This is a genomic window from Clostridium sp. AF32-12BH (genome assembly GCF_003477935.1).
Classification (GTDB): Bacteria; Bacillota; Clostridia; order Lachnospirales; family Lachnospiraceae; genus Brotaphodocola.
Genome location: NZ_QUEH01000007.1, coordinates 57,672 through 111,931 on the forward strand (window position 1 = coordinate 57,672; position 54,260 = coordinate 111,931).

Below are 54,260 nucleotides of genomic sequence, written 5' to 3' on the forward strand. Positions count from 1 at the left end.
AAGATAGAAGTTTTATGTAATTTACCAATTCCTTTGATAGACACATCAAGAAGCGCCTTGATTACCATACGTCCTTCTAAACTTGTACAAGTACCATAGTTAATAGAGGTGAATGGTAATTGGTTTCCTGATCGGCTTTGCAGAGTGTTCAAATTATGGAACAGTCCTTCGGCAGCCTGATACGTTTCATTGATAGTGTCGTATAATGCACTCTGATAAAATACCTTATCAAGATTCGTATTTCCTAAATAGAAATCAGATTCTTTTAATCCAGTTTTTTCAAAGAATTCATGCTTATGTTCATCTACCCAATCATCAAATTTGTTTCTGATGATACCACCTTCTTCATAGGTATCGAACATCATATTCAGTAAATCAAGATCAAGGAAATCAGGAGACTGTTTTAAGTAAGCAACAATGTAATGCTTTAAAAACGATTTTCTTACATAAGGCACCATTGTCCAATCAAGATGTGTTGCAGAAACACCACCGAACTGCTGCAAAGACTGTAACTGGAAAATCACAGCAACTAACTGAAATGCGGTATTTACTGACTGTGCAGGTCTTACGTCAGTCTGTCTTGTATTAAATCCATTCTTTAATAAATCATCAAATGGGATGCTCAGGCAGTTGTGCATACCAACGGCATAAGAGTTTAAGTCGTGAATATAAATCTCGTTATTCTGGTGGTTGTTTCTTGCCATAGCCGACATACAGTTATCCAATGCGTACTGCTTTAAAACGGTATCACTTGCTTCTCCAACTCTGCCACCAAAAGATTTCTCATCAATATTGGCGTTCTGATTCTGAACATTGGAAGCGGTTAATTTCTCGCGAATATCATTCATAAGTTTCATTTTGCTCTCGCGAACACGCGTTCTATCATTACGATAAAGAATAAATGATTTTGCAACATCCTTACGTTTACTTGCCATTAATTTATTCTCTACAATGTCCTGAATTTCTTCCACTGAGATACTATCCTGATCAAGTGATTTCACATAATTGGCAATATTGGATGACTGAATCTTCGCCTGACTCGTTACTTCCTTATCAACATCTTCAAACGCCTTTAATACTGCTTCTCTAATTTTGTTTGGATTAAATTCTACCTTGCGCCCGTCTCTTTTAATTACCTTAGTCAATCTTCATCCTCCTCAAAATTCACAATCTCGCCGTCATTGATAATTGCTAGCTTTCCGCCCTCGAACATCAGTAAGCAATCATTTAATGTAACCCGGCTCAAATCCATAATTGTTCCATAATCAAACATAGTTGCATCACCTCCTTATATATCCATTCCCCCCATCCCTACAAACAAGTTGCAAATAGGACGAGTTAAATTCTTCAAGACTTGGTTTTCTTTTAACAAAATCAATGATGTATTCTCTGTCGTCTACAAGAACTGTGACGAAATCATCCTCTTTCTTTTTCAGTTCCCTAATTAATTCTCCACTGTTTGCAATCAATCGTCGTCCACCGCCTTTGCAAGAAAGTTATCCAGGCAGCGCTCGAAGATTCCAATGGTTATCTCGTTGTCACTGTGTAGCACTACATCCATGGTTGTTGGATAGCCAAGTGAACTAACACCAATCACAGACTTGCCGTCCACACAGATAGAACCTTTGCTCAGGTCAACATCGTCCTTGAAAGTGGTTAGAACATTTACCAGATCAAGACCCATTTTTAAATTCTCTAAATGAATTTCTTTTTTATGCATTTGTTGTTCTCCTTAAAATCTTATTGTTTTGATGAATTTTGCATATATTTCGTCTACTGTTATCTGTAAAACTCTGAAAAGTGCAGTTTCATTGTTAGAGTCTGTTGCCGTATGAATATCGCTTAATTTTTCTACGACAAACGGAAGAACTCTTTCTCTATCAGCAATGGTCATATTTGGAATATTATCAAAGATAATCTGAAACACTTTTGTTTTTACGGTGCTTGACCATTGAGTAAATTTTCTTAACTGCTCTGTCGTTTTATGTTCCATACAATAATTTGCATACGCCATTCCTGCTTTACTAATATGAGTTTGAAGTAAAGTAAACAGTTCCATGATCGATTCATCGTTTGTATAATTTAATGCATTTAGAACATCATGCCAGTTATAACATCTCTCTCCACTCCAATTAGAATTCCATTCTTCTACGTCACCAAAACAGATTTTGCGTACAGCATTGGAGCTAACTAGATTGTTAGCCTGATCATCAATAAATACCGCATTGGTCATATCTAAATGGGATTTGTCTTTGAATTCTTTGAAATTAATGAGATTGATTTTTTTGATAATATTAGGAAACTTGTGATTGATATAGTAACTTTTCTGTTTTAAACTTGGTGAGAAGCCTAATGTAGCAACTTCAATACCGTACCAAATTGTTAACACTTCTAGGATTTCTCGCGCATATGGCATAGGTTTCAACCGACTGAAAAACCTCGGTCTGTTCCAAAGATGATTCACATACTCTTCGCTTGCTAAGGTTAATTCTTTAAAACCGTATGTATGCATATCACATGCGCGAACCGCTTTGAAGCCATTATAGTATTGAAAATCTTCATTATATAGATCTACGATCGCCTGTGTGGAATCGACCAGAACATTGTCGAAATCCACAATTAATCTTTTCTTGTCTATTGGTATCACGTCCTTTACAGGTTATATTCTTTCTTGAAAAATTTACACATGGTTTCTACTGCTCGCTCAAATGTATCATTGTTCAGTAAATGATAATCCCACGCCATAGACTTCTCAAATGTGGTAAATTCTACATTTTCACTCTCAGCACGAGAATCATACACATTATCGTCACTGCGTTTCTTTGCTCTCTCTTTAGCAATGGACTGTGTAGTTCGCACATATACAATAATAAACTGATATTTATCCTTGTATTTTTCTCTCAGTGGTGGAATTGCATCTGGATTAATCACATACACATTCCAGGCATTATCATCGCTCAAAGTAGAATTTGTTGTAAAATATCTGTTACCGTTAATTTCGGCATATGCAGCAATGTCATCCTTATACTGAACAAAATCTTCTTCCGAGATAAAAATATGATCTCTGGAATCTGTTGCTTCCTCTTCGTTTCTAGGCGGTCTAGTTGTATAAGACTTAACCATTTTTAGTCCTAACCGCTCACAGGCGGCACTAGCGATAGAAGTTTTACCACTAGCACTCCGCCCAACAATTAAAAACTTCTTTGTCATTTGACACCTCTTACTTATTTAATAATTCCAAAAACTCATTCTCTGAAATGATTTCGATTCCCAAAGAATGTGCAGTCTTACATTTTGATGATGTGCTATTCGGGTCATCACAGATAAGACAATCCGTTTTTGAGGTCACACTTCCAGTTACCTTGCCGCCGTTTGCTTCAATCTCTTTCTTCAAAGCGTTTCGGTTGGCAAAATGTTCTACTGTTCCGGTGATAACAAAAGTCTTTCCGTTTAATTTGGAGGAAGTCGCCTGTTCATTTACTGTCTCAAATTCAAAATTCTTAGAAAATTTCCACATCTCATGGCAATTTTGATTGAAGTAATCATCCAGAGATTTTACAATAACATCGCCAATACCAGGAATATCACTGAAATATTTCGCACCGTGTACCGTCATCACATTGAAGAAATCTCCAATAGAATCAACCTTTGACATGATTGCTTTGGAAGCTGTTTTGCCGACCAAATTAATTGATAAAGAATATAACCATTTATCTAATGTGGTATGTTTGGATTTCTCAATGGCAGCAAGCAGTTTATCTACGGATTTAGCTCCAAATCCTTCCAGATTTTTCATCTTCTCACTGTAAATACTGAGTGAATAAATATCGTTAATAGAGGTCAACCAACCGAGTTTGATAAATGTACTTATAGTGGCTTCTGACATACCGTCGATATTCAGTGCGTCCCGGCTCGCAGCGTGGCAGAGTTTGCCGAGCAGTTTACCCTTACAATCTGGATTGGTACAGATGAGCATTTCAGAATCGTTGTCTTTCACTGTTCCGGTAAAACCACCACAGATAGGACATTTAATTGGAATACTGAGCCATTTCAGCTCTTCCAAATCGTGAACATCTGGATCGTACTTCTCTGCTCTTTCGATTTTCGGGATTATAGCATTACGCTTAGTAACCCAAATGGTTTCTCCTACAAATGGTCTGCCAAGTGTATCCTGCATTACGGAAAGGTTTGAAAGTGAAGCTCGACGAACACTTGTACCGTCAATCTCAACCTCGTCAAAGATTGCCACAGGAGTCAGAACGCCAGTTTTACCCATTGACCATTCAATATCTCTGAGTGTGGTTTCCTCTTCTTCGTCGTAAAACTTGAAAGCTAGGCTGTGACGTGGATGATGTCCAGTCATTCCAAGTGATTTGCCATAGGTTACATCATTATACGAAATAACAATGCCGTCAATTGGGTAACCTTGTGAGTTGGCTAACAGCTTTAAAATTTCAATCAGATCATGGACACTATCTGTCGCACTGTTATACGGAACCCACGGTACGACTTCAAATCCATATCTTCTTGCAAGTTCAAAGCCTTCTGAGTATGTCTTAACGCCAAATGGAACTTTCCAGGTAACAAATTTCACATGACGATTCTTTGTAATGCTGCTATCCAACTGGCGCACAGAACCGCTCGCAAGATTTCTAGGATTCTTGTATTTCTTATCTGGATCTGAAATTGTTTCATTGATTTTCTCAAAATCCTGATATGTAATAATTGCCTCTCCCTCAATTTCAAACTTGTCCTTGCAAGGAATTTTTAAAGGCAGATTATCGAACATTTTGGCGTTATGAGTAATTAGTTCACCGATTTCAGCATTACCTCTTGTTTCAGACTGGACTAATTCACCGTTTTCGTATGAATTGAGTATTGTTAATCCGTCAAGCTTTAAGGATAAAACACAATCTCGACCACTAGAAAATTTCTCCAAATCCGATTCAAGTTTTGTCTTGTCAAGTGACATCATCAGATGAGAATGCTTTACTTTTTCAAGCTCGGATTTGATTTCATATCCAACAGTCTGAGTCGGTGAATTGGCAAGTACAACACCAGTAATTTCTTCAAGATATTTTAACTGGTCAAACAGCTCATCATACTCTGCATCGGAAATCAATGATTCTGAGCGGTTATAATACGCATCTCTATACTCATTTAATTGAGCAACAAGCAGTGGGATTCTGTCAAGATAGTCCATCAACCCATCTCCTCTCCTGCATATTCCTTCAAGTATTTGAGCATCCGACTCTCTTCTGGGAAAAATAAATCCTGTTGCTTTTCAGCCATTAACCAACCGAAGAAATTAGAGCAGAACTGCCCGAAACGCCAATCCGGGAAATGAGCCTTATGTATACGGCAAAGCTCGGCATAAAAATCATCTAATCTATCTGGATTACGCATTGGCACTCTCCTTTCTTGGCTTTCTACCACACGATTTCTTCTCGTCGCAGAATCCATACACCTCGCATTTTGGCTTAAACAGGTTGTCGACAATCCATTCCCACTGATCTGAATATTCTCTCAAAGCATTCATAATATCTGGGAATAATTCTAATCTGTATTCATGGTATGCTCTTGAACATAAGCGTACATGGCTCATATCTACAAGATTTCTCAGATTACGCTTCTCAACTGTTTTCGTTGTCATTCCAAGAGGAAGTAAGTTTGCCACATCTTCATTTGGAACACCGCAATTTTTTAATTCTTCGAGACTGTCTCGCAGATTTTTCGCCGCTGTATTAAAAGCAACTAATGCTTCTTTGTTTTTCTCAATGGATGCCGGTCTGATAATTTCAAAATCTTTGTAATTGATATATCTTGTTGAAGCCTGTAAATAAGGTGTCATTCCACCAACATGTCTGTAATACTCTCGCATTACTCTGGCGCTATAACCATCAATAACCATATGTACATCTACAAATTCCATTGTTCTGCCGTGACCAGACTCAATACATTCCTTGCCACGTTTAATATTTCTTTCTTCATCTGTGATGTTGGCATTCCAACAAATTCCTGCTCGTCTGCCAATTAACGCTAATGGATCTTTCGGTGTTTCTGGTAAAATTGTAATTGTTCCCATAATTACCTCCTGTATTTTGATATACTTATATTCTCTAAGCACTTGACGGAACATCCAAGATAAGCCTGGATATTCCCAGATACACGCCATTTATGGTCGTATTCTGATTTAGAGTGATTATTGAGACGATGTGTCTCTCCGAAAAAAGAAAGGATAAGCGGTTGGAGCTTATACACTCCGCAAAATGCTTAGAGAATATGTATTGTTTTATCTATTCTTTTTAATATCCATATCCACAATTACTTTGCATGAAGTTATGCAACCATGATTAGAATTTTCGACTCGTTTTACATAATTCCCATATGGATCATAAATCATAAGATATTTGTTCTCTTTGTCATTTACAATCGTATATTCTCGATATTTAAGATCTTTACCACTGTATGGTTTCATATTATTTATACCTTCTTTGTGACCACACATAGTCGGAAAACCGCTGCCAATTTAGTTCGACCTGTGTATATATATCGGCTTTACCAATCCACGGTGAAATGATTACTTCATATTCTGATTTACACAAAAAGTAATATAATAATGTTTTTTCTAACCGAGAATCAAATCCGTTTCTTGATAATCCCAGTGACAAGATTTCCTCCACATCTTCTCGAAATTTACTGTGATCAAAAATGTTGTACATTCCTACCTGCTTGGATTGGGAATCGCACAGAAATACATTCCATGTTAGTTGCATTTTGTATCTCCAATCATACATATCATGTATTTTTATTATTTAATAACGCAGTTCCAGTTGCGTATGATTTATCGCATGTAATTTCATTAAGAGTTGTTTTTGGCATTGTCCATGTCAACGAAGAATCTTTCTTATTGGCCCCATCGACATATCCTGCATTGTAAATTTCATCAAAAATTTCCTGTAATCTTTTCTTATCGACAGTTACTTTGTTTTTATTTTCTTTGCATTCTTTGAATTCATCAAAATATACCAATGCTTTCATTTTTGTTCTCCTTCTTAGTTATCTAAATTCTTCATTAATCTGTTTCAACTCCTCTTCTGTAAATGGAGTAGTTGATTCCAGTTTTTCTAAGGCTCCATTCCTTACAATTGCTTTAAAGTGCTGCCACGTTCTACAATATGGACATTGATCAATCAATTTTGGACGCATAAAAGAACCATAATCATATTCTCCGTCTTTTGCCGGAATAGAATCGCCAACTTTGTAAAGTCTTAACATACAATCAGCCCATTTAATCTGCTCTTCTGCAACAAACTCTTTTCCACAATTTACACATTTAATTTCACCCTGAATTTCATTATACATTCCCATTCGTATCACCTCCTTAATTGAACGCCATTAGTCCACCAATTCCAAGACCAGAGATAAACCCAAATTGCCAAGCCATTTCTTGAAGAATGAAACGCATAACAATTCCCAAAATCAATACTAATGAAAAAATTATATTTCTAATCCATTTATTCATTTGTTTCTCCATTCAAAATCTTAATAGCTTTCTCAACATGCCATTCCTGTAATCCACCGGTTTCTTCTGTGTCTGACCAGAATTCTGTTTTAATCAAACATTCTCCGATTCCATATTGAACGTAGTCGTTCTTCGTAAAATCATCATCCAAACTAATAAAACGAATATCATTTTTATTTGGTCGTTCATTTAACCAGGTTTTAATCTCCAATGGTCTAATTAAGTGAATAATTGGCGTTTTATCAATAATGTCCATACCATACTTCGCAAGAGAATCAACAAGATACTGATACATCGACTTACAAGACGGGTTATCACAATCTAACTCTCGCCAAGTGGAAGAAAGGACAATTTTTGCATTGCAAGCATGATAAATCTTTGCAAGCATCTGTACATTATAATCATTAATTTCTGTATGTTTGGAACATTTTCTGGACTCAGGAAGATTTTCATAATACTGAAAGCAGTTGAGAACGCCATCGACATCTAAGAAAATTATGTTCATTATTTTCCTCGTTTCATCATAGATTTTCTAAGGCATCTCTGGTATTTATAGCATATCGAATTTGCTCTGCAAAATAATATGCGCAATCACTAGAAAATTTCTCTTGAACTTTTGCTATATCGTTAGTTTCAATCTCTGTATGAATGTTGGCATCTACAATATATTTGCCATTATCATTTCTAATCTTTACTTCATTATTCATTTCTACTACCTCATATGAAATGTACGTTTTAAGTCTTTTTATACTTTTTCCATTACATGCCAGGTTTTCCAATGAACTTCCTTTTCATCATCATCTACTACAATAAACCCTTGTTTTTCAAGGGCTTCTACAACCTTGATTGTATCGGAATTGGGATATCCGTTAATTATTGCAATTTTTCTTAATTTTTCCATTTTTACCTCCAAAATAGCAGCTTTGAAATCGAAGTTTTATCGTTTCTTAGAATCCTTTTGCATATTCCTTGACTTCATTATCAAGCAATTTGATTACGAGTCGTCTCTTTGCCAAATCGAAGCCTTTTGAGACATCAAACTTATCATCCTTATAGCATGATGCCTCTGCTCTCAAATGATCAAATCTGACCTGAACCTTCTTTCCGTTTTCACGCATCTGTACATCAATTGCGCAACTAATACCATTAAAAGGATTCAGGAAAGTTACGGTTTTGAGTTTCCACTTAGTCCATGTTCTTTTAGCAATGACTGGATTTTCAACTTTTTCAAAGTATTTTTTAAACTCATCATAAGTCATACACCCTGTTCCATAAGAACAATTGAATGAGATTACTCCACTGTCTACGCCGGTAACTGTAAATACATCTCCAACTTTATCAAAGTTGCCAAGTTTCTGAACAAGCTTAATTTTATCTCCTTTAATAATCATGCTATCTTCCTTTCTTTTTGAAATTTTTTATTGAATGCATCTATTGCAACTTGATCTTCCGGTGTAACCGGATCATTAAATCTTCTGCGCGCTTGTACAATATGGTTGTCTCGTACTTCAATCGTCACAAGACTGTCACTCGGTCTGTCCTTTTTTCGTAAGAATAAAATATGACATTCACCATTAATCACTCGATCGATATATGATGCAACACAATTATTTTGCATACACGCTTCTTGCTTTATATCTTGTGTGGATTTTGGATAAATAAATATATAATCACCAAATGTACATTCGTATTGTTTAGTAATTCTCTTTTTAAAAATTTCTTCTGAAAATTCTTTTTTCATTCTATTGTAATTTCTACAAGCAATTTTATGAGTAGTTAAGAAATGTCTTGGATATTTATCATATTTATCACTCAACTGGTGCATCATATTAGCGTAATCATATAACTCTTGAATAAGAAAGCTCATATCTTCTATGGCTTCGTAGGTTTTAATTCTATCAAGATACATCCATAAATCTTTTGCATTATATCCAAAATCATTAACAAGCATATTGAAATATGATTTATATAAATATTGCATAGTTTCTCGTATGTAGTGCTGATTATGCGCAAGCCAAATGGAAATAATATCTTGTTGCGATAGACTAACAAAATCAAGTTGAAATGGAATTAAATGAGCGTCTTGATTTTCTTTATAAAAAAGAACTAACTTATTTCTAAGAGGTATATCATATGTTCTACATAATTTGATTAACGATTTTGGAATCGTAGAAATCGAATACATAAAACTCGTACCTTCATAGTAATGTATGTTTAATCCAGCCGAAAAGATTTGTTCAAATCTCGAATATTTTGGCACTCTATTAAGCAGCGTTCCAACATTTGTAATGTAGTGTTCATGCCGATCAACGAATCTTAAAAAGCTGGCATAATTTTTATCTTCACAAGACTCGCACATTTTGCATATGGACACACCTCTTAATTGCCCTTGTAAATTTTTTACATAATTTCCTTTGATGCCAATAGCTAGTTGTGTTGCAAAATCATACTTGACATTGCGTCCATCCTCGAAATCAAAAATAAGATACTGTTTCTCTTTATATACTTTCATAATTTCCTCGTAAAACGCATTTTTATACCTGTTGTTCTTGATAATCTCTACAATAATTCTTGATATTCGCTACACACGAATCACAAATTTTTGCAGTATAATTTCTTTTATATTTATATTTTTTACTGCCTGGAATAAATTTCTTCCAATCAGAACATGTGACTTCTATTCCTTCATTATTTTTCACTTCACGTCTGCAAATATCACAAACTGTTACTACTGCCATATGCGTCACTCACTTCCTATGTATTAGTTCCAATAAATCACCCAACGGTGTCTATTCTTTTCGTATGTGTCTACCTCTAAAAGTTTATATCCAAGACTCATAAGCAATTTCTTATTATTGTCACTAATATCATTCTCCCAGAGAATTGCAAATTTCTGATTAATGCTTGCTTTCTCAATGCTGAGTCTAATTGCAAGAATCTCACCTTCGACATTGGAACTTTCTTCTGTAAAAATACAATCCATAGCTTTCTGTTTAGATTCTTTAGCACTTGGAAAACGATTCACAGTCATCCTTGTATTTGGAAACGAACAAATCAGTTCGTCGTTTTTATAAACTGAAATGCCGCCCTTATTAAAAGAAATCCCATCCTTAACAAACATAATTATTCTCTCACCCTCTCAAACTCGAAAATACTATTCCTAGTTTCCACTCTTACAATATTCTCGAAAGTACAAACGGAAACAACATAACTTGTCCTAAGAGCTTTGCCGATCATATCTGACCCGTCAGTATTCTTGATATACTTTACAAATAATGGAAGTCCCGGCTTGATAAAATCCATTTCCAAGTCAACAGTTCTCCCGATTTTCTGTAGGTATACATCTTCTGTTCTATCTATACCGCGATCACCGTAAGTACCTGAATGTGCAATTCTATTAATTCTGTATTCCATAATCATTCCTCATTCCATTCATCATAGGCTTCCCAATCAATCAAAACGTACTGTTTATACGCTGGAATGTACACTTTTTCGCCAAAAACACGCGCAGAACCGTCAAAATCGAGGTCAAAATCAGCATTTTTTACGGATGAAATGCTCGTTTCCTGAGTTGCCCATAATTGCGTAGGTAATTCATCAAAATCATCAGAGTTTTCAGAATAATCCTCCCAAAAATCTTCCTCATTGAAGTACATTGAGTCGTTTTCCCGGCAGTAAAGCATGGTATGAACATCAGATTCGTCGACCTGCTCGGCTTTCTGTAAAGTTTCCTGCCAAATTCTCTCCTCTTCCTGGAACATTTCCTGTAATTTCTTCTCATCAAATGCTGACATAGTGTACACTCTCCTTTTCTTTTAAAATTCTGTTGTTATCGTTGTTACATGCACAAGGACTTTTGACATGAATATGACAAAATCCATGCTGTGATTCAAATCAATTTTTGAAACATCTGGTACAATAATCCATTCTCCATTTTGTCTCTTAATTTCAAAATCACACTCTTCTTTATTTTCTCCATTTACAGTATGAAAAATATGAATTCGATCAAGTATAATTGGTTCTGATTTTGGAATCCGATAATAACCTGTGAATTTCGCACTGTATATAAAAGTTGCTGGATCACCGTATTTTGTTGTTTTAATTGGCATTTATATATTCTCCTTACTTGAATGGATTTTTCATAATTTGATGCAACAACATATCTTTAAAACCAAGAGGCGAATCAATCACTTTGTTTGAACATTGGAAGCGTCTTAGAAAATGCAATAATTCCTGTACATTCTGATGTTGAAGTGGAATGAACTTTACATATTCCGGCTTACCTTTGATGCACACAACCGCCCATGAATGTTCCTCTGAAAGATAGCCAACATCCATGCCTACATCCAACATTGATTCTAAGAAATTGCGGAATTGGTTCATTAAATGACTCGAATCTTCATATTTGTTTTTCGCAACTATTAATGCATTATTACTTCGTTCATATCGCGCTATTGCACTATTAATACCGTCTTTAATATATTCAATATCTTTTATTTCCTCTTGGAATAACCATTTTCTTAATTTAATTCTCCATTTGTCTATTAGACTCATTCATTCTCCTCAACTCTATCTTCCACCGGAACAATCATGTTGATATTGGATAAAATCTGCAACAGGTTCCATGGTCGTCCGTTGTATTCCTGATCAATAGTGATAAATCTTTCTACTAATTCGCTGATTGGAACCGTTTTATCAGAGTCAATCATCATTTCTTCGTAAAATAATCCGGAGTAAGGATGCTGCTTAGTTCCTCTACCAAATAAACCAGTTAATAATAAGTAATCCAACATCTCTTGCTTTGTCGTTAGAATCACTCCTTCTCAATGCCGAATTTATCTTTGATTGCTTCTAAGATGTTATTCTCCGCTTCTTTTCTCTTTTCATATGTGCTTGTATCCTGCTGTGATAACATATATTTGATTTCAGCTTTCAAGTCATACAACGCCTTTGTATATTTGCGGCGAATCTCTTTTTCGTCGTATATATCTGGAAGTCTTCTCTGTAAAATGATTCTATCGTCGCCACCAGTCAGTTGAACTTCGTCAGAATTCTTGTCACAATTTCCATATTCTTCAAGATTTAATTTCTCAAACTCAAATTTTGGTTCTAAATCTGCAACATAAATAGGATTCAAATGGTAAGTAATTTCAACAATATTAAACGGAGTATAGATATCATTATCACTAAGTCCATACTCCTCAATCCGACGATCGGTATGGCATTCGCAATACGCTTTTGCTTTTTCTTCATTAATAAAAACAGCATCAATATGGTAATCTGAATATGCTCCTGATGTTACGATATAAACCTTGTCCATATATTCTCCTTTTCTAACCCGATGAAAAAATTCTTTTATCTTTTTCTAATTCTCTCAAACATATCATCAACCGAATCAAATAAATCATATCGTTTGTCAATTGGGGCGGTTGAACTCTTAGCAAATTTGCGTTCCACCATATCAATGTAATATGTAAATTCTGAATCATCGCCCATATAGAACTCGTCCCACTCTTTCTGGCTCATAAGCCGTTTGCAATCAAGTTGCTCAATGGCAAGATTATCGAAGCTGACTACTTTGAACTTTGGGATAAGTTCCGGCAGATAATCGTATAAGAATCTCTGATTTGCGGTAATTTTCTCCTCTTCCTGTACAAAATAATCATTACCTCTACGCAGATGTTTGTATCCAAGAATCAGCATTTTCAGATTATTATTCTCTAACGCATGAAGTTGATCATCCGTCACAACGCCGTTAATTACATGAATCACCGCGTTTGGATGCTGCTTAACCAGTTCAATAAATTCATCTGTTGGATTTACAAGAGAAACACCAAGACCGTAAATTAGTTTATCATCAGCCATTCTTCTGATAAGTTCCTGCCTCTGCTCAAAATGAATCTGATTAACAGTGATATTGGCAATCACTTTACGCTCTTTGAGCTTTTCTAAGAATGGAATTAAGTCAGGATGCTCTAAGACGTTACCGCCGCCGATTGCGACTTCCTGATACGGATGAAGAGTATCCATGAATTTTTCATTCAGAATGTCTCCGAGCTTTCCGTCTGGCGTACTTCCTTCATGGCAGAATTTGCAGCCAGCAGAACAACGATTACAAATCTTGATATCCATATTTTCTGAAAACGCCGGAATAAATTCATCATCATTTGTTTCTCTGATTTTGGTTCCATCCGACAGTAAAACAACCGAGTAGTTTCCATTCTTATATCTTCCTAATAATTCCATTCTTATATTTCTCCTTTTTAGTTAGTTGCAACCGTAATAACCGAAGGCAACTACTTCATCTCCGTTTGGTGTAACGGTTCTTGCCTCAAATGTTTCATAGTCATCGCAATACTCATCCCAATAATAACGATAGTCATACCATCTCCAATCATGTAAAATATCTTCGATCTCTTCTAACTTCATTGTCCAATCGATTTGTTTATTAAACCAAGTATTAACATTCATGAAATCAATAGCTTCTTTTCTTGTATAAAAATGACCAGTAATTGGTTTATTACCTTTTGGATATCTATAATCAGACCCATCAAATAGATATAAATGATCTTTTTCCCATCTATCATAATCTGATGCCATACACATTGTCAGCGAATGACAACTAGATGAATTAGTCTCGAAAACGCCACGTCTAATCTGTCTCTTCATAAATATAAATTCTCCTCTCTACGCAAACTATAGAATTAAGTTCGTTACCTTATACTTATTCTCTTGATAATTCTTTTCTCCCATTTCCTTTGTCCAGTACACATCGTATGTTTTGTATTTAACTGTGCAATTTTTTGAAAAGATTCCTAGACCGATCCAGGTTTCTTTAATTCTACAAGCTAAATCCTGTGCACATTTAACTGTTTGAGAATCATCATAATCATAAGATTTCTCTGGAATTTTAAGATACAAAATCTCACTATCTAAATCTAATTTTTCTACTGATACTCCCATACGCAGAAATCCACCAATAATTCCTTGTACCATTAACTTAGATGTTCCAAAACTCATAGACTATTTCTCCATTTCTCGCTCGGTAAATTCAATTTTTCCAAATTGTCCATAAGAAAAATCTTCATAATACTTGGAATACCCAACTACTGCGCCAACTTTGTCAACAATACGATGTTTCCAAATGCCTTCTGGTTCGTCTTTTAAGTGAAAATAAAATGCAGCTCCTCCAAACCAATTGCCCAAACATAAATATTTACCCTTAGCTTCTTCAAACGTTTTTAGACGGCAACCGTCAATGGATGTATGCTCAGTGTAATATTTAACATAGTTATACTGTTCTCTAGTCATAATCTTTCCTGTTGGTCTACATTCAAGAAATGCCCATGTTCCAATCTGTTTTTGAACTTCAGAAAATAACATCGCAATCACCTTCTTTTCGATTTTTTGAAATTCATGTTTCAAGTGTTTTTAAACACTTATACATTCTCCACAACCGACATCCATGTATTGCGTTTATTGTGGCTTGTTCTGATACACTGTAAAAATGCACTAGGCTCTGCCAACAATAAGCATCTCTTCTTGGCTCGTGTCAGCAACGTATATAGCATACAGTTATCAAGCAACTGATAGTGTGTATTATCAATAATTCCAATAACTGTTCTACGACCAGCACCCTGTAATTTATGAACTGTCATTGCGTATGCCAAGTCAAGGTTCTTTAACTCCTTAGCCGTATAATCTACAATCTTGTTTTTACCAAGAGTATCTTTGTAAGTGACGGTGCAATATTCTACTTTTTTCCTATCTTCGTATCGCTCTCCAATATCACTTATATATCCTATTTCTCCATTAAAAACATTCTTGTCATAATCATTCACAGTTTGCATCACCTTTGCACCAAGTTTATATTCTGTGTCGTAGCCCTTAATGCTTCTCAACTCGTCACCAAGAATCCGTTCCTGAATTGCAATATTCAGATCATGTGTACTATTAATACAGCCCTTTCTTCTAGGAACTGCGATAACAACATTATCAACACCATCTGTCTTAATGGATTTCATAAATGTTTTTATAGCAATATCAAATAATGACTGCCTGTTTGTTCTAAACATATAGAACATATCCTGTAATTCTCCGTGGATTAAACGTGGCTGCAATTTTTCATTAATTGGATTGATATTATCTCTTATTAAGTTTGCGTCTACAAGAATTCCGGATTTTTCAGCCTGTCGCATTGGTTTTGATAATTTACTAACCACTCCACTATCAAACATTTCAATAAGATCAGAAAAAACATTTCCAAATCCAATAGGCGGTAACTGTTTATGGTCGCCAGAGATAATGATTCGTGTATTAGACGCAATAGCTTCTAACCAATGCAAGAACAAACTTGCGTTTACCATACTACCCTCATCAAGAAATGCTACGTCAGTAATAAGAGTATTATCCTTATTAAATGTAAAATCGTTTAAACCAACACAGCCAAGAGTTCTATGTATTGTCATTGCCGGAAAATCCGTAGCTTCTGTAATCCTCTGTGCTGCCATCGCAGACAATGCAGATGATGTAATAGTATAGTGATTTTCATAGTAAGCCTTTAAAATAGCCCTCATAATCGAGGTCTTTCCAGTTCCTGCCTTTCCGGTAATCAGGCTGACAGTTCTTTTTAAACACTTTTTGATGACATCTATCTGCTCCGGTACATAACTGAATCCTTGCTCTTTTTCGGCGTGTTTAATTGCCAGGTCTACTACGTCATCTGAAAATCGAAGCGGAGTAATAAAGGCTGCTTTCTGTTTTATTAACTCATAGATTTTCATCTCAATCTTGTAGTAAGCTTGTAACCCAATTCTTCCATTTTCAATATGTAAAAAGTCATTGTTGTTAATCAACCAGTCTACCTTGTCGTTACATTCTGGAACCGTGTTACTGATAGCGTCTCGAAGAATCTGCTCAGAACACCATGTGTGACCGTCCTGCTCTCCTATTTCTCTAAAATAATACTGAACAAACGAAATTAATCGCTGTGCAGAATTAATTAGCTCAGGTTTCATTTTTAAAGCAAGGTCATCGACACGTTTAAATCCAAGACCATCGATGCGGGTCAAGAGATAAGGATTCTTCTCCAATTCCTGTTTTAGCAATGCTGGATTTGGTTCATTGGATAATAGTTTTTTTATCATTGCATACGTTACGCCAATAGGTTGAAGCATGGTGATGATATCAGAAATCAGATAATTATTAATGATTTTATCCTTGATTCTTGACCATGTAATCGCCGCAATACCTTTTGTTTTTGAATAATCAATCTCTTTCAGTGTCCCATTGGCTACATCATTGACAACATTTGGATATGCTTCAATTAATGTCTCCGCTTGTTTCTCAGAGATGAGTGATTTCAGAAAAATAATTTGCGCTTCTTTTGTTTGTGGAATCAATGCGTACACAGCAATCGGAACATACTGATCACCATATCTGGAATCTTTTTTATAATGTGCCTTAACAAGATATTCTCCGCCGACTGATAAATGTTGCATTTTTCCAGCGAGCTGACTAAATTTTAATTTTGAATCCGCCTGTGTATTGTTCCCAAACGGATCATAAGTATTAGTTTGCTGTGTGTATTTGGGGATATCGTCTGTGGTTGAGAAACCAAAAACTCCCCACGTAGAATCTTCGGAGTACCATTTTTCATATGTTATCACTGCCGAAAATTCATAAATCTCATCTTCATCGATCATACTGCTACTCCTTTCTTTCTAACATAGGAAAGCCATTTGTCATACGGTTTTAATTTCTCCACAATAACTTTTTCCTCACTATCTTTTTTGCAAAGGATTGCTACCTGCTGCCCTTTTTTCACAATGTCCTCATATTCCTTTAATTGCGAATGCCATACAATGCCCTCTACAAGACCAAAGCTTGAATAGATATTAATGTAAGCAAACTGCTTTCCATTTTTATCTTTCTTTTTCTGCACTTTTGCGATAATGCCAACAAGAGTACACTTTTCTCCGTCTGGTACATCATCAAATGGAGTTAAGAATGTGTACGCTGCATCAAATGGATTGTTTTTAATAAAAATCTGCAATGTCTGGAACTCCCAGAAATCTTCATCTTCTAAGTATTTTTTATTTTCTTCGATATACTTCTGGAATCTCATTTTCTGATCTTCATTAAACTTTTCTCTTTTGACCTGATTGTATTTTTTCAAAAGTGCTTCCTTATCATATGCAGGTCTCTTTCTAGTTGATGGAATGCGATATTTTTCAATATCTATATGCCATTGTTCTCCAAGTGTCTTATATGATGGTAAAGAAATCACTTCCTGGAATGTTGTCGGAACATACTGCGACTTCAGATACGCAATAAGTTTTTCTCTCTTGCTTTTACATGGAATCGCACCAGACTTAATAAGAGCAATCACGGATGCCTTATTTAACGGAATTCTGGCAACTAAATCGTCAAACGATTTGTACAATCCATTCTTTTCTCTATCATTGATAATTTGCGTGGAAAGAGATTCACCAATTCCATTGATAGCAGAAAGTCCAAATAACACCTTCCCATCATCTACAGTAAAATTCATTCCAGAATGATTGATGTTCGGAGGGTTAACAGAAACATGAAAATAAGAAGCATCAAGAATGTACTTATTAATTGCACCGGCTTTGTCCTTATTCTGATTGAATAATGCCTTAAAGAAATATGTTGGATAATGCGCCTTGAACCAGGCTGTCTCAAAACATAATACAGCATATGAAAAACTATGCGATTTGTTAAAAAGGTACCCACCCTTCTGAGACAACTCATTTGCAATTTTATCTGCGATTTCTTTTGGATAACCATTTGCTATAATCTCATTTCTAAGAATTTCTGATTCTTTCTGCACCAATTCTTTAATCTTTTTCACTTATGTTATCCCACAGGCTTTTTATCCTATGGTTCTTATACTTGATTTCGTATAAGGTCGGCGTACATATTCTTCCTTAAAAAACAAGGAAGTCGGACACTCTTGGGTGGATTATATTTATTCACCACCTACGCTCTACGATACCCTGTAGCCTTACGCAATCTACAGGGTTATCTCGGTATTAGCGCATTAGATATTGATATTTTTATTTTGGAAATGTTTCTCAAAGACTTGCTTCTTTCTTTCTAAATAAATTGAAGCATCTGAGTAGATGAATTTATAGAAATTTATTATATCTTGCTTCTTGGAATTTATTATAAAACTTACTGTAGATTTATCATAAATTGAATTTTTCGTGATATTTGCTTCTGCAAATAAATATTCTTGAATTTGTTCTAATAACTTATGTGTTCCATAAAATCCAAAGGCTAACGATTGTGTTCTCTTCCTAATAAAAACTGTCCCATCACCATCAAAAATTCCTCTAATGTAATGTTTAAACAATTTATCTGGAATTTTATAACATAATTCTGTTTCAAATGTTTTGTTTTCATACACTCCATATTTTTGTAAATCAGTAGCCATTTTTACAGATTGAACTCCGAATATTGCTTCATTTCTACCATTCCTTTCATAATGACTAATTTGATTTTCTGATCCAATTTCTTGTTTAAATTTTTCAATTATATACGCGTCTTGATATTTTAAACCTATTTGAATTCGATACTGTGGAGTATTTCGTTTTACCTTATGGACATTACCATCTGTTAAAAACAGTCCAAGAAAATATGCTTTTTCTTCTGTATCAATATTTTCAAAATAATCTACATTAAATTCTACGTGCGTTCCCCTTGGTCTTGCACTAATCCCATTTCTTTCAACGATATTTATAATTGTATTTTCACATTTAATCTTGTCGGAATATTTTTCTAATATCTCTTTAGCAGATTTACCAGATTTATACAATTCACAAATATCTTTAATATCTGATTTAAGAATACCATTTTTTCTATAGTCAGCTTGTAACCCATTCTTTTTTAGGAACCTTCCTATCGTACAATCGTTTCTACCAAGCTCTTTCGCTATGTCAACTGTATTGTATCCTTCATCAAACATTTTTAAAATTTTTTCTTTTTCATCATCTTTTAAGTAATTGTTATATTTACTTGTCATGTGCTATTCACCTCCACTATTATGATACCATAGTTTACAGTAAATTGCAACGCTTTCCTAAAAATATCTTCACTAATTTCTCAGCTTTCACCGATATTGCCCGATCATAATTTAAGACATTACTGCCTTAAACGGCAAAAATTTACCAATTGCTTTACGGAATAAGTCCGCCCCACCATACGTTCTGCCACCAAATTTCTTCACAATATCAAGAAGCTGTTCCTGGTAAATCATGCAGTAATTTGTATCCTTTAAAATTGCATCCATATCTGGGTGAATAGACGGTGGACGACCGCCGCCGGTAGCCATTTCAACATACTCATCAAGAGCACCCATACTATCTGGCCTGTAAAGCGCAAGGATAACTGAAATAACCTCAAAATCGAGCTGTAATAACTTTGGTTTTAAGCGAATCAATAAATCTTTCATTCCGGCAGACTCAACCTGAAATACCCCATTGGTTTTCCCGCTTGCTAAAAGCTCATATGTTGGTCTATCGTTCTCAAACTCCGGATTATTAATGTCATAATCCCATGGGTCGAGATGTAAATCGTTTTTGATTTCCTTAACAAGATTTAGTGTAGCAACACCAAGAAGATCGAATTTTACAATTCCAATATCCTCAATATAGTGTTTGTCCACCTGAATGACATGTTCTCCGTTTGTTCCAATTTTCATCGGCATATAATCGTTGATTGTTGTGTCTACAATTCCTATACCGCCAGCATGAATTGAAACTGTTTTTACTCGTCCACTTAAATGCTTTGCAATATCAAATAACTCCGCATACTGTGGATTATCCGCAAATAGATTAGGATTAGCCTTAACACAATCGTCCCATTTGTCAAAAGTGAATTTCTGGGACAGCTTCTTCATCTCGTTGTAATTAAACCCTAGAATCTTACCAACATCGGTAATTGCAACCGTAGGTGTGATATACGAATAGTTGATAACCTGACATACTCTATCTTCTCCGTATTTTTTAACCAGATAATCAATAATTGCATCTCTGTCACCTACGTCTGTATCAATATCTGGTAATCCTACTCGCTCTGGGTTTAGGAAACGCTCAAAAATCAGACCATACTTAATAGGATCGATATCCGTAATATGGCAGCAATAGCATACAAGTGAACCTGCTGCACTACCCCTTCCCTTACCAACCTCAATGTCAAGCTGCTCTGCCGCCTTGATGAAATCCCATACATATAGGAAGTAACCATCAAACCCCATTGAATGAATAACACTCATTTCGTAATCAATACGTTCCTTATATACTTTGTGTTGATCCTCTGGTAGTTTATCGAAGTGTCGATCTTTCCAGCCTTTTTTAATCAAGTGCCATAAAAATTCATTGTTGCTTTCAAATCCATCTGGTAGCGGAAATGTTGGTAATGTTGGTTTCTGGAACGGCATATTAACCACTTCAATTAAATCAGCAACCTTATTCGTATTCTCTAAGCCAATACATACATTTTCATAACCAATCTGGGAATCCATACATTCATGAATTTCTTGCTCAGATTGCATATAACAACCTTCGTACACCTCACTGTTTTCAATAGCATTCTTATCATTGTTGGTACTTTTTCTACCAATTTGAACAAGCTTGTCCTGATAAAACAAATCCTCTTTTGTTGCAGCGTGGCTATCGGTTGTAATAATAAATGGGGTATTGGTTCTTTTAGAAAGTTCTAAGATTTTCTGATTATATAATTCCTGTGCCTGATGTGAGTGAGACTGCATCTCTAAGAAAAAGTATGGAAAGATCTTTTTATATTCATGTACGTAATCCACACATTTTTCAAAATCTTCTTCTCTGGCAAGTTTACTCGCAAGACACGCAGATGATACTACAAAATTTTCTGCGTAAGGAGCTAAATCCTGAATGGTACAACGTGGCTTAAAGTAAAATCCTTCAAAGTTACTTTTGGTGATAGCCTTGTTTAAGTCCTTGCGTCCCTGTTCATTTCTAATTAAGCAGATAAGATGAAAATACTTGCTTTCTTTATTTTTCACAGTAATATCATCACATTCATATAATTCACATCCGTAAATTATTTTGATGTCAGGATATTCTTTTTTAATGAGGTCATAATAGATATGTGCATAGGCATTTCCGTGGTTTGTTGTCGCATAAGCTTTTAAACCTAATTCCTTTGCCCTATCTAGCATTTCTCGCGGGCTTCCATATCCATCAAGAAGTGAGTAAAAATCGTGGTTATGTAATGAACTATACATTCTTCCTCCTAGTTACCAATCCTCTTCATTATTTGAACCGCTTGTCTCGATAACGGTAACATCCTCGATAATAATCTGTGGAGTTCTAATACCGTTATACTCATTAATAGATGGTGTTCCAACAATATTAAAAGTAACTTTATCATCGTCATTCCAAGCATCTTGTAGAAAATCATACAGTTTATTTCCAGCCTTACATTTGAACTGTACATACTTAATACCATCTATTGAGAAGCTGATTGTATCTTCGTTTTTACCAAAGATTTCAAAACTATCTCTAGTTAATGAAATATTCTCTATTGCAAGCATTGGATCTTCAATTCCCTGGCATCTAATATCCTCAAACTGAGAAAGCTCAACAATCAATGGAATATTTACATTATTAATGTCTAAAATGAAATCAACTCTGTATGTAGCATCGTACACAACATCTCTTAATTCTTCATTTAGCTTTTCTATTGCCTCGTCCAACTGATCGATTGGTAAATCAACAATACCAAATGCATTCGCGTGTCCCTGGCCGTTAATAATTCCCGTGTCGTTAACAATTTCCTTTAAGTTTTCAATAGGACTATAGTTAAGGTTTCTTGCACTTCCACCATAAACCACTTTACCTGTTTGGAAATCCATATGTCGTTTGAGCAAAATACATGGTTTGTTATACTGCTCTGCAATCTTAATTGCTACAACGCCAGTCAGTCCACCATCAAGCAACTCTGTAACATCTGCTACCACAATTTTATTATCATCTAATTGCTGATCAACAACTTCGCAGATTGCCTGCACACCCTTTTCCCGCATCTTGTCCTGGCGAGACTTTGCATTTTTACATAATCTTGCAGCACGATCATAGATACTTTCCTGAATTACTTCTGCCGGTTTATCCTTAGTCGCTCTCTTTTTATATTCAAAAAATTCATCTTGCTCAATAAAGGCTCTGAACAGTAAATCTTTCTCTGCATTTGAGCCAACGCGTACCATTCCATTAATAACAGGGGTAATACTCCACTGAACATTGTGAATATTGATTTTACCATTCATACTGTAATCCTGCGCTTTAATTAATGCAGTAAATGCTTTGTTTTTAATATTTAATAACCCGATGTTTGCAAGGTATCTTGTTTCATAAGAACGCATATCCATAACATCGCTAATATTTGCAAGCGCACACAAGTCTAAATAATCATCTGCAAATTCATTCCAATTTTCTTCATCAAGTGCCTGTAGGAATTTATATACAACACCAGCTCCGCAAAAATCCTTATTTGGATAGTTGCAGCTAGTTTGATTATTTACGATTATTGCATACGGATTTTCTTTTTCAGCTTCATGGTGATCCAGGATTAGAACATCAATACCTTTTTCTCTTAGTTCCGCACACTGGTCAATATCATTTGTGCCTGCATCTGGAATAATTAATAATTTTGTATCTTTGCAGATTTCAATATCGTCGCTTAAACCATGCGCTTTTGCTCTGCCGTGAAGTATGTATGAAACTGGATAATCTTTGTTCATTCTTTTAATATACAAATACATCATTGCAGCTGAACAAAATCCATCAACATCCTCATCCACAATAATAGAAATTTTATTTTCACGATTAAAATGCCTCATGAAAACATCTACTGCCTTATCAATATTATTCAGTTTCGTATATGGAATAATTACATCTGCACTTAAATTTAAATAATGCTCTGGGTTTCCAACACCACGATTTTTCAGAACTGTTTCCACTACATTATCTAAATTTGAATCATTACTATATAATCTATATTGCACCTATACACTCCTATCTTAGTTTGTATATGTTGTTTTTCTTCATCTGTTTCCACTTCACAGGATCATCGGTAGGTGATTGTTTTTCATCAAGAATATTGTCTTCATCAAACATGTAGTACAGTGGTACTCCATCTGGAAATTTATTTGCCAGAGCTTCAATTTCTTCTTTAGTAACATCTTTGTCAAAACAAAATATAATCATCACCCCAAGACGTACAAGCAAATCAATTTGGTACTGTGATAGCTCCTTACCGCCTGTACCTCCGGCATTCTGATCACCATACGACCACGCCTGTTCGACAAATTTCTCTGACTCACCTACATAAATGACACCAGTTCTTCTTATATAAGGAAGAGTTTTATACAGGCCATATATAATTTTTGACTTTGCACAAGGTTCCAAATATAAATACTTACTGATTCCGTCTGGAACATGCCGATCAAAATATCTGGCCTTTACACCAACTAAATCTCCCAGTTCAGACCGAATTGGAATTGTATATCTATTTGTTTCCTCATCGAATCCTATTTCAAATTCTCTCTGCGTTGAATATGAAATATGATCTTCTAAAAACAAATCATTTACATACGGTTTGTAGTATTGCAAAATTTCTTCCGATATTGGTTTTAGTGGTGCTTCCTTCTCCTCAATAACATTTGAATCCATTTCTTCCAATAGTTTCAAAATCTTAAAGCTATCCGGTACATCTTCGTCAAAGTCATAATAATATGACAATCCGACTTCCGAACAAAGATATTTCAATCCCTCTGGAAAACTAACTTGTTTTACAAAGCACACGAGGTCAATTAAATCCGTTGTTCGTGACCCATTAATCATCTGGCGTGTTTTGTTAAGGCAAATTAGGGCTTCACTATTATATAAAATAATAGCACCCCTATTGTCTCCATCTGGATTACCTGCCGTCCAATAGGCTCCTACCGCATGATATTTAATATGGTGGCAACCAATGGACTCCAATATTTGCTCCGAATAATTATTCTCAAATATGTAATTTTTTAATTCTCGTACATCCACGCTGCCACCCTCCGATTAATCACTTGATTTTGGTTTCTTTATAATATGTCCTATATTTTTCCAGATATTTAAATTCAAATCGATCTCAAAAAGCATAATTTTATCCTTGCTTCCGGCTCGATTCTTATCTGGCTTGATACAAAAATACTGTTTATCCAGATTTAACCCCTCTTCAATAGGTTCTCCCCATGAGTCACAATCAAGCACAGCAAGATATTTATGATATTCTTCTTTCTGAAGTTTTTTACCAATGTTAAGAATATCGGCTACATGCTTAATCTGTTTTGCGTTCGCAATATTGTTGCTGCTCAAACTAAACACATCAGTAAATACAGTATCGTCACTTAACTGGAATACCGCATATCCGCTCATACGAAGTTCCTTTGTAAGCTCTTTCAATTTCGTTGCAAACTGCTTAATTTGTGACCAGTCATCTGTGTTGTAGCCCTTTAATGTATCATAACCATAATAGATAATGCCATGAACAAGCTTGGCTTTTCTCAGTTCAAATTCAATTCGCTCTGGGCTATAATCATCGCCTACATCTTTGAATAGAACTTTTCCCTCTTGGTCTTCACTATCAATCCAGTCAGTAACTTTCTTTACATTCCAATATTCATCTGACGTGTCTTTGATTCTCTGTATGTATTCCTCATTGGTTTCGATATAAACTCCGCAATCATCAATTTTTCTTCGAATAACTTCACCATTGTTGTCATGGTAAACGCCAAGAACAATTTCTTTCTCTGGTTTGTTTATTTTTACACCATGAAGTTCCTGGAACTCTGTATTGTTAATGACCGTTGTAATTAAGCAACTTCGCAAATCTTCTTCATCCATCTCGTTGCTCATGAGGAAAAAATCCTTATGTTGAACAAGTGCAATGTACGCTGCAAGCATAACGAGTTTTCTAGTCTTACCCTCATTAGATAAAAATCCTTCAAATAGAACTTTTGTTTCTCTCATTCCTAAGAAAAATTCATTATACAAAGACCATGGGAACTTTAAGCCGAAGTTTGGCTTTTCAAGATATTTATCGATTTGAGAAGAGTTTTGTGTTGTTAATTCTACCGCTTCTTCACCGGCGTTAATAACAGTGTTTATCTTATCTGCTTTGGCTCTAATAACTCTGTAAATGTCGTTTGCGGTCATTGTATCAAAGCCCTTACTTCTAAGGATTTTGTTTACAGGATAACCACACCTACCGTATTCTCTGACAAGTGAATACTTTTTTACCGTATCATAATAGTTTTTTATATCTGTCTCATCAGCCAATGACATATAGCGTTGGATTGTTTTCCATCCTTTGTACTGTTTATATGTCTGCAATCGTTCTTCATTCTGACTCATGAACACATTTACTTTTGTTTCATTGACTGTCTGAGAAAATTTTAAATAATATATCTCAAAACTATCATATAGAAACTTTGTAACTGGATCTGCGAAATCATAGTTGCTTTTCATAAATGGCTGATAATTTACAAAAAGATCCGGCTTCTTGTATAATGAGCCAACAAAACAAATTTCTGCTGATACATTCGTGTCTTTTAATTCAAGATCATTTTCCAATAATGCACCTCTATCCAAAGATTTCGTCTAAAAGATCATTAATATCATTCGATTTCTTAGATTCATCCTTATGATTTTCTACTGGCCTACCATGGGTTATTGCCTGTGAAACAATATTCTCTGTTTTCTCATGTTCTTTTTCAGCTGCCAAAATCTTCTGTTTTTCTTTCCAGTTAAGATAGCTATTATATTTATTTACAAGAATGGTCATATCATAACCAATGAGCATTTCTGGTGTTACTTTTTCGTCGGCACCCTGTTTAGAAAGCTTTTTCTGGTTAGCTTTTCTCAGAACATCTATCTTGCGCTCCCACATATCAAGCAAATCTTCCGCTGGAATTGGAGTCTCTGTTCTGTAGCTCGTGCCATCAATAACTTCTTTAATTCGAGTCCACGGAACTTCTGTAATGTCATATTCGTTTCTAATGAACGCACATAAATCGGAGCCAATAAACCAATCAGAAATTCTTTTCTCTGCCTGTTTCTGTAGAATGGCAATACTACTACTATCACATTTTTTCTTTTCAAATAATTCTTGTACAGCTGTCGTGGCAGCATCAACATATTTTTCAATATTTGCACTAGCATTTTTTCTTGCGACAGTCTTTTTTTCATTGCACCAATTTACAAAACAGTTTTTGTGATAATAATGTTGTTTATAAAATAAAACATTTTCATCATTCTGTTCTAATTCCATTTCTTCTGAACAGCAATAGCATTTTTTTCTAATCTTCTTCATTCCAAGGTAGCAATCACGATGATAGAAATGTTTATCAAAATATAAAATATCCTCATGTGACTTATTTCTTTCAATTACCATCGGAAGCTTACAGCAATAACATGATGGTCTAGGAATCATCTGAGATTTTCGCTCATATACTAATCGTGACATACTTTCTCCAAAGGCTCCGATCCGCCTATTAAACGAATCAGAGCCAATCTTATATTTTTTATTAATCAAACATTGCTAATACTTTATTCAGAATATCAATGTCGGTAACATCTTTATAGGAAATCGGCAGACCTGCTTCTTCGAGCTTGCCCTTCATTGCTTTTTTGTCAGCTGGTGCTAACGCATTTCTTTTCTCAATGATTGCACGCTTGATCGCTTCAATATCAACGGAACCATCGGAAGCTGCGCTAGACGCCGCCTTATTACTATCACCCTTCAGAGAGTTATGTAATTCCATAGCTTCTTTCTCATACATTTCCTGCTCCGTTTCAACAGCTTTATCCAGGTCATTCTTTAAAATAAATTCTTTCTTATCAGCATTCTTATCAATAACAGTCTGCCAATCTAGTAATGTCGGATCTTCGATAATATCACCGGCCTTATGAACCTTAGTTCTGTCCTTCACTACCTCTGCACAAATCTGTCCAGTTTCGGTATCCTGATACATGTGAAGAATGGTCTTTACATTGTAATCAAGACCCTTGAAGCTATCATGAACTTTTCTACCAGTGGCAACAGATACCTGCTGGCCGTTCTTATCCATCTTCTGTACAGTCTCATCTTTTTCTCTTGCAGTTAAAACTACGTTAATGCCGATAGCCATGAGATCGAGGACGAGATTCTGACCGGAATAGTTCAATTTTTTATAATCCTTGAACTCAAGGTCTGCACCCTGAATCTTAACGAAACGTTCTGCGCCTACCAGACCGTCTTTGTCAGCCTTAATAGTATTTCTCTTCTTTGAAAGCTCTAATAGACCCTGTTCACTTGTTAATCTGAAAATGGTAGTACCATCAATCAGGATTGCATCTGGGAAGAACTCCTCGCCATCTGCGTCAAGCATCGGCTCATCAGTCTCGTTACCATCCTCATCAAATTCATAAAATGTGTCATGATTTTTAATCTTGTCAAGGATCGTGGTTAACTCCTGAAGGCTCTGTGTGTAGAAAATATGAATATTTCTGGTATCAATACCTCTATCACCAAGCTCATCTACGGCATCATCTACGCCGCCGCCCTCTGCATCGATTACTGCAACTCTAAATGGCTTACCATCATTTCTCTTAAAATCGGCAAGCTGTAAACCAAGTGTGGTCTTACCACTGAAGGTTGCACCATATAACAGTGTTACTAATTTAGTCTGAATTTTATTTGCAGATCTTGTTTTCAAAATAATATTCCTCCGTATACTCTTTTTAGTAGGAAGGAACGCCGTGAAAGACGCTCCCATATGTAGTTATTTATTAGGTTAATTAATCCCAAGCCTCATCATCGCCATCGTCAAGGCTATCTGTGCTACCCCAATCATCGCCTGAGTCCTTACCAAATTTCTCCTCTGCACTATTGGCACTATTAATCTTGGCAATAGCTTCTGTAACATTCTTCTCGGTATACAGTTCCTTATCAATGGAAGATCCTTTTGCACCGGTGATAATAAATTCTCTTCTAGTCGGCGCTGCTACACGCTCCATTTTATCTTCCTCGCCCCAGTTATCATCATCGTCCTCTACAGTCTCAGTCTGAGTAGAAGCTACCATGTGACCACTTACCTTGATTGCGTAATATGGTTTTAAAGACTGTCTAAACTTCTTCGCAAGCGTACCGTCCTCAATGATGAACTGAACATCCTCAATATTGCTGTATGTAACAATCTTTGCCAGGATAACATATCTGCCAGTTGTCTTATCGTTATCATCTTTTTCCTGCTCAATACCCATAAAGATGATTACCTGATTGAAATCATTCTGCTTCTCAAATTTTTCATCGTTGAAATCAACATCGGAACATAGTGAGATCTGAGACGGAACCAGTCTAGTAGAAGTTCTCTTATTACCCTTATCATCCTGATAGCTGCTATAATCCAGGTTGCCACGGATAAATACGCTTGCACCGTCCTGTAAATTGTCCTTGATTTCCTTACAAGCATCAAACTCAGTAAGAACTTTCTTGTCGTTTACAGTTTTTCCCTCTGCGTCAACTTTCTTCTTCACACCAACGTTGGTGCCAATTAATCTGAAGCCTTCACGGTTATAGGAAAAACGATCAGCCCACGGAACTTTTACAATCTCCGCCTTATCACCTTTCTTCTCCGGTCGCTTGGAAAATACTACTGTGTCACGAACCATACCCTGTAAATTAACAAATACCGTAGAACCCTCATCATAGCCAACCCCGAAGTTTACAATTCGCATATCCTTACCACTTTTGGTTTTCAGATCCTTATAGGCCGTGTCCTTCTTAACACCGGATACAACACCTTTTAACTGGAAAGCTCCTCTTGTCTCTGGTAAATCAAATAATCTTCCTTTTTTCTTTGCGTCTGCCATGTTAGCAAATCCTCCTTAAATAAAATATGTAAAATTTTTATTAACTACCTTTATTTAAACGCCCCATTTCTGAAGCGGAACTAAAAGGAAATCTATGTAAAAATTTATATAAACAGTGATTTTTGAGTGCAAAAACCCAAGGGTATGCTGTGCCACCCATATATCTATTCTCTATTTAGTTTTGTTTTACTGAAATTCTGAGCGAAATGCTCTCGATTATCTATGTATTTATTTCTTTAGAATGGATTTGCCTAATTCATCCAAAGTGTTTATTGTTTCTGCAAATTTTTCATTCATTGCAGCAAGCTTGTCTATCGTACTTAGACATTCTCTATCCATACCACCCAGTTTACAGCAAAGCTCATCAATCTCATCTTGGTGATCGTATACAACCTTCATCACTTTCTGGATGGTCTGCAAAGCGATAAATCCTAACACCTGACCGTCAATAATCTCGTCCAGAAGCACAAATACTTCATCTGAAACCACCGAATATCTGATTGGAATATATGTTGGTTCGCTCTGGCCCTCATAGAAGCTCTCATTTGAACCGCTATAATCATCATCATCTCTTGCAGTCAGAATCACATCGAAATATGCTGCTTCGATTCCTAATTTTATGTCCCATGAAACGTCGTTTTTAAGTGCATTTTTAAGGTCATTAAAGATGTTCATACGCCTATATTCTCCTTATTTTCCGTATTTATATCCGTATTCTAGGATAATTTTTGCAACTACATATCCAACAATATAAACAAATGCCGCCGGAAATCCTCCAAGAAGTGCTTTTGCAACTACAATTCCAATCATCTTACCGGTTATCACGCCTGCATCGAATGCTGCACACGCTGCCATAATCGGTTTAATCAGCATCAGCCAGAAATACACATACAGGCTTACAATGGTACTTACTCCTAAAACTCCAAATCCGATAATTGTACACGTTTTCTCTTTCACTCATTCGTTCTCCTCTATCTATAATTTCTAAGCATATCTTTCACTTCTTCAAAGATTATTTTTTCTGGAAACGTTAATCCTAAGATGATTGTATGTGCATTGATTAAAATTAAGAGTAGTCCAACAAATAAAAAACATACACCTACATATATTCTTGCATAATATTGATCATCATAACCGTTTCTATAATAATCTTCAGGATGTTTATCTTTACTATATTTATTCGCATCTTTCCAGAGCAACAATGCTAATACTAAACAAATCACTCCAAGTACAACCCACAAGGTCGCAAATGTAATTTTGTAGTTTACCAACTTATTCCCTAGTGTCTGTAAATACGGCATCATATTCTGGCTTGACCAGTCCACTGCAATACCGAATCTCTGGCTTAGATCGTCCAGGACTTTAATAATTTCGTCCGCCACTTATTCATTCTCCTTCTGTTATTTTGCAAGTGAAAATCTTGTAATGACTTCAAATATATTTGCACTAAAAAAACTTATTGCCAAAACAATTCCAATTAATATGCACACGCCTAAAAAGAATGTAATCCATACGCTGACATATCGTTTTTTATCACATTTAATCATTTCCATGGTTGCCCATATTGCAATACCAAGACTAATAAAACCGGCGATAACACCACCTAATCCAACTACATTCATAATTTTTCCTCTCTCAAATGAATTATCAGCTTGTAGAATAATACAGGCTCGCCATCTTTATCTTTTACACACGCTGAATATGCACTAAACTTAACATCATATTCTCTGAGCAAATTCGCAACTTTGAAGAAATTCTCACTGATGTGCGGATACACAGGTTTGTAAAAAATAAATTCCGATGTTTTAAGTCCATTCTCTATATCAAACGGAAGCCAGTCTGAAATTATTTTCAAGATTCTATTTAGTTCATCATCTGCTCCATTAACATGAAACTGATTTGTCATCAGAAGTACATGGTCGAGAAACCCTTGATTTTTCTGCGTTTTTCGAGGTTTACATAATTCTTTATTTTCATTTTTCATTGATCTTCTCCATTTTTACACTCACCAACTCACATAAATGTAATCATTTTCAAAATCCAACGGTTTTCTGCTACCAACCAATATTTCTCTTTGAATATTTGCTTTGTATCCAAGTTTTCTTAATTGTTGAAGTAGCATAATATATGTATTTGGACTATGTTTGTGCATAATACATCTTCCATGTCCATTGCCAATATGCCATTCTGCATAACTCAGTTGGTATTTGATACATGTTACTAGCAAGGAAGCTTTCATTTGTTTCTTGATCTCGTCTTCAATACCGATAAGCCATTTCTTATAAAGAAATTTGTCATATGAAAGTTTTAATGATGTTTTTCCTCGCACCTTTGCCGCACTAATCATGCCGTTTCTTCCTTTCTTTGTACAATCCATTCTCTATTTTCTATATCCGATTTTGCTCAGAAGATCGTCCATGAACTGATAGAACATGTGCTGACTTTTCTCGTGTGCCGGATATGTGTCCAGAAAATCCAATGAATCTCTCATATCTTTGCAACGTCTAATTTCTGCCAGTGTATCTGTATCGTTTTGATAGATTACTTCTAACTCCGTAAAGAACTTATTTGCGCCGTCCGGCTGACCTTTAAAACTCTGTAATAATGCAATTTCCTTCTCAGTTAACTTTCTCATAATATGTATTCTCTCCTTCTATTTTGAAATCAGTGTGATAATTGCCGTGATATAACACGCATATCCTAAAAGCACGCCAAAAATTTCTTCGAATCTATGGTACGTTAATTTTTCATTATTGCCGTTGAACAATTCTGATTTAATTTCTTTCCAGTGTGTTAACCATGTATAAATCGTTGCGGCAACCTCTGTATAGCACAAGATTTTCAGTCCAACGTTTTGAGTAGATACGCATAGATATGTACATAACCAAATATGAACCAACTGCACGAACACCATAATTACCGTCATAATCATATTTAGAGCTTCGTGATATTCCGGTGGATAAGTTCCCAACATTTTTCGATATGCTTCTTTTGCCATTCGCCCTGATTTTTGAAATTCTTTATAGTTTAACCGTTGTTTCGTGCTTTTGATTAGCAGAAACAAACGGTAGATGAAGTACACCAACATAATAATCTTCATTAATTTATTTCTCCTTTAAAATTTTAATCCATCCATCTGTTATGCCGACCATCCACCGGATTAGTTCATCTCTATCGTTCATCAAACGACCATCTATTACACGCTTAAGAATTTCTTCCAACCAATATCCAACCTCTCTACCAGTTTCTAGGTGCATATACTTCATCACATCGTATCCTCTGACTTTAAGATCAGCTAATGTACAACAAGGTTTCTCTTCTAAGATTTCATCTAACAAAGACTCGATCCTATTTAATTTTTCTAGTCTCGTCTGTAAATATTCTGGATTCTGCGCCATGATATCTGCTCTGCGAAGCTGTAATAATCTCTGAAACTGCTTAACTCCTAATTTTCGTAACCAACGCAGGATATATTTTCTGCCAATCTCAAACGTGGCATCATGGTAATGAATCAACTCTACAACTTTTTCTTTTGTTTTATTGTCAAATCTCAGCCGTCTTAAAATCTCATCTGTCATATCAGCGCTTACTCTGCCGTGACCATTAAAATGCCTAATACCATTCTCATCATCGTGGTAACATTTCGTTTTACCGATATCATGGAACATTGCCGCTAATAGAAGAACCTTATCGTCATCATACGGATGTTGTAAACTCTTCATAACATTCACGCTATGCTGCGCCACGTTGTAAATATGGTACGGATTATTCTGCCACATGAACATATTCTTCCACTCTGGAATAAACATCTCAAATACCTTGTGATGCCACATGAACCGTTCTGGAAATGATTTACATACAATCATCTTCATAAACTCGCCCTGAATGCGTTCACTGGAAATCTGTGATAATTTCTCCCTGATGTCGGTATATCCGATAGTCCAACCGATTGATGGATCAAGGTTGAAATCTAACTGGCAAGCAAATCTTATTGCTCGTAAAATGCGCAGCGCATCCTCTGAAAATCTGTCTTCCGGATTTCCTACGCAGCGGATACGTTTATCTTCAATATCTTCCATACCACAAAACGGATCAACTAAAGCGAAATCAGGATTATACGCAATGGCGTTCATGGTAAAATCCCTACGTGCTAAATCAGATACTAAATCACTGGTAAATTCAACATGATCAGGATGACGGCCATCACTATATTCTCCGTCTCGACGGAAAGTTGTAATCTCATAGCCAACGCTGTCAATCATGACTGTGACAGTTCCATGCTGTAATCCTGTTGGAATCACCTGATAGCCTTTCTCTTCGAAGATTCTCTGCACGTCTACCGCCAGAACAGGAGTGCAAATATCCCAATCATGAACAGGTCGTCCGATGATCGTATCTCTAACACAACCACCGACCACATAAGCTTCCGCACCATATTCACGAATCACATCGAATATTTTTAATATCGCTGCCGGCAAATCAATTTTCTCAATACTCACCTATATGTTCTCCTCTAATCAATCCAGATTTCCGGTACATCTACGAACTTTGCTAGGAGTCCTCTGTGATAGAACATTTTATCGCTCTCTGTAATTTCCTCATTCTGCAATTTTCTTAATACAAACGGCAATACATAATTGTCCAGATGTTTGAGTTCAAATTTATATTCTCCTCGACCATTCTGAATGATTTTCTTTGCGTAACCATCTGTTCCACCAATTTTTACAAGCTTAAAAAGTTCTACTCTAAATGACACGTCCATTACCAGAAGTAATAATTGATCAATATACTGACTTCTTTTATAAAGTGTTGGGATATGCGACTCATCGCTTACATCAAACACGATTTCATCATTGGAGAAAAAGACAATTTTGCTTGGACTAATAGAATTACTGAGTAAATCGATAACATGATCCATTAGATATTTTTCGTATGTAACCTGTCGTCTTGGATTGCAATTTCCTAGAATAACCTGCCGGATATATTTACTGTGGATAATATGACTGCTCTCTGTGAATAAGGAAATAAAATCTTCCCAAGTTGATGCACCATTAAAAATACTCTTGCCTATCCGATCGGCATAATAAGATAGCGATGAAAAATTAGCCTGTCTCATATCTACACTAATAAACATCTTTCCATCGTTTCCAGGATGATAAATTTCACCAGATGGCAAACCCGTATGCTTAATAACGTATTTGTTCATATCATCTTCGTTAAAAAATTTAAATGCTTCTGAATTTTTGATGGTAGCCATAGCAGCTTCTTTAACTGAGTTATATTTTTCGAAATAGTCCTGTTCACAATTGTATTTCTTTAAATCTTCGGTAAATCTATTCCATTTATCTAAAGTTCCATAGAGCCTATCATACAATTTGAGACGATCTGAAAAATATGGTTCCTCAAAGATTCCGATTGGTATTTTACAATCCTTACAGAATCTTTCTCTCGTTCTCGTCGAAATATCCATCAAACCTCTCCTCTCACAATCTTTTCATTTACATATGCTTTAAACTCAGAAATTCTCTTCTTATCTGGAATATCCGGTAATGATGTATTCTCTTTCGCATATTCAAATCTTCTCTCATAATCATGAAGTATTTCATAAAATTCCTGTGTTGGTTGAGAGTTTTCATCTAAGAATCCATCATTTCTGATACGCATGAGTAAATCATGTTCATCTGCCATATATGTAATGATTTCTTCTTTTTCCAGAATATTAATGCCCATGATATATAACCGAATCAGATGTGCCATGTGTTTACCAATCTTTTCATGAACCATAGCATGTCTATTCCGTTTGCCGACTTTATCATAGCTGCTTACAATGGACTTCATTTCGTTCCAAAGGCCAGCCCAGTCTCTAAGAGGATAATGTTTTAAATCGGCATCAATGAAAATTTCGCTGTCATATCCTTCGTGTTCACTTTTATCAATATATAAATGAATCTCGTTGTCTGTATATGGATAATACTTATTCTTGAAATCGTAGTAAGCATTATAAATCGTTTTCAGAATATGTTTCTCATTGTCGGACTGGCTAACCAAACGTGCAGCCTTATTTTCGAGGCGGTGAAGTTGGCTATGGGCATAATTTCCAAATGTATTAATACAAATTTTTGAAAGAAACATCTTTCTATTGGAAATCAGTTCTTTACCGATGTCTGATAGATACAGATAATCGTCTGGCCGACAGCCTAAAATTTCCAATACGTTCGGATTATTGGACGATAACAGCTTAATCATTTTGTTGAAAGAATAAACGGTTGTATCTGTATTTTCTTCCGCAACCTGCTCAAAATCATTTCCTAATAAGATTTCCTGTTTGCTATTCAGCGCAATACCACGCACATCAACATCTGAAATCCCTGGTTTAGCCATTCCATAAGCATAACTGCCACCTAAAGTTAATAGGATGATATTCTTTCCTAAGTGTTCATTGGTTCGCAGAAAGTCATACTGTTCAGTTTTTAATAAAGTTTTGAAATCCACGTTTGTTCTCCTCTCGTATTTTTTTGGAAATACTGCCTGTAGCTGTGACCCTACAGACAGCCTCGTATTATCAAAATTTGTTTCAGTTTCTTATATTATTTAATTCTCTTTTTAAAATCCGTATCTATCTAATTTCTCATATAAGTTATTCAGCTTGTTTTCTTTTTGGGAAATAATATATACAATTCTTCCAAATGCAGCTAAAATTCTCGTCAGTATATATGTTAATCCATATACAATTGCTACGAAAATTACGATTGCAAGAAAGATCAAGATAATCATCCCTAGAAATCCAAAAATAAATCCCATTCTATCTCCTCATTTATTTTGTCATATCGATAATCGGAGTAGCACTGCCCTGTACGGTCGGCACATTCCCAGACCATTTTTCAATCTTCTGCTTCTCAATTAACTCAGATGTCAGAGATGCTGCCACTTTTGCATTAGCGTCTGCCTCTGCTTCTGCCTTAATTCTCATGGCTTCTGCATCACCTTTTGCCTGGATCTTCTTCTGTTCTGCTACAATAGCTGCTTTTTCTTTCTCCTGTTCAGCCGCAATTAATGCTACCTGTTTGTCTTTGTCTGCCTGAACTTTTGCGGTCTTAGCTTCGATGTTGGCAAGTTCTAATTCCTGCTGTGCAGTTACTTTCTTCTGAATCGCAGCGGAAGTCTCAGAATCAGTAGAAATGTTGGTAAAGTTTACGGTATCAATAATAATTCCATAAGGCTCAAATTTCTGTTTCAGATATACATCCAGTGCTTCATTCAGCTCTTGTCTTTTGTCTCCGAAGACATCTGTCACCGGATACTTTGCAGTAACCTCCTGTGTCCAAGCTCTCATCTTTGGTTTAATGAATGTATCTTTGATAGATTTACCTGCTTGCCCCTTGAACATTACAAACGTATTGGCAATCTTATCCTGATCGAATTTATAGGAAAATTCCAGATCAACCTTTAATGATTTACCATCGGAAGTCGGCGTGGAAAAACTCTCATCCGCCGGTGAATCACCTTTATCCTCGGAAGTCAGATAGGACTGCTCAATACCAATGGAATATGTAGTCACTTTCTTTGTCGGCGCAACTAAATGCCATCCCTGTGTTAATACTTCTCCATCGATACCTCCATTCATGTTGTACACGATACCCACATAGCCAGCCGGTACTTTCTCGGAACACATAAATGCTCCTACAGTGCCTACAATCAGCACTCCTCCTAGAATTACGCCACCTAATAATCCCTTACTACTCATCTTTTTTCTCCTTTTCTTCATCTTTTTTATCGCTCATCTGATCAACTGCGTCTTTGCCGAGCCTGTAAAACAAATTACCAATCGGCTTAAACGCAAATGCCAGTAAGAACCAAAGTAAAACCACTCCGATAATCACCAATAAAATAAATACTGGATTCATCACATCACCCCTCTTTTGTGTATTTTTCGGTTAATCCAAAAAGCATCGTTCCGAAATTTGCCTTACGTTGAACAATTCCAACCATTGCTGCAATAGCCGAAATTATAATACCAATCATTCCAGCAATCACCATAATAAGAAAGACACATACTATTATTCCGATTAAAAACAGAATTGCGTCTATCACATCATCTCACCTCACTTATATGTGTTGGAAAACATCTATAACAAAGATTGCCAAAAAAATATAAGACAACCTGCGTTATCTTTTAGTACTGCTTTTCGTATTGCAATTTCTCTATCATATTCTCTACTTTTGAATTACTATTATCAGAATCTAACCTAACTAGATCCGCAAAAGTGATGCTTACTTCATCTGTTCCATTTAATACGTCTTCCCACATCTTATCGGCAATTTCTTTCCTATAAAATTTTTCAACGTGTTTATAAGCAACGAAACATCCTTGAGAATAACCAAGTACATAAGCCTTATTCATTGGCGTGTTCTCTATAATGTCGTTCCACTTATTTTGTATATATTTATCAACCTTATATCTGCTCATTTTCTTTTCTCCCGATGAAACGTACTTTATTACTATTTTAAATAGTCATCTGCCCATTCACATTTTTCAAAATAAGCACATTTCTTACCCCAATCTTTTGTCTCAATATCAGGCTTCAAATCCTTATAATTTGTATTCGTCCTTTCTGTACAATAACAATCCCTAAGTAATTCTCCACCAACAAATTTACAATCATGGCAAATATAATTTCTACTTTTATGATAAGGACATTTGTCAGTTCCACTCAATCTTTCCCATTTTTGTCCTATATAAATTAAATATGGAAGTTTAATATGTAGTCTGTATTCAAAGAACGTGTGCAAGCTAACTGAAAAATTGTGGAATTTATATCTGCCACGATGTTTACAAATTTTTGCTTTGTCACAATAGCAGGAATCTCCACAATCATATCCAATTGTTATATGAATCGTTGTTCTCACCTCCAAATGAAAGAAAAATTTCGTTCGATTTTTAGAATTTAGAATCTTTATTTTACTTCGACTTTTCATTTTTACATGTAATAATTGTCTCATTAGTTCTCAGTGGTGTTCCTGCTGTTATTTCTCTAGGAACCATCCAATCATTGCCTCTCCAATTCCAAGGAGTTGTTGTGATGGTAGTCTTACTTGAGTTCCCATCTGAATATCCTGCTTGATATACTTCATCTAAAATCTCTTTTAATCTATCTTTTGCAATTACAACACTATTATTATCGTTCTCACATTCCTTAAAATCAAAATATACTACTGGTTTCATTTATGTTTTTACCTCCAATATATTATTCTCCAAATTCACAAGTATTACATACAGAAAAATACTTATTGTAGTCTATACAGCATTAATGAAGTTGCCAACAACTAATTGCAATATTCCTCAATACCTTGTGCCATAATATCTCTCAATTCATCTTCCTCATATGTAGAACCAAACTGCGACCAACTACAACTATATTCTGTATTATTGTGTAGTAATGCAAGTTTAAACACACTGACACCATAATTCCTATATGCATTCAATTTAATATCTTTAATATGAGGAATTTCTAAGCTCCAATTATGCTCTTTATATTCAAAGTAAATATTAGTAGCTTGACCAAAATTAAAGTCGATGAATTTAACATCATTCATATACTCAATATCAAGAAGTTTTTTAATATAATCAATATACCAATCATACATTTTCTTTTCTTTATACTTCTTTCTTTTATCAAGCCTGTTGCCATCTGCATCCTGATTCTTTGATAACATATTTAGCCATTCTCTACACATTTTAATCGTAGACGGCTGATCAAGTAGTATATACTGAATATTCTCCTTATAAGTGCGAAATGCCTGTTGTTCAATAAGATCGTATTCATTCTTCATATCATCCAATGCCTGTTTCTTTGCGGACAATCTTCTTTCTGCTTGCGCAAATTTATTTAATGAACCAATTTCATATTCGCCATTATAGTTGTATGTGTCGTTCTTATATATTAAAGACATGAATCGTTCATCTCCTTGATCTCTTCTAATTCACAAAAATCATTTATCTGTTCATTCAAATTATTAACCTGCTTTCTTAGTTCATACGGACAATCTAAGCAACTCATATTATTACCACCACAGATGCATATACCATTTTGCAAACAGATTCAAACCTTCCTGAATAACTTCATACCGGCGCTGCTCCTCTTTATTCATCTTCTCTCTTACAGGAGCCACCCAATCCTCTTCCGTGATAACGCATCTTGATCGTCCAGGCTTATCAGTTGGCTCACTACCAAAATGCAAACCGGAAGTATAATCATATTCAGGATTGAAAATCCACCAGTCATCAGCGTCCACTATATAATCAAAAGCCAGAATAATTTTGTCCAATACTTTGTACCAATCATCCATAGTTTTCACATCGTCTTTTACTGGATGGCCGTTTACAACATGCCGAAATCTCTTCAGTCTTGGCAGAACGTATCTTGCAAAATTGTAGCTCAGATCCCATGTATCCTTTTCTTTCATTTTGCGCTTATACTGGCGCATCCATTTCTTTCTAGTTCTCTGCTTCATGCTATAACCTCAACATTTCTTGTGTATCACAATCAGAGTGTCGTCTTGATCCTGTTTTAATCTTGAATCGAATCCTGGCCCATACAAATGCGTTGGAACTTGTACATACCGAATTTGGTTTATAATCTCAATATCTACATCTCGCAGACCATAATATTTCCCAATAATTCGCACCACATCTTCTTTACTAAGTCTAATTGTTGCTTCCATTTTCATACTCTCCAAATTCATACAGATAATTTATTCTCTTATCTAATATTCTCCGCTGATCGTTAAGTTCTTCTGTCTTCTTTTTACTGTCTGTGCGGCGAATTTCTTTTAACATCTTATCCATTTCAGTTTCTAACAAAGCCAATTCCTCTTTGTGGTCTTCTTCTGCTACCGTTGAAATCGTGATTTCCTCACCGCAAAATGGACAGAATTTGATCGGATGATTATCCGTCACCATCCAATGATCCTCATAATCCCCATCTTCATAATTATCAGAGATACACATTTTAGGCTGAAACCCGCCATCATCCTCATAATCGACATTGACAATATCTTCTGAACAAAGATTCACACAAGGATTATCTCTTAGTTCATTGCAACACCAGTCCAACGGCTTATATTTATATGTACTGCCGTTATTCAAATGGATTTTAATCAGTTCGATTTTAATAAAATCATCTCCTTATCTTGCTCTCATATCACACTCATGAAACGCCATTAGTATGTGATACTTCTCTTCTCCAAATCGTTTTCTCCATTTCTGATGAGCCTTTTTGGTTTCCCAATAAAAAGGTAACATGTGGTAATTGATGATGAAACATTCATCCAATACTGTCTCTTCGTCAATACTACACATAGCAGTTAGAAAATGATATGACCCAACAGATTGATGCTGATAGTAATGTGCTATGCCGCTTTCATCGAACGTTTGTGTGTACATTTTTCCGATATCATGATACAATGCTCCAATCAGAAATCGTGCCGGATATACATATTTTGCAGAAAATAACCTTACCGCCATTGTACAATGATTGTATAAATCTAATGTATGATGCGGATTTTGCTGATCAAAGCCACGCATATCTGGGATATCATTTGCTTCACAATTTTCAGGCATTCTATGAAAAATAATTGTATGAAAGCCTTCTTCTATGAAAGGGATTTGAAATCTGCCAATCTGCTTTGCAAGCACCTCATCAGGAACCGGATGTTCTCTGTGTCGGTTATCCTCTAAGCACTGCTCATATGGTTTTGGAACAATGTAGCACCGTTTGAAAACATCTTCTAGCCCATTCACAGTCATAAGAATGGCTCGTCTGGACTTCATCGTGAGATTGGTTGCATCTGCAATTACATTCTTTTTCTTCTCCAAATTCCTGCGAATTCTTTCATGGAACAGCTTAAAAACTTCCACGTTCTTAGACTGATCCTCTACAGCTCCGCACAGTTCTTCTCTAATCGCATCCGACGATACAATTACTGTATTCTCATCGGCCAATTCAGTTCTGGCAATAGTAGATTTTCCCGAACCAGAAAGTCCTACCATAACCGTTAACATCGGCTTATACATCTTCTTCCTCCGTGAAAACTTTTTTGTAATCTTCTACTCCCATATCCTTTAGTTTCAAATAGCCAGAATTATCATGCTTCCTAATAACATTGATTGGCTTACCAAGATATAGTGATTTACAGAAACCTCGATATTTCTTTGGAACATTAGAATCAACCCATATCATAAATTCTTTCCTATCACTTTTGGGAGCTGCATTCAAATATTCTCTAACCATGTTTTCAGTTTCTTGAATATAATTAATAACAATATTGGCAACTCGTTTCACATTGTCGTGATACGCAACTGGAAGTTTGGAAAGTAAATCATCGAATGTATCATCTGCGATAGATTTGATAATCAGATTAATAGATGACAATTTGGACAATGCTTTATGGATATGAACATAGTCGTTGTATTTAACCTTAACTTTATAACCGTCAACGTTTACAACAAATCCCTCTGCTTCATCAGATGATTTATCATCGAGTTCAGCCATTACCTGATTTAATGTCTTCTCGAAAATTTCTGTAGTAGGAATGTCGTAAAACGAAGCAGTACCTAAAACTAAATCGTATGGAAACTCTTTTCCGTTGCGATTATTTCTTACGCCAATGAGATATAAACCTTCCTGATCTTTCGAATACTTAACCACATGTGCATCTTTGAGTGAAATATATTCAAAAATGAAAGTATAGCGAGGATTTGCTTGTAACATCTCTTTATAACCAGGCCGCGAATTAATCATTCTGTATCCATCCTGTAAACGCCAGGAGTTATTCGGATCAATGGCCTGACTACCGGCCATAATAATTTTCCCATCATACCATGTAGCAGACTGCATAGAACCATCAAGTTTATTGGAAAACTCAACGAATTTTGCTGTAGAAATTCTCCGCTCAATATTATCCAAACTTGTTTCTTCCAGTTCGTTAATATTAAAGAACTTTTTAAAAGGTGCTAAAACAATACTGTCGTTAATAACATCGATAACTACACTTCTACATTCTCTGTAAAAACCACCATATCTATCCCAGAAATCTTCGCCTGAAGTATCAATCTCACCATCATACACATTACTGTATCTTGCATATCTGATAAGCAAAAACTTATTCCACTGATTCATTTCCAGACAAGAGATTAAATCTTCATATTGCCTATACTGTTCACTTGGATGTTTTTCATTTAATTCTTCAATCCATCTTTCCAAACAGGTCTGAGATTCATTGGTGTATCCGGATTTATAGGAATAAGTTGGCTCTCCAATTTTATTCCTATATTCATTTTTGATTTCTACAAATTTATTCAACACTGGATTCCAACTCATTCTACTTTCTCCTCTTTTATTCGACCGACATCAAGCCGGTTCGTCCTTATAAAAAATCTCCTACCATGAAATCATAGCCATCCCCATCGTGACTTAAATATTTCAGACTGGTGAATTCTGAGCCGCCAGGATTTAACGTATTGTATTCGATATGATCAAACGGAGTCTTAATATCAAAGTCTTCCGGTGTGCCATCTACGAAGTATTCTTTAAATCCCAACACAACATTCTCTATTCCATCTGGAACATATTTCAAGTGTCGCACTGTTTGATTATCAGCCCAGTTAATTAATTCGCTTTTCAACCCAGGCAGATCAAATTTCTCGCCGTATTCATTAAAAATTTCTAAATCATCATTATGGTTTATAATGAATTGTTCAAGCTCTCTGACGGATGTATACGCATTATCATGTCTCTGGAACAGAGGTTTCCATCCTGCGCTTCGCTTACCAATATGTATCTCATAACCGAGTTCAGGAACATCTACAAGCTCAAACTCATCTCTGAAATATCTGTATGCAATTTTAGAATTCTTTGTAAATAAATAGAAATTCGTACCCATTAATTCTCCTTAATATCCAGTCTGTTCTCTAATCTGAATCCTTTCATATTCTTCCAATTTGGCATAGACGTAATGTTTTTTATTATATTCATCACACACCGCTTGAACTTTTTCTATGGATGAATAATAATTGTCGCTGCCATCATCATTTTTCTGAATCAAATACCCACATCCAGAGGAATCACTTGCGTAAATTTGAAAAGACCCATGTTGATTTGTAAACGTCGCAATCGATTTAACAATCACTTTTGTATCATCTGGAATCCATTCATCTACTGCGTACATTTCTTGTTTTCCTTGGCATACAGGACAAGTGTAAGTTCCATTTTTAATCTGAACTTTACCGGAACTACCACATAAATCGCACTTTTTTCTAATCCAAAACCTATGCGTTTGAATTTTCTTTCTGTACACCTGCTGGCCTAACTGGAATGTACCTACTGGGTAGCCAAGTCTCTCTAATTCATCTGTTACGCAATGCATAAAATCACCTCAAATCCACACTGAAATCATTTGCAATACTACCTTCTGGAATGTAAATCTTATGATAAGTTTTATTTTGCTCAAACCACAACCATTGCTTATGTGACCGCCACCACTCTACTCTATAATTCTCTTTTGTATAATATAATGTAACTGTATTGGCTTTTAATTTATTTGCGACAAATCCATCATTGGAAACTTTAACCATATACTGATACCAAAGGTCGTTATCAATATAACCGCCACGCATATAAATTCTTCCATTTACCATATTGTTATCACTTAAGGCGACAATGTTCTCAACAGCATTTAATTCTTCAACCGCTGATTGTTTGGCGCAAACACTGTCTCCAATTCCCCATGCCGCAAGTGATAAGATAAATACAATTAACGTAATTACTGCTAATGCTACCCTAATGTTTTCCCCATCCTCATCGCAATCAGCCCATGATACGAGACCATAAATGCAAAAAACTATCATTAAAAATGGTGAAATTGCAGTTATGGCATAATGTATATTCTTTAATATTTCCATAAAATCACCTCACCCACAGCATAAAATGTTTCTTTTATCTGAACCGTTTTGCAATAGCTTTATCAATTAGTTCTGTGAAATAATTCTCCCAATCCTTATTGATTTCAGTTAATTCAGATTTCTTTGGCATTTCATTTTTAATAGCTTTTCTCTGCAAAATTTCCTGTGTGACTCGATCAATAACGGTATCAACAATTTCTTTTGAGTGTTCTTTCATAATCGAATAAACACTATCTCTAATCGCTACACATACTTTATTGTCTATATAATTGTTATATATATTCTGAGCCAGCTTCTCGATTGCGATCTCAGCCAGTGCCTTTTTCATATCTGTGCCATTGATTTCACATTCGTCGTCATATGAATAATTTGGCAGATAGATTTCTTCTAAATCAGGAATCTCAAGTTCTATTTTCATCGTTTCCTCCAAACTATGTAATATCATTTACTCTTTGTACGGTTTTGGCAACGGCATCCACGCCCTCATTTCACCACCGATTCTTCCCCAATACCATGAACCGACATTAGTACGAATGTCTACATAATATATTCTCTGGACTTTAGTAACCATACCGCAATCCGTAGTGACCAATACATTGATTACTTTCTTGCCCTTATATCTCTCATCGTCTTCCGGCATGTGTCCTGGTTCACACTTGATCCAATTCATGATTATCCTCCAAACTTTCTAAAAGTCGTTGCATCCATTCAGTTCTCTCTTTGGCATCATTAATAGAAGCTTGCCATCTATCCCAGGTTCTCTTACAGTCTTTTTCTCCCTGATCTACAAGCTCCTGTAATGCAGTGCATACAGCTTCATTACTAATATCTAATGGCTTCTGCAATACATCCCTATAAAAACGGATTGCACTTGTATTCATAGATATCTTAATTTGATCGATTGCAAATTCTTTTAGTTTTTCATGTGCAGAAGTTGGTGGATTCCACGCTTCAATTTCCTTAAGAATTTTCTCGTATTTTTCATCTTCTTTTGGATATTTTTCCAAGAAAGCAAATGCATCTTCTCTATTTTTGACATATTGCTGAATCAATCGTTTTTTCATGTCGTTAAATGTTATATTTCGATATTCATCCCTGTGCTTTACAGCTTTTTGGTAAGCTTCATAATAACGTGGATCTGGCTCAAAATATGATGGAGTTGATACCGACAACGATTCGTCTCGCATATCTGCCGCAATACCAAATTCCCTTGTACAAAGTTTTAGAAACTCTGCACCGGTATTTATTTCTCCATTTTCAATCTCGTATGTGTAGCCTGTTGGCATGATATATCACCTCACCCTTTATCCTGATATCTTATTCTCCGCTGAACCTCATTGTCGTTTTCTTTGTCACGGAAATATTTATACCCCAACATCATCGGATATCTTGAATCCTTGGCACTTTCCCACATTAAGAACTCGCACCAGTTAGGTTCTTTGTATTTTTCCTTGCTATCATTGCACCAAGTTGGACACTCATGAATCGCCTCAAACACGCTCTGCCAGGAGTATTTTTCATTCTGAATGTTACGGTTCTGAATAAGTATTCGCTTATCCCAACCATTCCAAATCTCTACAAGAACATTTTGGCAAGTGACACGCTTGCATAATCTGATGAACCATTTGATAAATTCTCTGTATGTCTGTTCAAACTCTCTATCTCTCAGTGATCCGTTGACAACAAGAATATATTCATTTTGCACGTTTAACCAACCACACCGCTGACTCTTTATTCCTCGGTTAGTGATCAAATTATTTGTCCTCTGACCAAATTCATCACAGGAAATAGATGATGAATCGCCATTTTTCCGAACGATATAAACATCCATATCACCCTCTGAGCCGGTTACTCTTGGCAGATGATTTAGTACAGTCTTTAAGATGTATTCTGATTCTTCGGTTGTTCTTCCCATAGAACTAACTGTTACAGTTCCATTGATATATGTCCAGTATGACATTACATTTCACCTACTCTTTTACATACGGTTCGACTTTCGCCCATGCGACAACCTTACCTTTGACCTTCATTTTTCGCCCACCAGTGCCGTATGAATACCATGCGCTTTCTATATCTCCATCGAAATATCTACTCTGCCAAAATTCGGCTATGAACATATCGCCATTTTTAGTCTGCACAAGAACCTTCTCTGAATTCCAACAATTCGTGCCAGGATTGCCGAAACCGATCCGTGATGGATAGTCGTTCTTGTTTTTAATTGGAACCCAATTTAATTCAGCCATTGATTACTCCTTCTATTTCTCGTAGTATATCCATCATTTCGGCTGATGTACCGCTAAACATTGTGCCTGTTGTTTTGATCTCATATTTCCACTTTGATTTATCGGTTGTAACCTGAATAGGCTGCCGATGATAAAGTACAGTGCCAGCCGATACTTGCCATTTGTCTTCCATCCAAGATTTTTCATGTACGAAATCTTTCTTTAGAATTTGAAGTGCATCTTGGCAATTTTTATTGTACTTGCGTCTATTTTTTCCATCACCCGATACTAATGGAAAATCTACACCTGGAATTTCCATTCTCGTGAATTTGTTGACGACTAACAGAACGCCATCTTTAATGCGGTACATGTCCTGATATTCTGTCTGTGCTAATACTTCCATATTTCACCTACTTATATTTTTCTCTAATTCTTTTTAACGACATACCACTCAAAGCACTTTCGTCAACTCGCATATTGTCAGTTTTTCTAACCCATCCATAATATGTCTTGCCGCCAAAAGAAGCTACGCCAAATACTTCCCTGGTATATCCGTTTTTCTCAAAGAAATGTGCTACCCTGATATCTTTGACAGCCTGACATACAATATAAACCAGACAAACGATACCGATTATGCCAAGTATTCCAAGTGGTACAACATAGTCTAAAATTATCTTCCATTTGAAATATTCTTCCATATAATTACCTCACAATCTTTGTATTTATTCTTCGTCGCTCAATACAAAATGCTTCACATCTTTAATTCTTTGCGCATAGCCTTTCTTGTACGCCAGTTTCATATCTTTCTAATAATATGATCCGTTTTTATCGCATTGACTAATTGGCGTTTCGCATTCATTACAATTAAAGTAAAGTTCTTTCCATGGTTCCATCTTTTACCTCAATTCAATCAAATACTTGATGGTACACTGTTCTTCTTTGTAAACGATAATCTCATCATTTCGCAGCATATTTCCGGCATGAGCATGTAAACAATTCGCGCCAGGACACGCATTCTGCAATTTATAATAATCAAAATTGTAGTATTTACTGTCGAACGAATAGACATCATATGGTTTCCCGTAGGCCACATTCATTAATGCCATAAATCCAAATCTGGAATTGCCTCTTACCCAATAACTGCCATCTAAACTTGTATATCCAAGAGATTTCCGTGCTTTTGGTGCATAGTAAATGCCATAACCAAACATCTTACCGGTGATAACCGCATTAGTTGGTTTCAACACAAGCCCACTATTAATAATTGACCACCAGTTTTCATTACGGCTTCCATGAAATTAACAGCTTGGTATCTGTAATATTATTCTCTTTTACAAATTCATCAAATCGTTTCTGCGTTTTTAAATTCTTCACTCTCCAAGCTTTATGTAATCTATCGGAACATGAACCAAGAGCATCTTTAATTATTGCAATATCTCTCTGGTCACATTCTTCGAAAATCAAACCAAGCTGTTCAAGAATCGTATTCGCAGATTTGTCATTGTCTTCTACATCTGATTCTTCAATAACCTGTTTCTGGACAACCTGACCTTTCATTACATCAAGCAAATCCTGTTCTTTTTGAATAATCTTTGAAAAATCTTTGCTGGAATCAGCAAGATAATCTTGAACATTTCCCATCTTTCTAGGAATGACCGTAAAAAGCTTTAATAGAATATTATTGAACTCTTCAATCTTTGTAGCGTTAAGCAGACTGGTTAAAACGTCTTGCGCCTCATCAATCATTGCTTGCGTCACCTTATTTGAAGAAATTGTATAGTTATCGCTAATTGCCTGTCTCGCCATTGCTTGTAATCGCTCAACAATCTCTGCAATAGCCTTATTTTCAATTTCTCTATATTCTGATTTCTTTGGTTTTTCAACCTGAATCAAATCTTCGACCAATTCACTCTGATCAACATATCCTTTGCGAAGTTTTTCTTTGTACTTTGATTCCCATTGACTCATAGAATATTCTCTACGTTGTGGACTGCTTCCTACACGACCGTATTCGGCAGTCCAGCTATCACCATGAGGAATCTGTTTGTAGTATTTATTATTGTTCGCAGAGGCAGTGACCATCACCAAATATCTAGGTTTAATCTCTGCCATATTTTTCTCCTTTATAATGTGCAAATCAAAATCTCAATGTCGGTAGTGTAAAATACAGTTTCTAGCATGTCATACACCTTATCCCATTCAAGCCGATCAAGACCACAGCCAATACGAGGCATTGCAATTTTTACGATATCATATTCCTCACAATAATCCCTCATATCTACTAAAGCATCATATAATGTTTCGTATGTTGGTTTCTGAAAACAGCGTGGTTTTGTTACCAGGTTAAATACGTTATCCACTAGAATCGCCTTTCCAACATGAGCATATTTCTCACCATCTGGAATCGGATACTGGCTGTGTAGCTTATATCTCATGTTGTATACGTCTACAAACTGTTTTGCGATTCCAGCCCCTAAAGCATAATCACCGCTGATACAATGAGCCAGATAATATCCCTGTGGTACAACAAATAAATCTTTCTGTTCTTCTCTAATATTCATTTTTCTTTTCCTCCACTTTTTAATGAAATAAAACATCTATTACTTCCACCGACTATCTCTGTGATACCAATCGTCTCACATATATTCTTCATAATTTCTAAGATCTGCGTCGATTTGATCTTTTATTGCATCATATAGATCTTCCCTGTCGTCGTCATTTCCAGTATGCGCATTTTCTACATCGCCATTTTTATCACTACTAGTAACAATGAAACTCTTGTCAGAGGAATTGAAACATATAAATACGCATCCATTTTTCAACCTGTAGTGATTCATCAGATAATTGGCTGATTCTCCACGAACGTAAAATTCGTATATGTAATTGTTATTTGAGCCAAAGCGACTGACGTACTCAAAATCTTCTTTCCAGAATTTAATCATTGTTCTCCTATCTGACCAGCATATCTTCCAATTTTGCAACTTCGCTATCGTCCATATTTTCTCGTAGATAGTCTTCTAATGTCATTAAATAACGGCATGGACTCCCATAACATCTTCCATGATACTTGAGCATACACAGATATTCCGTTTCAGTTTCATGAGAAAAGGCACAGTCACCCTTATATTTTGGTTGTTCATCAACAATGATTTTCATTCATTTCTCCTTTTAAGAAAGCGTAAATTCATTAGAATTTTCTTTAGCTTTTTTGTTGCATGATTCGCTTAAACGCTTCATCTTCCAAAAGTTTCTTAACCTCTTGAACGATTCTATCTCCGTTTTACTTTACGCCATCATTCACCATTCTAATCTGATAGCAACCTAGTTTCACTAGGATAAGGTGTTCTCCTTCCTTATTATAATTTTTCTCATTATTTAGTTGTCCTTATTTGGAATTTGCGCTCAGAATTTGAACGTATTCGATCTATAGATAATTATTTGTTTACTGCTTCACGCCGTCCATTCCGGTAAATTTTCGGCCCATTTTACCATGTCTTCAACTGTTAATTCAGTTGTTGTCTCTGTGTCAGGATAATAAATTGTAATATTATTCTTTCTGACGCCGTTATTAAAGAGTTGCTTTAAAAGCGACAGTGTGTTATCTACACCAATCTGATAAGCCTGTCTCTGCTGTTCATTTTCAAAAGACTCTTTTACTTTCTTATCTACTGAATCTAGCACTAATTTCACCTCATTCGGAATATTAGAACCCCAAATCTGAATATCATCAAAATCATACATAATAATTATTCTCCTATGAAAAATTTGTTTCAACACTAAATTTTTAGTCGTGAATGTCAAGAATTGTGATAAAGCCGTCCATGTTATCTTTCAGCGCTTTCAGATGCTTGCTGTCAAAATCCTCATCTTTCACAAACATGTGACCGTTCCACGATTCTCTTGCAATAGCCGATCCGTCTGGTAAGATACAGATATATCCATCGTCTGCAATTTCATCAAAATTTACAACGTCTTTTAATCTGGCTCCATCAACCAACATATATCGGTCGCCAAATCCCATATTCATAAACCAATCTTCTTCTCTAAAACACCACGCTGGTTTAATATTTTCTTTAAGCGTTGTCAGTAAACTAGACCAAAACAATCTTCCGTTTCTAGGATCAGGGTCATAAAAACCCCAATTATAATAATCTTTGTTTTCTTTATCATCTGTATCGCATTTCATTTTAATTCTGGCTTTATATCTACCACCAATTAAATAATAGTCATATGTAAAAACTGGATATTCAATGTCGTCTTCGTTTTCACAGTTTTCAAAAAGAAGTGTAGAATTATACGGACGCATAATATCCTCAATTTCTTTTTCGCTTGGTAAATTTTTAGTCAATAGCTGTACACAATAATGCATGTTCGTTTCTCCTTTCTAAGAAACTTTCTCTAAATATTTCTCTATTTTTCTTTTTACCCAGGATACATTTGCCTTTGTACAACCTAGTTTCTCTGCAATCTCTGCCTGAGTATAACCTTGCTTATACAATTCAAAAATCTTTCGATCGTTACCAGTCGTGTCTTTTGCACGATAATACTCATCCAACATACACCGCGAAATAGCTTCGTTCTCTACACTATGTTTCTCTGCCAGCCGGAACAAAATTTGCTCTCTGTAAGACTCAGCCTCATCGTCATCCTCGTAATCATTTCTGCCCTCATAGTAGACAAGATGCTTTTCTGTCTGCCTTTTCTGAGCACGTACGACTTGAAAATTACACAATATTTCAGTATGAAAATATTTGAAAGCATATGTACTGAACGCACCAATTTCATGCTTATAACTCATTGCAGCCTTACATAATGCAATACAAAGGACATCGTACCATTCTTCATACACAAGCTGAGAATGCCGCTTAAAGTATGCCTTGATTAACCCGTAGTTCTCTTCAACCATTTTTCGCTGTTCATCTGTGAGTCGCTTCGTTGTCGTCATATCTTATTCTCCAACGTAGATTAATCTGTCGATATACTTTCTACCTTCGCCTTTGAAAATAGGAACTTCCCTATCAATAATCCATTCATGTTCGTCGGCTTTTATATCATACATTCTGCACCCATCCGGCTCAGACACCATATAGTTTCTGATGCAGCAACTTCCTCTCTTCTGATAAGTTGGAAAATCATTCCAATTAATACCTTTCTGGGTCATCAGCATATCCTGGATATTATTACAGGACTTTCCATGTAATTCCTTATGAGAAAAGTTAGCCTGTCCAACCATTTGAATTGAGTTTTTAGTGCTGTCTAATTGCCGCCAGTACAGGCAGTTCGTTACTTCCTCTTTTGGAATATTAAAGCAGCGTGCATCGAACATTGCTTTGCCGACTTTGAAATGATATTTCTTGTATTTAGGTTGCAGATTTTCACATGCTTCAAGATTGAATGGCTGAGTGTTATTTATGTTATGGAACTCTTTCAGATATGCACAATCAATAGCTTCTTGAAAAGCCTTGTTAAACGCCATAGTAGCCATACTTGCTGAGATACTACATAATTTATCTTCTCTATAGTCAAAGAAACAATCTGTATTAATATCATCATAGTCAACTAATACTAATGAAATCTCATCACTTTGCTGATAAGATAATTTACATCCCTGAATATTTGCGCAGAGATATTTTGCTGTCTCCTGCATGGCGGTAATGAAAATCTCGTCAAATGGTCTTTCAAAACCTTTTGTGAAGGCATGTCCAGATCTCATATCAAGACGGATAATTACTGGAATCCTTTTCTGAAGGTAATGTCTATTTCTTGCTTCATATTCTTTCATTCTTTTTGCTAAATCGCTTGTATCCATATCTTATTCCTCACTTTCCTTTTTCGTATTTACCATAACATTCTCTTTTTGTGTAGAAAAATTCCAACGCTTCAGTTGCGTAGACCCATCGCATTACACCGTTTGAACATCTAACCCTACATAGTCCATTGCCTTCTGCTCTCAATACTTTCTCCACCTTACCGTGTAGTATAGGTTTCATACCTTCCTGATGAAATGCGACCCATTTGCCAACTAAATGATCATAATTTCTTCCAATTACATATCCATTGGATTCCAACAAATGAATTGCTGCCTCGATTTCCTCATTTGGTGCAATATAATTCAGCTCTTCCGCAATCATCCCTACCACTCCATTCTTTTACAATTCAGAACCGGAAAGAATTCGCCGGATTCCAGCTTGTCCACATAATCATCATAAAGACACAATCCCATTTCCAAATCATGCATCCAGTTAACCAGTTCGTGTAGCACATCGAAGAACTGTTCTTCTGTTGGCTGATAAATGTAACCGATGCTGTAATCATCCATATCCACAATTCCGATTCCAATAGAATATTTCTCCCAAAAGCTCATAGGATTATCCTTGTTGGCAATTAAGTGAATATATGGTTTGCCGCAAAATATCCACTCCTTGTCAAAGTGAATATCCGATTCCACCCTGAGATATTCTGTCTCTTTTGGATTGTTTCGTGTACCGTCATATCTGTGCATTTCAAACTTCATATTGTCACCTAAAATCCTGTTTGCCTGGTGTAGAAATTGATATTACCATTACCAATAACTCTTACCTCTGGTTCTCCATTTTCATCCTGGACGACCATAATTTCAATATCTCCGTCAAAATCCTTGATCAAAGTTACAGCGCCGGGACAATCAGTATAATCTCTATAATCAGGATTATACTGAAGAACTTCGTCTAATAAGAATACTCCTACCATTCCGGCATCTGCGCAGAACTCACCAATTTGTTCATTTGTATCAGAATCAAAAGTCGTGCAGCTCCAGTCTCCGTATAAGGTATCTCGGCAAAGATATGTTTGAATACCAAGGACTTCCATATTTTCTCCATGCTCGGTTCGTTCCCAATCACTTGCGTTGGCTTCATAATATTTGTCGTATGCTTTATCGTATTTTTCTTTGCAAGCGTCGTACATTTTTGAGTGCCATTCGGTGTATGGTGGTTGCACAATCTCTGGACGTGCATTTTTAAGAATTTCTCGCATATTCTTGATAAAGTCTGGAATTTCTTCTTCTGGAACAACTACTTCTATCGCATCGGGATATTCTTTTTCATCCGCATATGGAAAATAATCATTATGCTTCGGTTCTTCACCAATTTTCTGTGAATAATCTTTTGGTTTGCAGATATAACAAGGATCGGTAATGATAATATCTCCTTTAAACTTCATTTGTAATCTTCTCTCTTGTATACACTGGTAAAGCATTTAACATATCCGCCCACCTGTCGTTTTCATCTATATAGAGTAACTGCGCCCCATCAAAACTGGGTGCGCAAACGTGTGTTTTAAGAAACTCTCTAATATCTTTTTCTCTGAAATATTTATCCGAGCTATTCATCACTCAATCTCCTCAAATGCGTTATTTTCTGGATTGTATCTGTATGGTTTACCATTTGGCGCATAATATGGAGATGGTGTTGTTGAATAATCTGTATAACCTAAATAACCATTCCAAAAATAGACAATTCTAGTTGTTGTGTCGTACCATAATTTGCCGCCAATCTCTATAAGATTAGTCTTTCCAAATGTGTTTCCTTGCAATTTTTCACTATTTTCTACGTTGACATGTA

The 54,260-nt window shown here is 35.7% G+C and carries 86 protein-coding genes (2 of these 86 cut by a window edge); all 86 read right to left on the minus strand.

All coding sequences use genetic code 11. The features are described from left to right. A protein-coding gene (nrdD, locus tag DWZ40_RS08250) for an anaerobic ribonucleoside-triphosphate reductase (RefSeq protein WP_118542537.1) crosses the window boundary here: on the minus strand, positions 1-1,145 show its beginning. 1,183 nt of this gene lie to the left of the window's left edge; the window shows 1,145 of its 2,328 coding nt (coding positions 1-1,145); the start codon lies at positions 1,143-1,145; its stop codon lies off the left edge, out of view. Next, positions 1,142-1,273 (minus strand): hypothetical protein, encoded by a 132-nt coding sequence (locus DWZ40_RS20305; RefSeq protein WP_279220643.1) that lies wholly within the window; start codon positions 1,271-1,273, stop codon positions 1,142-1,144. The genes nrdD and DWZ40_RS20305 overlap by 4 nt, the downstream gene beginning before the upstream one ends. A gap of 7 nt (positions 1,274-1,280) precedes the next feature. Further along, on the minus strand, positions 1,281-1,469 hold the full coding sequence (locus DWZ40_RS08255; RefSeq protein WP_118542539.1) for a hypothetical protein: 189 nt from the start codon (positions 1,467-1,469) through the stop codon (positions 1,281-1,283). Further along, on the minus strand, positions 1,466-1,720 hold the full coding sequence (locus tag DWZ40_RS08260) for an HPr family phosphocarrier protein (protein WP_118542541.1): 255 nt from the start codon (positions 1,718-1,720) through the stop codon (positions 1,466-1,468). The genes DWZ40_RS08255 and DWZ40_RS08260 overlap by 4 nt, the downstream gene beginning before the upstream one ends. Positions 1,721-1,732: 12 nt before the next feature. Further along, a complete protein-coding gene (locus DWZ40_RS08265; protein WP_182431667.1) occupies positions 1,733-2,617 on the minus strand; it encodes a hypothetical protein in 885 nt (294 codons plus the stop codon). A 35-nt stretch (positions 2,618-2,652) separates the two neighbouring features. Next, complete coding sequence (locus DWZ40_RS08270) at positions 2,653-3,210, minus strand: hypothetical protein (protein ID WP_118542545.1); 558 nt, start codon at positions 3,208-3,210, stop codon at positions 2,653-2,655. Positions 3,211-3,220: 10 nt separating this feature from the next. After that, positions 3,221-5,203: an NAD-dependent DNA ligase LigA gene (ligA, locus tag DWZ40_RS08275; protein WP_118542547.1), complete on the minus strand. Its 1,983-nt coding sequence runs from the start codon at positions 5,201-5,203 to the stop codon at positions 3,221-3,223. Next, a complete protein-coding gene (locus DWZ40_RS08280) occupies positions 5,203-5,406 on the minus strand; it encodes a hypothetical protein (protein ID WP_118542549.1) in 204 nt (67 codons plus the stop codon). The genes ligA and DWZ40_RS08280 overlap by 1 nt, the downstream gene beginning before the upstream one ends. Then, positions 5,399-6,085 (minus strand): FAD-dependent thymidylate synthase, encoded by a 687-nt coding sequence (locus DWZ40_RS08285; protein ID WP_118542551.1) that lies wholly within the window; start codon positions 6,083-6,085, stop codon positions 5,399-5,401. Before DWZ40_RS08285 ends, DWZ40_RS08280 begins: the two co-directional genes overlap by 8 nt. Before the next feature lie 713 nt (positions 6,086-6,798). Further along, positions 6,799-7,041: a hypothetical protein gene (locus DWZ40_RS08300; protein ID WP_118542557.1), complete on the minus strand. Its 243-nt coding sequence runs from the start codon at positions 7,039-7,041 to the stop codon at positions 6,799-6,801. An 18-nt stretch (positions 7,042-7,059) separates the two neighbouring features. After that, positions 7,060-7,371, minus strand: a complete 312-nt coding sequence (locus tag DWZ40_RS08305; protein WP_118542559.1) for a hypothetical protein — start codon at positions 7,369-7,371, stop codon at positions 7,060-7,062. Between the two features lie 13 nt (positions 7,372-7,384). Further along, positions 7,385-7,525 (minus strand): hypothetical protein, encoded by a 141-nt coding sequence (locus tag DWZ40_RS19440; protein ID WP_182431668.1) that lies wholly within the window; start codon positions 7,523-7,525, stop codon positions 7,385-7,387. After that, on the minus strand, positions 7,518-8,030 hold the full coding sequence (locus tag DWZ40_RS08310; RefSeq protein WP_118542561.1) for an HAD domain-containing protein: 513 nt from the start codon (positions 8,028-8,030) through the stop codon (positions 7,518-7,520). The genes DWZ40_RS19440 and DWZ40_RS08310 overlap by 8 nt, the downstream gene beginning before the upstream one ends. A gap of 16 nt (positions 8,031-8,046) precedes the next feature. Continuing rightward, on the minus strand, positions 8,047-8,232 hold the full coding sequence (locus tag DWZ40_RS08315) for a hypothetical protein (protein ID WP_118542563.1): 186 nt from the start codon (positions 8,230-8,232) through the stop codon (positions 8,047-8,049). Between the two features lie 38 nt (positions 8,233-8,270). After that, a complete protein-coding gene (locus tag DWZ40_RS19445) occupies positions 8,271-8,426 on the minus strand; it encodes a hypothetical protein (protein ID WP_182431669.1) in 156 nt (51 codons plus the stop codon). A gap of 46 nt (positions 8,427-8,472) precedes the next feature. Beyond that, the gene (locus tag DWZ40_RS08320; RefSeq protein WP_118542565.1) at positions 8,473-8,916 is read right to left on the minus strand and encodes a hypothetical protein; all 444 of its coding nucleotides are present in this window, start codon (positions 8,914-8,916) and stop codon (positions 8,473-8,475) included. Then, a complete protein-coding gene (locus tag DWZ40_RS20025; protein WP_243035280.1) occupies positions 8,913-10,037 on the minus strand; it encodes a PcfJ domain-containing protein in 1,125 nt (374 codons plus the stop codon). Before DWZ40_RS20025 ends, DWZ40_RS08320 begins: the two co-directional genes overlap by 4 nt. A 22-nt stretch (positions 10,038-10,059) precedes the next feature. Then, complete coding sequence (locus DWZ40_RS19260; protein ID WP_147354158.1) at positions 10,060-10,263, minus strand: hypothetical protein; 204 nt, start codon at positions 10,261-10,263, stop codon at positions 10,060-10,062. 23 nt (positions 10,264-10,286) lie between these two features. After that, entirely contained in the window at positions 10,287-10,646 is a 360-nt protein-coding gene (locus DWZ40_RS08330; RefSeq protein WP_118542567.1) for a hypothetical protein, read from the minus strand. Between the two features lie 2 nt (positions 10,647-10,648). Continuing rightward, positions 10,649-10,939, minus strand: coding sequence for a hypothetical protein (locus DWZ40_RS08335; RefSeq protein ID WP_118542569.1), 291 nt, complete (start codon positions 10,937-10,939; stop codon positions 10,649-10,651). Positions 10,940-10,941: 2 nt separating this feature from the next. Then, positions 10,942-11,319 carry a hypothetical protein gene (locus DWZ40_RS08340; protein WP_118542571.1) on the minus strand — a complete coding sequence of 126 codons (378 nt, stop codon included), beginning with the start codon at positions 11,317-11,319 and terminating at the stop codon, positions 10,942-10,944. Positions 11,320-11,340: 21 nt separating this feature from the next. After that, on the minus strand, positions 11,341-11,634 hold the full coding sequence (locus DWZ40_RS08345; protein WP_118542573.1) for a hypothetical protein: 294 nt from the start codon (positions 11,632-11,634) through the stop codon (positions 11,341-11,343). A 13-nt stretch (positions 11,635-11,647) separates the two neighbouring features. After that, positions 11,648-12,079 (minus strand): hypothetical protein, encoded by a 432-nt coding sequence (locus DWZ40_RS08350; RefSeq protein ID WP_118542575.1) that lies wholly within the window; start codon positions 12,077-12,079, stop codon positions 11,648-11,650. After that, positions 12,076-12,315 (minus strand): hypothetical protein, encoded by a 240-nt coding sequence (locus DWZ40_RS08355; RefSeq protein WP_147354159.1) that lies wholly within the window; start codon positions 12,313-12,315, stop codon positions 12,076-12,078. Before DWZ40_RS08355 ends, DWZ40_RS08350 begins: the two co-directional genes overlap by 4 nt. Positions 12,316-12,338: 23 nt before the next feature. Next, positions 12,339-12,845, minus strand: coding sequence for a hypothetical protein (locus DWZ40_RS08360; protein ID WP_118542579.1), 507 nt, complete (start codon positions 12,843-12,845; stop codon positions 12,339-12,341). 35 nt (positions 12,846-12,880) lie between these two features. Beyond that, positions 12,881-13,771, minus strand: a complete 891-nt coding sequence (locus tag DWZ40_RS08365) for a radical SAM protein (RefSeq protein WP_118542581.1) — start codon at positions 13,769-13,771, stop codon at positions 12,881-12,883. A 21-nt stretch (positions 13,772-13,792) separates the two neighbouring features. Beyond that, entirely contained in the window at positions 13,793-14,194 is a 402-nt protein-coding gene (locus DWZ40_RS08370; RefSeq protein ID WP_118542583.1) for a hypothetical protein, read from the minus strand. A gap of 27 nt (positions 14,195-14,221) precedes the next feature. Then, entirely contained in the window at positions 14,222-14,545 is a 324-nt protein-coding gene (locus DWZ40_RS08375) for a hypothetical protein (protein ID WP_118542585.1), read from the minus strand. Between the two features lie 3 nt (positions 14,546-14,548). After that, positions 14,549-14,950 (minus strand): hypothetical protein, encoded by a 402-nt coding sequence (locus tag DWZ40_RS08380; protein WP_118542587.1) that lies wholly within the window; start codon positions 14,948-14,950, stop codon positions 14,549-14,551. A 14-nt stretch (positions 14,951-14,964) separates the two neighbouring features. Beyond that, on the minus strand, positions 14,965-17,229 hold the full coding sequence (locus DWZ40_RS08385) for an AAA family ATPase (protein WP_118542589.1): 2,265 nt from the start codon (positions 17,227-17,229) through the stop codon (positions 14,965-14,967). Further along, complete coding sequence (locus tag DWZ40_RS08390; RefSeq protein WP_118542591.1) at positions 17,226-18,401, minus strand: hypothetical protein; 1,176 nt, start codon at positions 18,399-18,401, stop codon at positions 17,226-17,228. Before DWZ40_RS08390 ends, DWZ40_RS08385 begins: the two co-directional genes overlap by 4 nt. A 189-nt stretch (positions 18,402-18,590) precedes the next feature. Next, positions 18,591-19,574 carry a helix-turn-helix domain-containing protein gene (locus tag DWZ40_RS08395; protein WP_118542593.1) on the minus strand — a complete coding sequence of 328 codons (984 nt, stop codon included), beginning with the start codon at positions 19,572-19,574 and terminating at the stop codon, positions 18,591-18,593. 111 nt (positions 19,575-19,685) lie between these two features. Continuing rightward, positions 19,686-21,815 (minus strand): DNA polymerase III subunit alpha, encoded by a 2,130-nt coding sequence (dnaE, locus tag DWZ40_RS08400; protein ID WP_118542595.1) that lies wholly within the window; start codon positions 21,813-21,815, stop codon positions 19,686-19,688. Between the two features lie 12 nt (positions 21,816-21,827). After that, positions 21,828-23,594, minus strand: coding sequence for a DHH family phosphoesterase (locus DWZ40_RS08405; protein WP_118542597.1), 1,767 nt, complete (start codon positions 23,592-23,594; stop codon positions 21,828-21,830). A gap of 10 nt (positions 23,595-23,604) precedes the next feature. Continuing rightward, positions 23,605-24,630, minus strand: coding sequence for a DNA primase (locus DWZ40_RS08410; protein ID WP_118542599.1), 1,026 nt, complete (start codon positions 24,628-24,630; stop codon positions 23,605-23,607). A gap of 15 nt (positions 24,631-24,645) precedes the next feature. Then, positions 24,646-26,199 (minus strand): hypothetical protein, encoded by a 1,554-nt coding sequence (locus DWZ40_RS08415; protein ID WP_118542601.1) that lies wholly within the window; start codon positions 26,197-26,199, stop codon positions 24,646-24,648. 10 nt (positions 26,200-26,209) lie between these two features. After that, a complete protein-coding gene (locus DWZ40_RS08420) occupies positions 26,210-27,019 on the minus strand; it encodes a hypothetical protein (RefSeq protein ID WP_147354160.1) in 810 nt (269 codons plus the stop codon). Between the two features lie 133 nt (positions 27,020-27,152). Next, the gene (locus DWZ40_RS08425; protein ID WP_118542605.1) at positions 27,153-28,322 is read right to left on the minus strand and encodes a hypothetical protein; all 1,170 of its coding nucleotides are present in this window, start codon (positions 28,320-28,322) and stop codon (positions 27,153-27,155) included. A gap of 82 nt (positions 28,323-28,404) precedes the next feature. Further along, positions 28,405-29,478, minus strand: a complete 1,074-nt coding sequence (locus DWZ40_RS08430; RefSeq protein ID WP_118542607.1) for a single-stranded DNA-binding protein — start codon at positions 29,476-29,478, stop codon at positions 28,405-28,407. A 228-nt stretch (positions 29,479-29,706) separates the two neighbouring features. Continuing rightward, entirely contained in the window at positions 29,707-30,153 is a 447-nt protein-coding gene (locus tag DWZ40_RS08435; protein WP_118542609.1) for a hypothetical protein, read from the minus strand. Positions 30,154-30,168: 15 nt separating this feature from the next. Beyond that, positions 30,169-30,435, minus strand: a complete 267-nt coding sequence (locus tag DWZ40_RS08440; protein ID WP_118542610.1) for a hypothetical protein — start codon at positions 30,433-30,435, stop codon at positions 30,169-30,171. A 14-nt stretch (positions 30,436-30,449) separates the two neighbouring features. After that, complete coding sequence (locus DWZ40_RS08445; RefSeq protein WP_118542611.1) at positions 30,450-30,860, minus strand: hypothetical protein; 411 nt, start codon at positions 30,858-30,860, stop codon at positions 30,450-30,452. Between the two features lie 18 nt (positions 30,861-30,878). Next, positions 30,879-31,100 carry a hypothetical protein gene (locus DWZ40_RS08450; RefSeq protein ID WP_118542612.1) on the minus strand — a complete coding sequence of 74 codons (222 nt, stop codon included), beginning with the start codon at positions 31,098-31,100 and terminating at the stop codon, positions 30,879-30,881. Next, positions 31,097-31,462, minus strand: coding sequence for a hypothetical protein (locus DWZ40_RS08455; RefSeq protein ID WP_118542613.1), 366 nt, complete (start codon positions 31,460-31,462; stop codon positions 31,097-31,099). Before DWZ40_RS08455 ends, DWZ40_RS08450 begins: the two co-directional genes overlap by 4 nt. Before the next feature lie 21 nt (positions 31,463-31,483). Beyond that, positions 31,484-31,825: a hypothetical protein gene (locus DWZ40_RS08460; RefSeq protein ID WP_118542614.1), complete on the minus strand. Its 342-nt coding sequence runs from the start codon at positions 31,823-31,825 to the stop codon at positions 31,484-31,486. Positions 31,826-31,858: 33 nt separating this feature from the next. Beyond that, positions 31,859-32,113, minus strand: a complete 255-nt coding sequence (locus DWZ40_RS08465; RefSeq protein WP_118542615.1) for a hypothetical protein — start codon at positions 32,111-32,113, stop codon at positions 31,859-31,861. 18 nt (positions 32,114-32,131) lie between these two features. Further along, positions 32,132-32,578, minus strand: a complete 447-nt coding sequence (locus DWZ40_RS08470; RefSeq protein ID WP_118542616.1) for a hypothetical protein — start codon at positions 32,576-32,578, stop codon at positions 32,132-32,134. Between the two features lie 4 nt (positions 32,579-32,582). Then, the gene (locus DWZ40_RS08475) at positions 32,583-33,977 is read right to left on the minus strand and encodes an HD domain-containing protein (RefSeq protein WP_243035282.1); all 1,395 of its coding nucleotides are present in this window, start codon (positions 33,975-33,977) and stop codon (positions 32,583-32,585) included. Positions 33,978-33,991: 14 nt separating this feature from the next. After that, the gene (locus DWZ40_RS08480) at positions 33,992-34,948 is read right to left on the minus strand and encodes a hypothetical protein (protein WP_118542617.1); all 957 of its coding nucleotides are present in this window, start codon (positions 34,946-34,948) and stop codon (positions 33,992-33,994) included. Further along, positions 34,948-35,970, minus strand: a complete 1,023-nt coding sequence (locus DWZ40_RS08485) for a nucleotidyltransferase domain-containing protein (protein ID WP_118542618.1) — start codon at positions 35,968-35,970, stop codon at positions 34,948-34,950. The genes DWZ40_RS08480 and DWZ40_RS08485 overlap by 1 nt, the downstream gene beginning before the upstream one ends. 111 nt (positions 35,971-36,081) lie before the next feature. Further along, complete coding sequence (locus tag DWZ40_RS08490) at positions 36,082-36,279, minus strand: hypothetical protein (protein WP_118542619.1); 198 nt, start codon at positions 36,277-36,279, stop codon at positions 36,082-36,084. A 13-nt stretch (positions 36,280-36,292) separates the two neighbouring features. Continuing rightward, the gene (locus tag DWZ40_RS08495; protein ID WP_118542620.1) at positions 36,293-37,222 is read right to left on the minus strand and encodes a prohibitin family protein; all 930 of its coding nucleotides are present in this window, start codon (positions 37,220-37,222) and stop codon (positions 36,293-36,295) included. Further along, complete coding sequence (locus tag DWZ40_RS19450) at positions 37,215-37,385, minus strand: hypothetical protein (protein WP_182431672.1); 171 nt, start codon at positions 37,383-37,385, stop codon at positions 37,215-37,217. Before DWZ40_RS19450 ends, DWZ40_RS08495 begins: the two co-directional genes overlap by 8 nt. Before the next feature lies 1 nt (position 37,386). Then, positions 37,387-37,569: a hypothetical protein gene (locus DWZ40_RS08500; RefSeq protein ID WP_118542621.1), complete on the minus strand. Its 183-nt coding sequence runs from the start codon at positions 37,567-37,569 to the stop codon at positions 37,387-37,389. A gap of 82 nt (positions 37,570-37,651) precedes the next feature. Next, positions 37,652-37,945 carry a hypothetical protein gene (locus tag DWZ40_RS08505; RefSeq protein ID WP_118542622.1) on the minus strand — a complete coding sequence of 98 codons (294 nt, stop codon included), beginning with the start codon at positions 37,943-37,945 and terminating at the stop codon, positions 37,652-37,654. A gap of 492 nt (positions 37,946-38,437) precedes the next feature. Continuing rightward, positions 38,438-38,701, minus strand: coding sequence for a hypothetical protein (locus DWZ40_RS08510; protein WP_118542623.1), 264 nt, complete (start codon positions 38,699-38,701; stop codon positions 38,438-38,440). Between the two features lie 101 nt (positions 38,702-38,802). Continuing rightward, a complete protein-coding gene (locus DWZ40_RS08515) occupies positions 38,803-39,429 on the minus strand; it encodes a hypothetical protein (RefSeq protein ID WP_118542624.1) in 627 nt (208 codons plus the stop codon). Between the two features lie 111 nt (positions 39,430-39,540). Further along, positions 39,541-39,990, minus strand: coding sequence for a hypothetical protein (locus DWZ40_RS08520; RefSeq protein WP_118542625.1), 450 nt, complete (start codon positions 39,988-39,990; stop codon positions 39,541-39,543). A 9-nt stretch (positions 39,991-39,999) separates the two neighbouring features. After that, the gene (locus tag DWZ40_RS08525; protein WP_118542626.1) at positions 40,000-40,200 is read right to left on the minus strand and encodes a hypothetical protein; all 201 of its coding nucleotides are present in this window, start codon (positions 40,198-40,200) and stop codon (positions 40,000-40,002) included. Beyond that, positions 40,184-40,624, minus strand: a complete 441-nt coding sequence (locus tag DWZ40_RS08530; RefSeq protein WP_147354161.1) for a hypothetical protein — start codon at positions 40,622-40,624, stop codon at positions 40,184-40,186. Before DWZ40_RS08530 ends, DWZ40_RS08525 begins: the two co-directional genes overlap by 17 nt. Before the next feature lie 39 nt (positions 40,625-40,663). Then, complete coding sequence (locus DWZ40_RS08535) at positions 40,664-41,551, minus strand: ATP-binding protein (RefSeq protein ID WP_118542628.1); 888 nt, start codon at positions 41,549-41,551, stop codon at positions 40,664-40,666. Then, on the minus strand, positions 41,544-42,857 hold the full coding sequence (locus DWZ40_RS08540) for a T4 RnlA family RNA ligase (RefSeq protein ID WP_118542629.1): 1,314 nt from the start codon (positions 42,855-42,857) through the stop codon (positions 41,544-41,546). Before DWZ40_RS08540 ends, DWZ40_RS08535 begins: the two co-directional genes overlap by 8 nt. Before the next feature lie 46 nt (positions 42,858-42,903). Continuing rightward, the gene (locus DWZ40_RS08545; RefSeq protein WP_118542630.1) at positions 42,904-43,419 is read right to left on the minus strand and encodes a hypothetical protein; all 516 of its coding nucleotides are present in this window, start codon (positions 43,417-43,419) and stop codon (positions 42,904-42,906) included. A gap of 9 nt (positions 43,420-43,428) precedes the next feature. Further along, positions 43,429-43,902, minus strand: a complete 474-nt coding sequence (locus tag DWZ40_RS08550; protein WP_118542631.1) for a hypothetical protein — start codon at positions 43,900-43,902, stop codon at positions 43,429-43,431. A gap of 4 nt (positions 43,903-43,906) precedes the next feature. Continuing rightward, positions 43,907-44,437, minus strand: a complete 531-nt coding sequence (locus tag DWZ40_RS08555; protein WP_118542632.1) for a hypothetical protein — start codon at positions 44,435-44,437, stop codon at positions 43,907-43,909. A gap of 34 nt (positions 44,438-44,471) precedes the next feature. After that, positions 44,472-44,855, minus strand: a complete 384-nt coding sequence (locus DWZ40_RS08560; protein ID WP_118542633.1) for a hypothetical protein — start codon at positions 44,853-44,855, stop codon at positions 44,472-44,474. A 27-nt stretch (positions 44,856-44,882) separates the two neighbouring features. Next, complete coding sequence (locus DWZ40_RS08565; RefSeq protein ID WP_118542634.1) at positions 44,883-45,107, minus strand: DUF551 domain-containing protein; 225 nt, start codon at positions 45,105-45,107, stop codon at positions 44,883-44,885. Continuing rightward, positions 45,088-45,723: a hypothetical protein gene (locus DWZ40_RS08570; protein ID WP_118542635.1), complete on the minus strand. Its 636-nt coding sequence runs from the start codon at positions 45,721-45,723 to the stop codon at positions 45,088-45,090. Before DWZ40_RS08570 ends, DWZ40_RS08565 begins: the two co-directional genes overlap by 20 nt. 11 nt (positions 45,724-45,734) lie before the next feature. Then, positions 45,735-46,397 (minus strand): hypothetical protein, encoded by a 663-nt coding sequence (locus DWZ40_RS08575; RefSeq protein WP_118542636.1) that lies wholly within the window; start codon positions 46,395-46,397, stop codon positions 45,735-45,737. A gap of 10 nt (positions 46,398-46,407) precedes the next feature. After that, positions 46,408-46,680, minus strand: coding sequence for a hypothetical protein (locus DWZ40_RS08580; RefSeq protein WP_118542637.1), 273 nt, complete (start codon positions 46,678-46,680; stop codon positions 46,408-46,410). Further along, positions 46,673-47,062 (minus strand): hypothetical protein, encoded by a 390-nt coding sequence (locus DWZ40_RS08585; protein ID WP_118542638.1) that lies wholly within the window; start codon positions 47,060-47,062, stop codon positions 46,673-46,675. The genes DWZ40_RS08580 and DWZ40_RS08585 overlap by 8 nt, the downstream gene beginning before the upstream one ends. A 7-nt stretch (positions 47,063-47,069) precedes the next feature. Further along, positions 47,070-47,357: a hypothetical protein gene (locus tag DWZ40_RS08590; protein WP_118542639.1), complete on the minus strand. Its 288-nt coding sequence runs from the start codon at positions 47,355-47,357 to the stop codon at positions 47,070-47,072. A gap of 198 nt (positions 47,358-47,555) precedes the next feature. Further along, a complete protein-coding gene (locus DWZ40_RS08595) occupies positions 47,556-47,906 on the minus strand; it encodes a hypothetical protein (RefSeq protein WP_243035283.1) in 351 nt (116 codons plus the stop codon). 34 nt (positions 47,907-47,940) lie between these two features. Beyond that, complete coding sequence (locus DWZ40_RS08600) at positions 47,941-48,771, minus strand: WGR domain-containing protein (protein WP_118542641.1); 831 nt, start codon at positions 48,769-48,771, stop codon at positions 47,941-47,943. 11 nt (positions 48,772-48,782) lie between these two features. Beyond that, the gene (locus DWZ40_RS08605; protein WP_118542777.1) at positions 48,783-49,220 is read right to left on the minus strand and encodes a macro domain-containing protein; all 438 of its coding nucleotides are present in this window, start codon (positions 49,218-49,220) and stop codon (positions 48,783-48,785) included. A gap of 75 nt (positions 49,221-49,295) precedes the next feature. After that, positions 49,296-49,601, minus strand: a complete 306-nt coding sequence (locus tag DWZ40_RS08610; protein WP_118542642.1) for a hypothetical protein — start codon at positions 49,599-49,601, stop codon at positions 49,296-49,298. A 7-nt stretch (positions 49,602-49,608) separates the two neighbouring features. Then, positions 49,609-49,815, minus strand: coding sequence for a hypothetical protein (locus DWZ40_RS08615; protein WP_118542643.1), 207 nt, complete (start codon positions 49,813-49,815; stop codon positions 49,609-49,611). A 294-nt stretch (positions 49,816-50,109) separates the two neighbouring features. Then, a complete protein-coding gene (locus tag DWZ40_RS08620; RefSeq protein ID WP_118542644.1) occupies positions 50,110-50,400 on the minus strand; it encodes a hypothetical protein in 291 nt (96 codons plus the stop codon). 43 nt (positions 50,401-50,443) lie between these two features. Beyond that, positions 50,444-51,028 (minus strand): hypothetical protein, encoded by a 585-nt coding sequence (locus tag DWZ40_RS08625; RefSeq protein ID WP_118542645.1) that lies wholly within the window; start codon positions 51,026-51,028, stop codon positions 50,444-50,446. 15 nt (positions 51,029-51,043) lie between these two features. Beyond that, entirely contained in the window at positions 51,044-51,604 is a 561-nt protein-coding gene (locus DWZ40_RS08630) for a sigma-70 family RNA polymerase sigma factor (RefSeq protein ID WP_118542646.1), read from the minus strand. 3 nt (positions 51,605-51,607) lie between these two features. Next, positions 51,608-52,468 carry a tRNA(His) guanylyltransferase Thg1 family protein gene (locus DWZ40_RS08635; RefSeq protein WP_118542647.1) on the minus strand — a complete coding sequence of 287 codons (861 nt, stop codon included), beginning with the start codon at positions 52,466-52,468 and terminating at the stop codon, positions 51,608-51,610. Between the two features lie 10 nt (positions 52,469-52,478). Next, positions 52,479-52,790: a hypothetical protein gene (locus DWZ40_RS08640; RefSeq protein ID WP_118542648.1), complete on the minus strand. Its 312-nt coding sequence runs from the start codon at positions 52,788-52,790 to the stop codon at positions 52,479-52,481. A 2-nt stretch (positions 52,791-52,792) separates the two neighbouring features. Beyond that, positions 52,793-53,173, minus strand: coding sequence for a hypothetical protein (locus DWZ40_RS08645; RefSeq protein WP_118542649.1), 381 nt, complete (start codon positions 53,171-53,173; stop codon positions 52,793-52,795). Between the two features lie 8 nt (positions 53,174-53,181). Further along, on the minus strand, positions 53,182-53,859 hold the full coding sequence (locus tag DWZ40_RS08650; protein WP_118542650.1) for a hypothetical protein: 678 nt from the start codon (positions 53,857-53,859) through the stop codon (positions 53,182-53,184). Continuing rightward, the gene (locus tag DWZ40_RS08655) at positions 53,849-54,028 is read right to left on the minus strand and encodes a hypothetical protein (RefSeq protein WP_118542651.1); all 180 of its coding nucleotides are present in this window, start codon (positions 54,026-54,028) and stop codon (positions 53,849-53,851) included. The genes DWZ40_RS08650 and DWZ40_RS08655 overlap by 11 nt, the downstream gene beginning before the upstream one ends. Continuing rightward, positions 54,028-54,260: the 3' portion of a hypothetical protein gene (locus DWZ40_RS08660; protein ID WP_118542652.1), read on the minus strand. 73 nt of this gene lie beyond the right edge of the window; only the last 233 of its 306 coding nucleotides appear in the window; its start codon lies off the right edge, out of view; it ends in the stop codon at positions 54,028-54,030. Before DWZ40_RS08660 ends, DWZ40_RS08655 begins: the two co-directional genes overlap by 1 nt.

Bases quoted from the DNA above. Each gene is read 5' to 3' on its own strand.
- DWZ40_RS20305 (WP_279220643.1), bottom strand. From the start codon at position 1,273: ATGTTTGATTATGGAACAATTATGGATTTGAGCCGGGTTACATTAAAT.
- DWZ40_RS08260 (WP_118542541.1), bottom strand. From the start codon at position 1,720: ATGCATAAAAAAGAAATTCATTTAGAGAATTTAAAAATGGGTCTTGAT.
- DWZ40_RS08270 (WP_118542545.1), bottom strand. From the start codon at position 3,210: ATGACAAAGAAGTTTTTAATTGTTGGGCGGAGTGCTAGTGGTAAAACT.
- ligA (WP_118542547.1), bottom strand. From the start codon at position 5,203: ATGGACTATCTTGACAGAATCCCACTGCTTGTTGCTCAATTAAATGAG.
- DWZ40_RS08280 (WP_118542549.1), bottom strand. From the start codon at position 5,406: ATGCGTAATCCAGATAGATTAGATGATTTTTATGCCGAGCTTTGCCGT.
- DWZ40_RS08285 (WP_118542551.1), bottom strand. From the start codon at position 6,085: ATGGGAACAATTACAATTTTACCAGAAACACCGAAAGATCCATTAGCG.
- DWZ40_RS08300 (WP_118542557.1), bottom strand. From the start codon at position 7,041: ATGAAAGCATTGGTATATTTTGATGAATTCAAAGAATGCAAAGAAAAT.
- DWZ40_RS08305 (WP_118542559.1), bottom strand. From the start codon at position 7,371: ATGGGAATGTATAATGAAATTCAGGGTGAAATTAAATGTGTAAATTGT.
- DWZ40_RS19440 (WP_182431668.1), bottom strand. From the start codon at position 7,525: ATGAATAAATGGATTAGAAATATAATTTTTTCATTAGTATTGATTTTG.
- DWZ40_RS08310 (WP_118542561.1), bottom strand. From the start codon at position 8,030: ATGAACATAATTTTCTTAGATGTCGATGGCGTTCTCAACTGCTTTCAG.
- DWZ40_RS08315 (WP_118542563.1), bottom strand. From the start codon at position 8,232: ATGAATAATGAAGTAAAGATTAGAAATGATAATGGCAAATATATTGTA.
- DWZ40_RS19445 (WP_182431669.1), bottom strand. From the start codon at position 8,426: ATGGAAAAATTAAGAAAAATTGCAATAATTAACGGATATCCCAATTCC.
- DWZ40_RS08320 (WP_118542565.1), bottom strand. From the start codon at position 8,916: ATGATTATTAAAGGAGATAAAATTAAGCTTGTTCAGAAACTTGGCAAC.
- DWZ40_RS20025 (WP_243035280.1), bottom strand. From the start codon at position 10,037: ATGAAAGTATATAAAGAGAAACAGTATCTTATTTTTGATTTCGAGGAT.
- DWZ40_RS19260 (WP_147354158.1), bottom strand. From the start codon at position 10,263: ATGGCAGTAGTAACAGTTTGTGATATTTGCAGACGTGAAGTGAAAAAT.
- DWZ40_RS08330 (WP_118542567.1), bottom strand. From the start codon at position 10,646: ATGTTTGTTAAGGATGGGATTTCTTTTAATAAGGGCGGCATTTCAGTT.
- DWZ40_RS08335 (WP_118542569.1), bottom strand. From the start codon at position 10,939: ATGGAATACAGAATTAATAGAATTGCACATTCAGGTACTTACGGTGAT.
- DWZ40_RS08340 (WP_118542571.1), bottom strand. From the start codon at position 11,319: ATGTCAGCATTTGATGAGAAGAAATTACAGGAAATGTTCCAGGAAGAG.
- DWZ40_RS08345 (WP_118542573.1), bottom strand. From the start codon at position 11,634: ATGCCAATTAAAACAACAAAATACGGTGATCCAGCAACTTTTATATAC.
- DWZ40_RS08350 (WP_118542575.1), bottom strand. From the start codon at position 12,079: ATGAGTCTAATAGACAAATGGAGAATTAAATTAAGAAAATGGTTATTC.
- DWZ40_RS08360 (WP_118542579.1), bottom strand. From the start codon at position 12,845: ATGGACAAGGTTTATATCGTAACATCAGGAGCATATTCAGATTACCAT.
- DWZ40_RS08365 (WP_118542581.1), bottom strand. From the start codon at position 13,771: ATGGAATTATTAGGAAGATATAAGAATGGAAACTACTCGGTTGTTTTA.
- DWZ40_RS08370 (WP_118542583.1), bottom strand. From the start codon at position 14,194: ATGAAGAGACAGATTAGACGTGGCGTTTTCGAGACTAATTCATCTAGT.
- DWZ40_RS08375 (WP_118542585.1), bottom strand. From the start codon at position 14,545: ATGAGTTTTGGAACATCTAAGTTAATGGTACAAGGAATTATTGGTGGA.
- DWZ40_RS08385 (WP_118542589.1), bottom strand. From the start codon at position 17,229: ATGATCGATGAAGATGAGATTTATGAATTTTCGGCAGTGATAACATAT.
- DWZ40_RS08395 (WP_118542593.1), bottom strand. From the start codon at position 19,574: ATGACAAGTAAATATAACAATTACTTAAAAGATGATGAAAAAGAAAAA.
- dnaE (WP_118542595.1), bottom strand. From the start codon at position 21,815: ATGTATAGTTCATTACATAACCACGATTTTTACTCACTTCTTGATGGA.
- DWZ40_RS08420 (WP_147354160.1), bottom strand. From the start codon at position 27,019: ATGGTAATTGAAAGAAATAAGTCACATGAGGATATTTTATATTTTGAT.
- DWZ40_RS08430 (WP_118542607.1), bottom strand. From the start codon at position 29,478: ATGGCAGACGCAAAGAAAAAAGGAAGATTATTTGATTTACCAGAGACA.
- DWZ40_RS08435 (WP_118542609.1), bottom strand. From the start codon at position 30,153: ATGAACATCTTTAATGACCTTAAAAATGCACTTAAAAACGACGTTTCA.
- DWZ40_RS08450 (WP_118542612.1), bottom strand. From the start codon at position 31,100: ATGAATGTAGTTGGATTAGGTGGTGTTATCGCCGGTTTTATTAGTCTT.
- DWZ40_RS08455 (WP_118542613.1), bottom strand. From the start codon at position 31,462: ATGAAAAATGAAAATAAAGAATTATGTAAACCTCGAAAAACGCAGAAA.
- DWZ40_RS08460 (WP_118542614.1), bottom strand. From the start codon at position 31,825: ATGATTAGTGCGGCAAAGGTGCGAGGAAAAACATCATTAAAACTTTCA.
- DWZ40_RS08465 (WP_118542615.1), bottom strand. From the start codon at position 32,113: ATGAGAAAGTTAACTGAGAAGGAAATTGCATTATTACAGAGTTTTAAA.
- DWZ40_RS08470 (WP_118542616.1), bottom strand. From the start codon at position 32,578: ATGAAGATTATTATGTTGGTGTACTTCATCTACCGTTTGTTTCTGCTA.
- DWZ40_RS08480 (WP_118542617.1), bottom strand. From the start codon at position 34,948: ATGGATATTTCGACGAGAACGAGAGAAAGATTCTGTAAGGATTGTAAA.
- DWZ40_RS08490 (WP_118542619.1), bottom strand. From the start codon at position 36,279: ATGGGATTTATTTTTGGATTTCTAGGGATGATTATCTTGATCTTTCTT.
- DWZ40_RS08495 (WP_118542620.1), bottom strand. From the start codon at position 37,222: ATGAGTAGTAAGGGATTATTAGGTGGCGTAATTCTAGGAGGAGTGCTG.
- DWZ40_RS08505 (WP_118542622.1), bottom strand. From the start codon at position 37,945: ATGAGCAGATATAAGGTTGATAAATATATACAAAATAAGTGGAACGAC.
- DWZ40_RS08510 (WP_118542623.1), bottom strand. From the start codon at position 38,701: ATGAAACCAGTAGTATATTTTGATTTTAAGGAATGTGAGAACGATAAT.
- DWZ40_RS08515 (WP_118542624.1), bottom strand. From the start codon at position 39,429: ATGTCTTTAATATATAAGAACGACACATACAACTATAATGGCGAATAT.
- DWZ40_RS08520 (WP_118542625.1), bottom strand. From the start codon at position 39,990: ATGAAGCAGAGAACTAGAAAGAAATGGATGCGCCAGTATAAGCGCAAA.
- DWZ40_RS08525 (WP_118542626.1), bottom strand. From the start codon at position 40,200: ATGGAAGCAACAATTAGACTTAGTAAAGAAGATGTGGTGCGAATTATT.
- DWZ40_RS08535 (WP_118542628.1), bottom strand. From the start codon at position 41,551: ATGTATAAGCCGATGTTAACGGTTATGGTAGGACTTTCTGGTTCGGGA.
- DWZ40_RS08540 (WP_118542629.1), bottom strand. From the start codon at position 42,857: ATGAGTTGGAATCCAGTGTTGAATAAATTTGTAGAAATCAAAAATGAA.
- DWZ40_RS08545 (WP_118542630.1), bottom strand. From the start codon at position 43,419: ATGGGTACGAATTTCTATTTATTTACAAAGAATTCTAAAATTGCATAC.
- DWZ40_RS08550 (WP_118542631.1), bottom strand. From the start codon at position 43,902: ATGCATTGCGTAACAGATGAATTAGAGAGACTTGGCTACCCAGTAGGT.
- DWZ40_RS08555 (WP_118542632.1), bottom strand. From the start codon at position 44,437: ATGGAAATATTAAAGAATATACATTATGCCATAACTGCAATTTCACCA.
- DWZ40_RS08560 (WP_118542633.1), bottom strand. From the start codon at position 44,855: ATGAAAATAGAACTTGAGATTCCTGATTTAGAAGAAATCTATCTGCCA.
- DWZ40_RS08565 (WP_118542634.1), bottom strand. From the start codon at position 45,107: ATGAATTGGATCAAGTGTGAACCAGGACACATGCCGGAAGACGATGAG.
- DWZ40_RS08570 (WP_118542635.1), bottom strand. From the start codon at position 45,723: ATGCCAACAGGCTACACATACGAGATTGAAAATGGAGAAATAAATACC.
- DWZ40_RS08575 (WP_118542636.1), bottom strand. From the start codon at position 46,397: ATGTCATACTGGACATATATCAATGGAACTGTAACAGTTAGTTCTATG.
- DWZ40_RS08580 (WP_118542637.1), bottom strand. From the start codon at position 46,680: ATGGCTGAATTAAATTGGGTTCCAATTAAAAACAAGAACGACTATCCA.
- DWZ40_RS08585 (WP_118542638.1), bottom strand. From the start codon at position 47,062: ATGGAAGTATTAGCACAGACAGAATATCAGGACATGTACCGCATTAAA.
- DWZ40_RS08590 (WP_118542639.1), bottom strand. From the start codon at position 47,357: ATGGAAGAATATTTCAAATGGAAGATAATTTTAGACTATGTTGTACCA.
- DWZ40_RS08600 (WP_118542641.1), bottom strand. From the start codon at position 48,771: ATGGCAGAGATTAAACCTAGATATTTGGTGATGGTCACTGCCTCTGCG.
- DWZ40_RS08605 (WP_118542777.1), bottom strand. From the start codon at position 49,220: ATGAATATTAGAGAAGAACAGAAAGATTTATTTGTTGTACCACAGGGA.
- DWZ40_RS08610 (WP_118542642.1), bottom strand. From the start codon at position 49,601: ATGATTAAATTCTGGAAAGAAGATTTTGAGTACGTCAGTCGCTTTGGC.
- DWZ40_RS08615 (WP_118542643.1), bottom strand. From the start codon at position 49,815: ATGAAAATCATTGTTGATGAACAACCAAAATATAAGGGTGACTGTGCC.
- DWZ40_RS08620 (WP_118542644.1), bottom strand. From the start codon at position 50,400: ATGTATGATTTTGATGATATTCAGATTTGGGGTTCTAATATTCCGAAT.
- DWZ40_RS08625 (WP_118542645.1), bottom strand. From the start codon at position 51,028: ATGCATTATTGTGTACAGCTATTGACTAAAAATTTACCAAGCGAAAAA.
- DWZ40_RS08630 (WP_118542646.1), bottom strand. From the start codon at position 51,604: ATGACGACAACGAAGCGACTCACAGATGAACAGCGAAAAATGGTTGAA.
- DWZ40_RS08635 (WP_118542647.1), bottom strand. From the start codon at position 52,468: ATGGATACAAGCGATTTAGCAAAAAGAATGAAAGAATATGAAGCAAGA.
- DWZ40_RS08640 (WP_118542648.1), bottom strand. From the start codon at position 52,790: ATGATTGCGGAAGAGCTGAATTATATTGCACCAAATGAGGAAATCGAG.
- DWZ40_RS08645 (WP_118542649.1), bottom strand. From the start codon at position 53,173: ATGAAGTTTGAAATGCACAGATATGACGGTACACGAAACAATCCAAAA.
- DWZ40_RS08650 (WP_118542650.1), bottom strand. From the start codon at position 53,859: ATGAAGTTTAAAGGAGATATTATCATTACCGATCCTTGTTATATCTGC.
- DWZ40_RS08655 (WP_118542651.1), bottom strand. From the start codon at position 54,028: ATGAATAGCTCGGATAAATATTTCAGAGAAAAAGATATTAGAGAGTTT.